Origin of the sequence: Kitasatospora sp. NPDC059599 (genome assembly GCF_042735125.1) — a bacterium.
Taxonomy (GTDB): domain Bacteria; phylum Actinomycetota; class Actinomycetes; order Streptomycetales; family Streptomycetaceae; genus Kitasatospora.
Genome location: NZ_JBHWCL010000031.1, coordinates 1 through 55,580, shown reverse-complemented (window position 1 = coordinate 55,580; position 55,580 = coordinate 1). Strand labels below are relative to the sequence as shown.

The 55,580-nt window shown below is 73.4% G+C and carries 55 protein-coding genes (1 of these 55 running past the window's edge); 33 read left to right on the top strand and 22 right to left on the bottom strand.

The window, feature by feature from the left end:
* The 3 genes from ACFV04_RS14115 to ACFV04_RS14105 form a co-directional block, all read left to right on the top strand.
* Positions 1-392: the 3' portion of a hypothetical protein gene (locus ACFV04_RS14115; protein WP_380529108.1), read on the top strand. Its footprint begins 352 nt before the window's first position; the window shows 392 of its 744 coding nt (coding positions 353-744); the start codon falls outside the window, past its left edge; it ends in the stop codon at positions 390-392.
* Positions 393-546: 154 nt separating this feature from the next.
* Positions 547-981 (top strand): hypothetical protein, encoded by a 435-nt coding sequence (locus tag ACFV04_RS14110; protein WP_380334957.1) that lies wholly within the window; start codon positions 547-549, stop codon positions 979-981.
* A gap of 242 nt (positions 982-1,223) precedes the next feature.
* Positions 1,224-1,598 (top strand): hypothetical protein, encoded by a 375-nt coding sequence (locus ACFV04_RS14105; protein WP_380334955.1) that lies wholly within the window; start codon positions 1,224-1,226, stop codon positions 1,596-1,598.
* 247 nt (positions 1,599-1,845) lie between these two features.
* On the opposite strand, the gene ACFV04_RS14100 is transcribed toward ACFV04_RS14105, so the two are convergent.
* Positions 1,846-3,927, bottom strand: a complete 2,082-nt coding sequence (locus ACFV04_RS14100) for a discoidin domain-containing protein (protein WP_380334952.1) — start codon at positions 3,925-3,927, stop codon at positions 1,846-1,848.
* 251 nt (positions 3,928-4,178) lie between these two features.
* Between ACFV04_RS14100 and ACFV04_RS14095 the strand changes: the two genes are divergently transcribed.
* A complete protein-coding gene (locus ACFV04_RS14095) occupies positions 4,179-4,973 on the top strand; it encodes a hypothetical protein (RefSeq protein WP_380529106.1) in 795 nt (264 codons plus the stop codon).
* 183 nt (positions 4,974-5,156) lie between these two features.
* Here ACFV04_RS14095 and ACFV04_RS14090 read toward each other — a convergent pair whose 3' ends face one another.
* Positions 5,157-6,323, bottom strand: a complete 1,167-nt coding sequence (locus ACFV04_RS14090) for an alanine--tRNA ligase-related protein (RefSeq protein WP_380529104.1) — start codon at positions 6,321-6,323, stop codon at positions 5,157-5,159.
* Between the two features lie 448 nt (positions 6,324-6,771).
* On the opposite strand from ACFV04_RS14090, the gene tgmA reads away from it, so the two are divergent.
* The 3 genes from tgmA to tgmC are packed head-to-tail and all read left to right on the top strand — an operon-like array spanning position 6,772 to position 9,142.
* Positions 6,772-7,038: a putative ATP-grasp-modified RiPP gene (gene tgmA, locus ACFV04_RS14085; protein WP_360261247.1), complete on the top strand. Its 267-nt coding sequence runs from the start codon at positions 6,772-6,774 to the stop codon at positions 7,036-7,038.
* Positions 7,038-8,003, top strand: coding sequence for an ATP-grasp ribosomal peptide maturase (gene tgmB / locus ACFV04_RS14080; RefSeq protein ID WP_380334942.1), 966 nt, complete (start codon positions 7,038-7,040; stop codon positions 8,001-8,003). The genes tgmA and tgmB overlap by 1 nt, the downstream gene beginning before the upstream one ends.
* Positions 8,000-9,142, top strand: coding sequence for an ATP-grasp peptide maturase system methyltransferase (tgmC, locus tag ACFV04_RS14075; protein ID WP_380529101.1), 1,143 nt, complete (start codon positions 8,000-8,002; stop codon positions 9,140-9,142). Before tgmB ends, tgmC begins: the two co-directional genes overlap by 4 nt.
* 74 nt (positions 9,143-9,216) lie before the next feature.
* On the opposite strand, the gene ACFV04_RS14070 is transcribed toward tgmC, so the two are convergent.
* On the bottom strand, positions 9,217-10,602 hold the full coding sequence (locus ACFV04_RS14070; RefSeq protein ID WP_380334936.1) for a helix-turn-helix domain-containing protein: 1,386 nt from the start codon (positions 10,600-10,602) through the stop codon (positions 9,217-9,219).
* Positions 10,603-10,983: 381 nt separating this feature from the next.
* Here ACFV04_RS14070 and ACFV04_RS14065 point away from each other — a divergent pair, with 381 nt between their 5' ends.
* A complete protein-coding gene (locus ACFV04_RS14065) occupies positions 10,984-12,246 on the top strand; it encodes an Ig-like domain-containing protein (protein WP_380529099.1) in 1,263 nt (420 codons plus the stop codon).
* Between the two features lie 70 nt (positions 12,247-12,316).
* Here ACFV04_RS14065 and ACFV04_RS14060 read toward each other — a convergent pair whose 3' ends face one another.
* The gene (locus tag ACFV04_RS14060) at positions 12,317-12,790 is read right to left on the bottom strand and encodes a MarR family winged helix-turn-helix transcriptional regulator (RefSeq protein ID WP_380529097.1); all 474 of its coding nucleotides are present in this window, start codon (positions 12,788-12,790) and stop codon (positions 12,317-12,319) included.
* A 118-nt stretch (positions 12,791-12,908) separates the two neighbouring features.
* Here ACFV04_RS14060 and ACFV04_RS14055 point away from each other — a divergent pair, with 118 nt between their 5' ends.
* From ACFV04_RS14055 to ACFV04_RS14035, 5 genes are all read left to right on the top strand, one after another.
* On the top strand, positions 12,909-13,301 hold the full coding sequence (locus ACFV04_RS14055; RefSeq protein WP_380529096.1) for a nuclear transport factor 2 family protein: 393 nt from the start codon (positions 12,909-12,911) through the stop codon (positions 13,299-13,301).
* A 76-nt stretch (positions 13,302-13,377) separates the two neighbouring features.
* A complete protein-coding gene (locus ACFV04_RS14050) occupies positions 13,378-14,109 on the top strand; it encodes a hypothetical protein (RefSeq protein WP_360266034.1) in 732 nt (243 codons plus the stop codon).
* Between the two features lie 630 nt (positions 14,110-14,739).
* On the top strand, positions 14,740-15,339 hold the full coding sequence (locus ACFV04_RS14045) for a hypothetical protein (protein WP_380529094.1): 600 nt from the start codon (positions 14,740-14,742) through the stop codon (positions 15,337-15,339).
* A gap of 45 nt (positions 15,340-15,384) precedes the next feature.
* Entirely contained in the window at positions 15,385-16,188 is an 804-nt protein-coding gene (locus ACFV04_RS14040) for a class I SAM-dependent methyltransferase (RefSeq protein WP_380529092.1), read from the top strand.
* 359 nt (positions 16,189-16,547) lie between these two features.
* Entirely contained in the window at positions 16,548-17,834 is a 1,287-nt protein-coding gene (locus ACFV04_RS14035) for an MFS transporter (protein WP_380529090.1), read from the top strand.
* A gap of 180 nt (positions 17,835-18,014) precedes the next feature.
* Here the strand turns inward: ACFV04_RS14035 and ACFV04_RS14030 are convergent, their stop codons facing one another.
* Positions 18,015-18,641, bottom strand: coding sequence for an XRE family transcriptional regulator (locus tag ACFV04_RS14030; RefSeq protein ID WP_380529088.1), 627 nt, complete (start codon positions 18,639-18,641; stop codon positions 18,015-18,017).
* A gap of 264 nt (positions 18,642-18,905) precedes the next feature.
* Between ACFV04_RS14030 and ACFV04_RS14025 the strand changes: the two genes are divergently transcribed.
* From ACFV04_RS14025 to ACFV04_RS13995, 7 genes are all read left to right on the top strand, one after another.
* Positions 18,906-19,511 carry a CatB-related O-acetyltransferase gene (locus ACFV04_RS14025; protein WP_380529087.1) on the top strand — a complete coding sequence of 202 codons (606 nt, stop codon included), beginning with the start codon at positions 18,906-18,908 and terminating at the stop codon, positions 19,509-19,511.
* A gap of 91 nt (positions 19,512-19,602) precedes the next feature.
* A complete protein-coding gene (locus tag ACFV04_RS14020; protein ID WP_380529085.1) occupies positions 19,603-20,013 on the top strand; it encodes a PPOX class F420-dependent oxidoreductase in 411 nt (136 codons plus the stop codon).
* Between the two features lie 134 nt (positions 20,014-20,147).
* Positions 20,148-20,318 (top strand): hydrophobic protein, encoded by a 171-nt coding sequence (locus ACFV04_RS14015; RefSeq protein WP_380334908.1) that lies wholly within the window; start codon positions 20,148-20,150, stop codon positions 20,316-20,318.
* Positions 20,319-20,458: 140 nt separating this feature from the next.
* The gene (locus tag ACFV04_RS14010) at positions 20,459-20,947 is read left to right on the top strand and encodes a hypothetical protein (protein WP_380334906.1); all 489 of its coding nucleotides are present in this window, start codon (positions 20,459-20,461) and stop codon (positions 20,945-20,947) included.
* Positions 20,948-21,074: 127 nt separating this feature from the next.
* Positions 21,075-21,197, top strand: a complete 123-nt coding sequence (locus ACFV04_RS14005; protein ID WP_380529083.1) for a hypothetical protein — start codon at positions 21,075-21,077, stop codon at positions 21,195-21,197.
* A gap of 319 nt (positions 21,198-21,516) precedes the next feature.
* A complete protein-coding gene (locus tag ACFV04_RS14000) occupies positions 21,517-21,768 on the top strand; it encodes a hypothetical protein (RefSeq protein WP_380529081.1) in 252 nt (83 codons plus the stop codon).
* A gap of 82 nt (positions 21,769-21,850) precedes the next feature.
* A complete protein-coding gene (locus ACFV04_RS13995; RefSeq protein ID WP_380529079.1) occupies positions 21,851-22,444 on the top strand; it encodes an isochorismatase family protein in 594 nt (197 codons plus the stop codon).
* A gap of 161 nt (positions 22,445-22,605) precedes the next feature.
* On the opposite strand, the gene ACFV04_RS13990 is transcribed toward ACFV04_RS13995, so the two are convergent.
* Positions 22,606-23,019: a MarR family winged helix-turn-helix transcriptional regulator gene (locus tag ACFV04_RS13990; protein WP_380529077.1), complete on the bottom strand. Its 414-nt coding sequence runs from the start codon at positions 23,017-23,019 to the stop codon at positions 22,606-22,608.
* A 281-nt stretch (positions 23,020-23,300) separates the two neighbouring features.
* Complete coding sequence (locus ACFV04_RS13985; RefSeq protein WP_380529075.1) at positions 23,301-24,143, bottom strand: NAD(P)H-binding protein; 843 nt, start codon at positions 24,141-24,143, stop codon at positions 23,301-23,303.
* A 105-nt stretch (positions 24,144-24,248) separates the two neighbouring features.
* On the opposite strand from ACFV04_RS13985, the gene ACFV04_RS13980 reads away from it, so the two are divergent.
* The 3 genes from ACFV04_RS13980 to ACFV04_RS13970 all read left to right on the top strand — a co-directional run bounded on the left by ACFV04_RS13980 (position 24,249) and on the right by ACFV04_RS13970 (position 26,232).
* A complete protein-coding gene (locus ACFV04_RS13980) occupies positions 24,249-24,833 on the top strand; it encodes a MarR family winged helix-turn-helix transcriptional regulator (protein WP_380529073.1) in 585 nt (194 codons plus the stop codon).
* A 182-nt stretch (positions 24,834-25,015) separates the two neighbouring features.
* Entirely contained in the window at positions 25,016-25,750 is a 735-nt protein-coding gene (locus tag ACFV04_RS13975; RefSeq protein ID WP_380529071.1) for a hypothetical protein, read from the top strand.
* A 107-nt stretch (positions 25,751-25,857) separates the two neighbouring features.
* Positions 25,858-26,232, top strand: a complete 375-nt coding sequence (locus tag ACFV04_RS13970; protein WP_360266067.1) for a hypothetical protein — start codon at positions 25,858-25,860, stop codon at positions 26,230-26,232.
* A 91-nt stretch (positions 26,233-26,323) separates the two neighbouring features.
* Here ACFV04_RS13970 and ACFV04_RS13965 read toward each other — a convergent pair whose 3' ends face one another.
* On the bottom strand, positions 26,324-27,181 hold the full coding sequence (locus ACFV04_RS13965; RefSeq protein WP_380529069.1) for a patatin-like phospholipase family protein: 858 nt from the start codon (positions 27,179-27,181) through the stop codon (positions 26,324-26,326).
* Positions 27,182-27,955: 774 nt separating this feature from the next.
* Here ACFV04_RS13965 and ACFV04_RS13960 point away from each other — a divergent pair.
* Entirely contained in the window at positions 27,956-28,153 is a 198-nt protein-coding gene (locus ACFV04_RS13960; RefSeq protein WP_380529067.1) for a hypothetical protein, read from the top strand.
* A 91-nt stretch (positions 28,154-28,244) separates the two neighbouring features.
* On the top strand, positions 28,245-29,036 hold the full coding sequence (locus ACFV04_RS13955) for a DUF2785 domain-containing protein (RefSeq protein WP_380529065.1): 792 nt from the start codon (positions 28,245-28,247) through the stop codon (positions 29,034-29,036).
* Between the two features lie 55 nt (positions 29,037-29,091).
* Here the strand turns inward: ACFV04_RS13955 and ACFV04_RS13950 are convergent, their stop codons facing one another.
* Positions 29,092-29,529, bottom strand: coding sequence for a hypothetical protein (locus tag ACFV04_RS13950; protein ID WP_380529063.1), 438 nt, complete (start codon positions 29,527-29,529; stop codon positions 29,092-29,094).
* Positions 29,530-29,666: 137 nt separating this feature from the next.
* Positions 29,667-30,242 (bottom strand): hypothetical protein, encoded by a 576-nt coding sequence (locus ACFV04_RS13945; RefSeq protein WP_380529061.1) that lies wholly within the window; start codon positions 30,240-30,242, stop codon positions 29,667-29,669.
* A 223-nt stretch (positions 30,243-30,465) separates the two neighbouring features.
* On the opposite strand from ACFV04_RS13945, the gene ACFV04_RS13940 reads away from it, so the two are divergent.
* Positions 30,466-31,392, top strand: coding sequence for an alpha/beta hydrolase (locus ACFV04_RS13940; protein WP_380529059.1), 927 nt, complete (start codon positions 30,466-30,468; stop codon positions 31,390-31,392).
* 176 nt (positions 31,393-31,568) lie between these two features.
* On the opposite strand, the gene ACFV04_RS13935 is transcribed toward ACFV04_RS13940, so the two are convergent.
* The 3 genes from ACFV04_RS13935 to ACFV04_RS13925 all read right to left on the bottom strand — a co-directional run bounded on the left by ACFV04_RS13935 (position 31,569) and on the right by ACFV04_RS13925 (position 33,419).
* Entirely contained in the window at positions 31,569-31,919 is a 351-nt protein-coding gene (locus ACFV04_RS13935; protein ID WP_380529057.1) for a DUF6296 family protein, read from the bottom strand.
* Positions 31,916-32,260: a hypothetical protein gene (locus ACFV04_RS13930; RefSeq protein ID WP_360266086.1), complete on the bottom strand. Its 345-nt coding sequence runs from the start codon at positions 32,258-32,260 to the stop codon at positions 31,916-31,918. The genes ACFV04_RS13935 and ACFV04_RS13930 overlap by 4 nt, the downstream gene beginning before the upstream one ends.
* Before the next feature lie 586 nt (positions 32,261-32,846).
* Positions 32,847-33,419 carry a TetR/AcrR family transcriptional regulator gene (locus tag ACFV04_RS13925; RefSeq protein WP_380334869.1) on the bottom strand — a complete coding sequence of 191 codons (573 nt, stop codon included), beginning with the start codon at positions 33,417-33,419 and terminating at the stop codon, positions 32,847-32,849.
* A 102-nt stretch (positions 33,420-33,521) separates the two neighbouring features.
* On the opposite strand from ACFV04_RS13925, the gene ACFV04_RS13920 reads away from it, so the two are divergent.
* Entirely contained in the window at positions 33,522-34,433 is a 912-nt protein-coding gene (locus tag ACFV04_RS13920) for an alpha/beta hydrolase family protein (RefSeq protein WP_380529055.1), read from the top strand.
* A gap of 85 nt (positions 34,434-34,518) precedes the next feature.
* Here the strand turns inward: ACFV04_RS13920 and ACFV04_RS13915 are convergent, their stop codons facing one another.
* From ACFV04_RS13915 to ACFV04_RS13890, 6 genes are all read right to left on the bottom strand, one after another.
* Positions 34,519-36,294 (bottom strand): glycoside hydrolase family 35 protein, encoded by a 1,776-nt coding sequence (locus tag ACFV04_RS13915; RefSeq protein WP_380529053.1) that lies wholly within the window; start codon positions 36,292-36,294, stop codon positions 34,519-34,521.
* Positions 36,295-36,401: 107 nt separating this feature from the next.
* On the bottom strand, positions 36,402-38,369 hold the full coding sequence (locus ACFV04_RS13910; RefSeq protein WP_380529051.1) for a glycoside hydrolase family 5 protein: 1,968 nt from the start codon (positions 38,367-38,369) through the stop codon (positions 36,402-36,404).
* A gap of 162 nt (positions 38,370-38,531) precedes the next feature.
* The gene (locus ACFV04_RS13905; protein WP_380334857.1) at positions 38,532-39,371 is read right to left on the bottom strand and encodes a carbohydrate ABC transporter permease; all 840 of its coding nucleotides are present in this window, start codon (positions 39,369-39,371) and stop codon (positions 38,532-38,534) included.
* 7 nt (positions 39,372-39,378) lie between these two features.
* Positions 39,379-40,371, bottom strand: coding sequence for a carbohydrate ABC transporter permease (locus ACFV04_RS13900; protein ID WP_380529049.1), 993 nt, complete (start codon positions 40,369-40,371; stop codon positions 39,379-39,381).
* Positions 40,368-41,642 carry an ABC transporter substrate-binding protein gene (locus tag ACFV04_RS13895; RefSeq protein WP_380334851.1) on the bottom strand — a complete coding sequence of 425 codons (1,275 nt, stop codon included), beginning with the start codon at positions 41,640-41,642 and terminating at the stop codon, positions 40,368-40,370. The genes ACFV04_RS13900 and ACFV04_RS13895 overlap by 4 nt, the downstream gene beginning before the upstream one ends.
* Before the next feature lie 241 nt (positions 41,643-41,883).
* Positions 41,884-43,044: an ROK family protein gene (locus ACFV04_RS13890; RefSeq protein ID WP_380334848.1), complete on the bottom strand. Its 1,161-nt coding sequence runs from the start codon at positions 43,042-43,044 to the stop codon at positions 41,884-41,886.
* 176 nt (positions 43,045-43,220) lie between these two features.
* Here ACFV04_RS13890 and ACFV04_RS13885 point away from each other — a divergent pair, with 176 nt between their 5' ends.
* Positions 43,221-45,335 carry an alpha-galactosidase gene (locus tag ACFV04_RS13885; RefSeq protein WP_380529047.1) on the top strand — a complete coding sequence of 705 codons (2,115 nt, stop codon included), beginning with the start codon at positions 43,221-43,223 and terminating at the stop codon, positions 45,333-45,335.
* 168 nt (positions 45,336-45,503) lie between these two features.
* Here ACFV04_RS13885 and ACFV04_RS13880 read toward each other — a convergent pair whose 3' ends face one another.
* A complete protein-coding gene (locus ACFV04_RS13880; RefSeq protein WP_380529045.1) occupies positions 45,504-46,520 on the bottom strand; it encodes an Lrp/AsnC family transcriptional regulator in 1,017 nt (338 codons plus the stop codon).
* 295 nt (positions 46,521-46,815) lie between these two features.
* Here ACFV04_RS13880 and ACFV04_RS13875 point away from each other — a divergent pair, with 295 nt between their 5' ends.
* Together ACFV04_RS13875 and ACFV04_RS13870 are read left to right on the top strand one after the other, a co-directional pair.
* Entirely contained in the window at positions 46,816-47,736 is a 921-nt protein-coding gene (locus tag ACFV04_RS13875) for an alpha/beta hydrolase (protein ID WP_380334843.1), read from the top strand.
* A gap of 193 nt (positions 47,737-47,929) precedes the next feature.
* Positions 47,930-48,787 carry an NAD(P)H-binding protein gene (locus tag ACFV04_RS13870; protein ID WP_380334840.1) on the top strand — a complete coding sequence of 286 codons (858 nt, stop codon included), beginning with the start codon at positions 47,930-47,932 and terminating at the stop codon, positions 48,785-48,787.
* A 67-nt stretch (positions 48,788-48,854) separates the two neighbouring features.
* On the opposite strand, the gene ACFV04_RS13865 is transcribed toward ACFV04_RS13870, so the two are convergent.
* Both ACFV04_RS13865 and ACFV04_RS13860 read right to left on the bottom strand, forming a co-directional pair.
* Entirely contained in the window at positions 48,855-49,667 is an 813-nt protein-coding gene (locus ACFV04_RS13865; protein WP_380529042.1) for a DUF1963 domain-containing protein, read from the bottom strand.
* Positions 49,668-49,782: 115 nt separating this feature from the next.
* A complete protein-coding gene (locus tag ACFV04_RS13860; RefSeq protein WP_380334835.1) occupies positions 49,783-51,186 on the bottom strand; it encodes a short-chain fatty acyl-CoA regulator family protein in 1,404 nt (467 codons plus the stop codon).
* 438 nt (positions 51,187-51,624) lie between these two features.
* Here ACFV04_RS13860 and aceA point away from each other — a divergent pair, with 438 nt between their 5' ends.
* The 3 genes from aceA (at position 51,625) to ACFV04_RS13845 (ending at position 55,517) form a co-directional block, all read left to right on the top strand.
* Entirely contained in the window at positions 51,625-52,917 is a 1,293-nt protein-coding gene (gene aceA / locus ACFV04_RS13855; protein WP_380334832.1) for an isocitrate lyase, read from the top strand.
* Between the two features lie 98 nt (positions 52,918-53,015).
* Positions 53,016-54,626 (top strand): malate synthase A, encoded by a 1,611-nt coding sequence (aceB, locus tag ACFV04_RS13850; RefSeq protein ID WP_380334829.1) that lies wholly within the window; start codon positions 53,016-53,018, stop codon positions 54,624-54,626.
* A gap of 27 nt (positions 54,627-54,653) precedes the next feature.
* Positions 54,654-55,517, top strand: coding sequence for a 3-hydroxybutyryl-CoA dehydrogenase (locus ACFV04_RS13845; RefSeq protein WP_380529039.1), 864 nt, complete (start codon positions 54,654-54,656; stop codon positions 55,515-55,517).
* The last annotated feature ends 63 nt before the right edge of the window (positions 55,518-55,580 follow it).

The following is a 55,580-nucleotide window of genomic DNA, read 5'->3' as shown; positions in this document are numbered from 1 at the left end:
GCCGGGGCGTCTACTACTCGTGGGACCCGGCGACCGATACCTTCACCTGTCGCGGACGTTCCCTCGACTCGGCCTCACCGGTGGAACGGATCGGCCCCGGTGACTTCGGGATCGGTGCCCTGCGCAAGGTCGTCGCCACCGGCCGGGTGTTCCGCCGGACCGCCACGAAGTCCTACTTCCGGGGCAACGTCCCCGGGACCCCTGCGGACGACGCGGTGGTGATCGTCCGGGTGCAGGCCGGCAGCGTGCCGCTGGGCGTGCTCGCGGTGGACGCGAAGACGGACTCCTGGGGCGGGATCTTCCAGGACCCCGACCGGCAGGAGTTCAGCGACCAGCACGTACGGCAGTTGCTGATGCTGGCCGATCTCCTCGCGGGCGGGCTCGCCGGCTGACCCCGGCACCGCACGCACCCGCACCCGCGCCGGCCCCACACGCACTGCACGCACAACGGACCGGCACCACGACGGACCGGCAGCACAACGAACTGGCAGCACACCCGACCGGCACCACGACGGACCCGAGTCGGCGCCCCAGGAGGAGGAGCGAATGAGCAGCGGATACGGCGCGACACCCGACGGTCCGCGGCGGCGCCGCGGCTTCCGCCGACGGGCGGTCCGGGTGGAGCGCGAGTGGGAGGAGGGCAACATCGAGCCCTACTTCTTCGACCCCGGCGAGTTCACCGGCGGCGCCGAGGGGGACGCGGCCGCGCAGATCGAGGAGATCCACCGGAGTTCGCCCGGCAGCCGGTTGGGCCTCGCGTACGCGATCGTCGGCTCGGCCGCCCTCGGCCTGCTGCTCTGGCTGTACTCCCGTACCGTGTGGGCCCTCGCACCGGCCGGGCTGGCGGTCCTGGCCGTCGGGGTGCTGGTCTGGTTCCACGTGACGGACCGGGCCGACCGGGCCCGGCGCCGACTCGCGCGGACGGGCCGCGGCGCCGGGTGGGAACACGACCCGTACGAGGGCGAGTTCCGCGAACGGTGACGCCCAGGGCCCCGCAGCCCGCCGACCTGCAGTCCCGCCGAACTGCTGTCCCTCAGCCCCGCAGTCCCGCCGAACTGCTGTCCCCGGCTCCGCGGACGACGAGGACGGCCTCGTGGTGGAGCGCGGGCCGGTCCGCGACGGCGAGCCGGTCGGTGCGCACGGCCGGGCCGGGCCCCTGCTTCGGGCGGTGGGGCGGACGTTGATCCCTTCCGTTGCGGCGCCGCCGTGGCGAGGATGGGGGCATGGATGCTGCCGAGGACTCCTTCGCCGTCGTGGAACGCCTGTGGGAGGAACACCGGAACGAGTTCCGCTCGCCCCTGCCGCTCCGGTGGATCACCCTGGAGGTCGCGGGCGTCGACCTGATGTCGTTCGAAACCAGGCTGGCGGGTTGCGTGTTCACGTGGGTCGGGAACGGCGGTTCCCTCCACGAGCGGGGGATGGGAACGGTGCGGTACATGCTCGGCCGGCTCGAACAGGTCCTGCCAGCGCTCACCGAGGACGACAGCCCTCGGCTCTGGCGCCGGATGCACCGGATGTGTCAGCTCATCGTGGCTCATGACACTCCGCCCACCGGGACGGCTTCGGAGGCGTTCCGCGGTGATGCGCCGAGCAGTTGATCCGACGTGTCCGTCCGGTACGGGGATCAGCGGGACGACGCACGAGCGGAGCGCCGGCGGCCCGGGGCACTGCCCCGGGGGCAGCCGCGCAGGGCAGCCCCGGCGCAGTGGCGCGGCCCGGCCGGGCGAACCGACGAACTCGTCGGCGCCCGCCGGGCCGCACTCCACCTCACGGCGGTCCCATCCGGCTCCGCGGAGCCGGACGACCGGAAGGACCGGAAGGACCGGAAGCCGGAAGGACCGGGCCTCAGGTGCTGTACACGCCGACCTCGTGCAGCGAGTAGCCCCACTGGGTGCCGCGTTGCACCCCGTGGACGCGGACGTAGCGGGCCGGGACGCCGGCGAACCGGGCGGTGTCGAGGCCGCCGTCCCCGGTGGTGGTGGACCAGACCGACTGCCACGTGTTCCCGTCGGTGGAGACCTCGATCCGGTACGCCCGCCCGTAGGCGCGTTCCCAGTCCAGGGTGACGCGCCCGACCAGGGTGGTGGAGCCGAGGTCGATGCGGAGCCACTGGTCGTCGCTCCACTCGCTGGCCCAGCGGGTCCCCGGGTCGCCGTCCACGGCCCGCCCGGGCGCGTAGCTGACGAACGGGTTCCACCACTCGGTGGTGCTGGCCGTGGCCGGCCGGCCTGCGGCGAGGTCGACCGTGGCGTGGTGCCGTTCGGAGGCGCCCCAGGTGGTGAGGTACGACTCGGCGCCGCGGAAGAGGTCGTCCATGACGCCCTGCCCGCCCACCTGCCGGATGTCCTCCAGCCAGTCCGGGACCAGGCCGTAGTGCGCGGCACCGTCCGTGTTGATGTCCCAGGTGCGAGCGCCGGTGGTCTGGCGGTCGATGAGGGACCCGCCGTCCTGGCTGCGGAACGGGTAGTGCACCGGGTTGGGGGTGTTCGCGCCGCGCGGGCCGGGCCAGCCGCCGACACCGTTCATGTCGGTGCCGTAGCCGTACCCGACGTGGTACTTGTCGCGCAGGGCTTCGGTGCGCTTGGCCTCCGCGCTGAACCCCTCGGCTCCGTTCATGTACTGGGCGACGAAGCCGCCGAGCTTGTAGACCCGCTCGATCCAGTCGAGGTCCATCCAGCTGTGCGAGGAGATCACGCCCGGGTAGGACTCGGACTCCAGGATGTCGAAGGAGCGGGCGGCCGCCTTGACGCTCATGTGGTCGACTTCGAGCATCATCTTGCGTTGCATCAGTCCGCGCACCGCGTACTCGCCGAGGTCGGTGAGCCCGCGGCTGTTGCACTGCGCGTCGCCGGTGTAGGCGGGCACGGCCACCCCCGCCGGGAGTTGCTTCTGCGCCTCGGGTGCCGGGGCGAGGCCGATGGGGTTGTCGTGTTGCGGCCCGGCGCACGTCTCGGTCTTCCAGAAGGTGCCGGTGGAGAGGAACTGGCCGACGTTGATGGCCGTCCCGAGCGCGCCCTCGTCGAAGCGCACCCCGCAGAGCGCGTTGTCGAACTTGTGGCAGAGGAACATGCTGCGCACGCCGAGCCCGTAGAGCTCGTCGAGGCCTCGGTCGATGTCGGCCTTGCTGCACTGGGCGACGTCGAGGATCTGCTTGCAGCCGAACGGCTCGGAGGTCTCCACCCCGAGGACGACGGCCAGTTTGCCCTGTTCGACGACCTGGCGGGCCTGTGCGCTGTCGGTGACGATCCGGAACCAGCCCTTGCCCGGGCCGCCGTACATCGTGTCGATGTAGGCCTGCAGTTCGTAGGTCTTCTGTGCCTGGAGCCGGATGGAGGTCATCTCGTCGCAGCTGCGGTCCTTGAAGAAGTAGACCGAGCAGATCACCCCGTTGGTGACGAGGTCGTTGACGAGGACCCGCTGGCCGCCGCGCCAGGCGCGTTCGATCCAGGCGTAGTAGTTCTGCTGGTGGGTGAGCGAGTCGTGGGCCGGCCAGTCCTTGAAGGTCGGCCAGCCGACCGGGTCGTGCTTGCCGTCGCCGCCCTTGGTGAGGAAGTCGAAGATGGCGAGCGAGCCGTCGGGGTAGTGCTCGGGGCAGTCCTTCAGCGCGTCGGCGATCCCGGCTTCGGAGAAGGACTTGCCGCAGATGAGCCTGCCGCCGAAGGCCTCGTTGGCCATGATGTGGTCGTGCGCGTCGACGAAGCCGCGGACCTTGCCCTGGGCGTCGGTCCCGCGGAACGGCTCGCCGGTGACGCCGATCTGCGAGTCGGGGGCGGGCCGTGCGGTCGGGGTCCACCAGTCCGTCCCGGCCGTGTCACCGGACGCGGCGGGTGCGGCGGGTGCCGGGGCGGCGAGCACCACGGCGGCCAGGGTGAGGAGCGCGGCCAGAAGTGCGATGAATCCGTGCCTGTTGCGCAGGAGTTGGTGCATGGTCACCACCCGTGTCCGAGGTGAGGGGTGGCGCGGCCGCCGGGCGCTGGGAACCGTCCGGGGCGCGGGGACCGACCCGTCCGGGCCGGCTGTCATGGACCGCGCACTCGGTGTGACGAGAATCGCCACTGTTGGACTTTTAGTCAATAGCCGTGCGCGGACTCGGGCTCCGGCGACCACCGCGCGGGCGCGGGCCCGGGGCACCGGAAAACCGGGTACGAGCCCGGCGGCACCCGTGCTGTACTGGGCACATGGGGGTTGACGACGGGCGCACGGGAGTCCACGACGAGCGCGCACGAGCCGACGGGCGCACGCGAGCCGACGAGCGCGCGCGAGCCGTCGACGGGCGGATGCGGCTGCGGGTGACGAGCCATCCGGTCGCCGGCACCACCGGATCCGGGCTCAGCCGGATCCTGAGCACCGGCCCCATGCTCCGCAACACCTTCGTCCTCCCGCCCGACCGCCAGGTCGGGTACCTCAACGCGAGCCGCGCCGATCTCCTGCGCCTCGGCGCCCTGTTCCGCGTCGCCGCGACGAGCCCGCACAGCGCGGTCCACGTCCCCGTCCCGCCGGGCGGCCGGCCGACGTCCTCCCTCGGTGGCGAGAGCCGTCCGCTGCCGATGCTGCTGGCCCGCGAGGACACGGGACTTCGGCCCTCAGACTGGCCGGACCTGCGGCGCGCGATGCGCCGCGCCTCGACGCCCCTGACGGTGACGGCCCCGGCGGCACGGCCTCCCGAGCGGCCGGACGACGTCCGGCGCCGGGCCGACCGCCACCCCGCCCGCTTCGCCGAGCACGCCGCGACGATCGTCATCACCGCCCGCGCCGAACTGCTGTTCTGGATCGGCGACTGGCTCACCGACGTCGGCGACGGCGTCGCCCGGGACGGCCACGTCCACCGGCACGGCGAGAGCTTCCTCGGCGACATCGTCGGGTTCTTCGACCCCGAGGGCACGAACCGGCCCATGCACGCGTTCTGCGTGGTCGCCGTCGAGCCGATCTTCCACCGGGCCCGCTGGCGGCAGCAGCGGACGCCCGCCGGCTGACCGGGGACGGCGGAGGGCGGCCGCGCCGGAGGCCGGGTCCGGGGACGGATCCAGGTCCGGGGACGGAACGCACGCGCCGGTCCGGCGGCGAGCCCGTGCGTCCCCGGACCCGTCCGGGCCCGGGGACGCGACCCGAGGAGAGCGCCCCGGGCAGAGCAAGCCGAGCAGACCGCCCCGGGACCGTCACCCCGTCCGCAGGTCCAGCACGAGGTCGCGGGGCAGGCCGTGGGTGTCGTGGAGGTAGTGCAGGTCGTCCTCGGTCAGCGGGCCGCGGAAGCGGGGGCGGGAGAGCACCCGGCGGCCACGCTCCAGGAGGCGGACGAACCGCTGCTCCTCGTCGAGCAGGACCCGGCGCACGGTCTCCGGGTCGACGTCCTGGCGGAAGCGGTCGAGGGTGTGGCCGACCAACTCGACCGGCAGGTCGCCGAGTCCGCGTCGCGGGTCGTCCCGGTGGAGCACGGTGAGCACCCGGCGCACCAGGCGGCGCAGCACGTAGCCGCGGCCGGTGTTGGAGGGGCGGACGCCGTCGCCGATGACGACGACGGCCGAGCGCAGGTGGTCGCAGACCAGCCGCAGGGACGGTTCGTCCAGCTGCCACAGGGGCGGGACGAGGCGGCGCCAGGGGTCGAAGACGTCGCACTCGAAGACCGACGACCGGCCCTGCAGCAGCGAGGAGAGCCGTTCCAGGCCGAGGCCGGTGTCGATGTTGCGCTGGGGCAGCGGGACGAGCGTGCCGTCGTCGAGGCGCCGGTGGCGCATCATCACGTGGTTCCACACCTCCACCCAGCGGTCGTCCCGGGTGGGTGTCGACTGCGGCGGGGTGTCGCCGGTCCACAGGAAGATCTCCGAGTCCGGGCCGCACGGGCCGGTCGGCCCGTTGGACCACCAGTTGTCCTCGACGGTGAGTTCGACCGGCACGCCGCGGTCCTGCCACAGCTCCAGCGAGCCGGTGTCCGGGCCGACCCGGTCGTCGCCGCCGAAGACGGTGACGTGGAGCCGGCCGGGGTCGATGCCGAACCCGTCGGTGAGCAGCCCGTAACCCCAGTCGAGGCTCTGCGGGCCCTCGTAGTCGCCGAGGGACCAGGTGCCGAGCATCTCGAAGACGGTCAGGTGGGTGCGGTCGCCGACCTCGTCGAGGTCCGTGGTGCGCAGGCAGCGCTGGACGTTGACCAGCCGCCGGCCGAGCGGGTGCGGGCGGCCCTCCAGGTAGGGCGTGAGGGGGTGCATGCCGGAGGTGGTGAACAGCACCGGGTCGCCGGGCGGGGGCAGCAGGGTCGAGCCCGTGATCCGGCGGTGGCCACGGTCCTCGAAGTACTCGATGAAGGTGCGGACGAGCTGGTCGGTGTTCATGGGGTGGCTCCTTCGCGTGTGCCGGGGGGGAGGCACCGGACGACGGGCCACGCGGTCATCGGAGCCGAGGGCGGAAACGCCTCGGGGCCACCAGCGGCGGACCGTGTCCGGTCGCCGTGGGGAGGGGTACGTCAGGCGGCGGCAACCGGCGAGCTGGTCGCTCGCGCGGTGGCGGTGATCGGGCCGGTGACGTTCATGACGCCGAGGGTAACGCGGCCGGCGCCCCGGCGGCATCCGGTTTTCCGCGCGAACGCCCGGACGCCCGGACACCCGGACACCCGGACGCCCACAGCCCCGTCGCCGCGCTGACACGCCAACGCACCGACGCACCGACGGCCGCACCCCGCCCTGGACAGGCCGGGCCGGCCGGGGTGGGATGACACGACTCGGCCATCGGGCCGGGCTGTTGATCCTGTCAGCACCGCCACGGAATGGAGGCGCAGCACAGATGACGACCGCACCGTGGGGCACGACCCGGATGGGTCCGTACCCCGAGTCCGGCTCGATCCCCGCCGTCACGCCCGTGATCGACCCCGACACCCAGATCGCCGTGTTCGTGGACGAGCACGGGCGCAGGGTCGAGTCGGGTACGCACGGCACCAGCACCAGCGGGCTCACGCCGACGAGCACGCAGCCCGGCGACGGGGCCGGCCCGGGCGGGGCCACCGATGCCGACAGCACCGAGTCCTACGACCAGGACCAGAGCTCCGGCTGATGGACGACCGGTGCGGGTCGGTGCTGGTGCTGACCAATCCCCTCGACGTGACGGCGGATGCGGTCCTGCGGGTGCTCGCGGAGCGCCGGGTCCCGGTGGTCCGCCTCGATCCCGGCGCCGACCTGCACACGGGTGCCTCGCTGACCGCCGCGTACCGCACGGGCGGGCAGCGGGGCGCCCTGCGCACCGCCAGCCGGGTCCTCGACCTCGGCGCGGTCCGGTCGGTGTGGGTGCGCCGGGCCTCGCCCTACGAGGGCCCGTCCGAACTGGACGGGCAGGACCGCAGGTTCGCCGCCTCGCAGGCCCTGTGGGGTGCGGGCGGCATCCTCGCCTCGCTCCCCGGCGCGCACTACGTGAACCACCCGTGGGCCAACCGCGCCGCCGAGCACAAGCCGGCGCAGCTCGCGGCCGCGCAGCGCTGCGGGTTCCCGGTCCCCGACACGGTGATCACCAACGACCCGCGCGAGGCGCGGGAGTTCGTGGCGGCCCAGGCCACCGGGGCGGTGTACAAGCCGCTGTGGAACACCCCGTACGCGGTCGACGGGCGGCCGCACGCCGTGTGGGTGCGCGAGGTCGAACCGGCCGAGATCACCGACGCCGTGGCCGCGTGCCCGCACCTCTTCCAGGCGCGGGTGCCGAAGGCGTTCGACGCCCGGGTGACCGCCGTCGGCGACCGCCTGTTCGGCGTGCGGATCGACAGCCCCGACCTGGACTGGCGGCGCCGCCAGGACCGGATGGCGTGCACGCCGATCGACGTACCCGAGTCGGTCGCACGCTCGGTCGCCGCCTACCTCGGACGGCTCCGTCTGGTCTACGGCGCGTTCGACTTCGCCGTGACCGGCTCGGGCGCCTGGTACTTCCTTGAATGCAACCCGAACGGCCAGTGGGCCTGGCAGCCGGCCGCGACCACCGACGCGATCGCCCGGGCCCTCGCCGACCAGTTAGAGAAAGGTCCCGATTCGTGAGCACATCGGCCCAGCTCCGCGACGCCCTGGTGGACGGGTTCACCGGGGGCGACGGGATCCCCGATCCGGCGTGGGAGCGTGCGGCCCGGGCGGTCCGCCGGGAGCTGTTCGCGCGGTCCTTCTTCCTGCCGGTCCCGGGGAGCAGCCCGAGCGCCTACCGGCCGGTCGTGGAGGGCGATCCCGGCTGGCTGGAGCACGTCTACGCGGACGAAACGCTGATCACCCAGCTCGACGGGCGGATCCGCCCGGCCGACGTGGCCGGGGGCACCACGACCGGCTCGCCGTCGTCGTCCTCCACCCTGCCGTCCCTCGTGCTGCGCATGTGGCAGCAGCTCGGCGCCGAGGCCGGGCACCGGGTCCTGGAGATCGGCACCGGCACCGGCTACTCGACCGCCCTCGGCGCGCACCGGCTCGGGGACGCCGCTCTCACCAGTATCGAGTACGACCCGGAGGTGGGCGCCGCCGCCGCCACCGCCGTCCAGGCGGCCGGGTACTCCCCCCGGCTGATCATCGGCGACGGACTGCTCGGCGACCCCGACGGCGGCGCGTACGACCGGCTCATCGCCACCTGCTCGGTCCGCTACCTCCCGCCGCCGTGGCTGCACCAGGTGAAGCCCGGCGGCGTCATCCTGGCCACGCTGTCCGGGTGGGGGTTCGGGTTCGGGCTGGCCCGGCTGGTCGTCACGGCGCCCGGCGAGGCCTCGGGGCGGTTCCTGCCCGGCTACACCAGCTTCATGATCGCCCGCCCGCACGACCGTCCGCCCCGCCAGAGCCTGTCGCTGCTCCCCGGGGACGAACGCCCGACCCGGATCGACCCCGAGGTCATCGGCACCTGGACCGGGAGCTGGGTCTGCCAGCTCGCGGCGCCCTCCGCCGAACGGATGGGGGCCGGCGGGCACCAGGTCCTCTCCGACGTGGCGACCGGGTCGCAGGCCAGGACCGCGCCCGACGCCGGCGGCGGATGGACCGTCGTGCAGCGCGGCCCGCTCCGCCTGTGGGACCGGGTCGAGGAGGCCGTCGAGGCCTGGCAGCGCGCGGGCGAGCCGCACCAGGACGGGTTCGGCATCACGGTCACGGGGGCCGGACAGCGGGTCTGGATCGGAACGGAGGACGGGCCGGGCTGGAACCTGCCGATCTGAACCGGTGAGGCCGTCACTGCCGGCGCCCCGTCACCGGCGGAGCCCCGTCACGGATCCCCATCACCGCCGGACCGTCAGTGCTGGTACGGGCTCGGCTCCCAGGCGTGCCCGCCGATCGGGTAGACGTACAGCGGCCGGCCCTTCACCGCGCTGGTGCGGAACGGCACGCCGTGGCCGAGGTCGACGGGCAGCGTCCCCTTGCGGTTGCCGCTGGACCACTCCAGCTCCAGGTACCAGCTGACGTCGTGGGAGGTGGTCTCGGCGGAGACCTCGATGACCTCCGGATCGCTCGCGCTCACCTTGACCGGCAGGCCGTGGCTTTCCCGGGTCACGACCGGGCGGGGGCGGGCCGCGTCCAGGTCGAGGTCGTAGGAGAGCTTGTCGACCCCACCGCCGCAGCCCTCGCCCATGGAGTAGGCGTTCCAGGCGAGCGGGGCCGAGACCCGGGTGACCCGGACGTTGAGGGCCGTCAGCACCACGGTGTCGCTGCCGGTGCCCTGCACGGTGAGCTCGATCGACTGGTAGTGGCCGGGGACCGCACCGACCTGGGCGGCCCAGCGCGGGACGTCCACGATCGCGGGCGGCCTGGGGACCTCGGACGGCGGGCGGTTCACCACGTACTGGTCGCACGCGGTGTCCCAGCCGGACGGGGTCACCGTGACGGTGATGGGGGCACTCGGGGTGGGGTCCGCCCCGCCGGTCGGCCCCGACGGGCCGGCTCCCGCACCGGTGGAGTCGGAGGCGGAGGCCGAGTCGGACGCAGCGGCGGAGGCAGTGCCACTGGACGGGGACGGCGGCGGGCTCTGGACACCGGGGGCCGGGGAACCGGCGGCCGGCCCGGCGCCTGCCGACCGGACGACGGCGGGATCGGAGTCGCCGCCCGGGTGCGCCCTCAGCTTGGTGACGACGGCCCCGAGGGTGGCGAGCACCACGATGGCCGTCACCGCGGCGATGGCGCCCCGGCGCCGGGCGCGCCGCCGCGGCGGCACCACGGGGGCGGAGGCGGCGGTGGTCTCGGCCCCGGCGGCGGCGCCCGCATCCCGGGTCCCGTCCGCGTCCCGCGTCCCGCCCGCGTCCCGTGTCCCGCCCGGGTCCGGGGTCGCCGCGGCCTCCGGGGTCGCCCCGCTCGCCGGGCTCGCTTCGTCTGCCGGGCTCGCTTCCGTCTCCGGCGTCAGCGGCCGCGCCTTCGCTTCGGCGAGGGGCGGTGGCTTCCTGCTCCCCCGCGCCGCCTGGGCGATCACCCACAGCCGGTACAGCTCGACGAGTTCCTGCGGGGTCGCCCGGCACAGCCGCGCGAGCTGGTCCAGCGGGGCGAACTCCGTCGGCGTCACATCGCCGTTGCAGTAGCGGTGGAGCGTCGACGTGCTCAGGTGCAGCCGCTTCGCCAGCGCGCCGTAACTGAGCCCCGACCGGCTCTTCAGCTCCTGCAGCAGCAGTGCGAGCTCACTCGTCTCCTTCAACTCCCCGACCCCTCTTGTCCTGTTCCTTCGACCCGCTCGTCGACCCCGCAGCGATCGCGCCCGCGGTGACCACGCCCTCGCACGCCCCGGCACGCCCCGGCACGCCCCGGCACGCCCCGGCACGCCCCGGCAGAGAAGCACGCCGCACACCGCCCCGCGGTTCCCCCCTCCCCCGGTTCGCGCGGGGAGGACGGGCCCTTCCCGGGGCGCCTCCCACGCCGGTCACGCCGTTCCTCCGTCCCACGGGCGCGTCCCAGGAAGGTTACGTCTTCCCAGCTCACAGCGGGTAGCGGCGTCCCCGCGTCCCTGATCGCGGGCCGTTCGTTGCGGCTGGGACGAAGCGGCGGACAAGCTTTCGGCGAACACCGAGAGGGAGCAACTGTGAGGACTGTTCGGGCGGCCCGGGCCGCGATACGCACCACCGACCGTTTCCACCGCGGGGCGGTGGCGCTGACGATGGGCGGGATCCTGCTCATGACCGCGGCCTGCGGCGACGACCAGGGGAAGGCCGCCGACCCGGCGGGGACGGCGGGCGCCGCCGTCTCCGGCGGGCCGTCGGCCGCCGGTGGCGGTGCCGGTGCCGGTGCGGCGAGGACGTCGGCCGCCGTGCTGGACGTCCAGCCGAAGGACGGGGCCCAGGGCGTCGCACCAAACGCGCTGCAGGTGTCCGTCGCCCACGGCAAGCTGACCGCGGTCGACGTGACCGACAAGGACGGCAGGTCCGTCCAGGGCGCGATCACCCCGGACGGCGCCGGCTGGAAGCCCGCCGCCGCGCTCGCCCCCGGCACGGCGTACACGGTGAACGCCCAGGCGAAGGACACCGACGGACTGGTGGCCGCCGCCACCACCGCCTTCACCACGCTCACGCCCGACCGGAAGGTGTCCACCAACGACAACATCGGCGACGGCCAGACCTACGGCGTGGGCATGATCGTCAAGGTGGACTTCAGCGGGAAGGTCGTCAACAAGGACACCGTCGCCAAGGCCATCACCTTCGAGACGGACAACGGCACCGAGGTGAAGGGCCACTGGTTCGGCGACGACCGGCTGGACTTCCGCCCGGCCGAGTACTGGAAGCCGGGCACCAAGGTCACCATCCACTACCGGCTGAAGAACGTCGAGGTGTCCCCCGGCGTCTGGGGCGACGTCGACAAGGACGAACCGTTCACCATCGGCCGCTCCCAGGTCTCCACCGCGGACGCCGCCGCGCACCAGCTCACGATCGTCCGGGACGGCAGGTCCACCACCGTGCCCGCGACCCTCGGGGACGACAAGCACCCGTCGTGGGGCGGCACCATGGTGATCATGTCCAAGGAGAAGGTCACCCACATGAACTCCCAGACGGTCGGCCTCGGCAGCGAGTACGACATCCCCGCCGTCCCGCACGCGATGCGGCTGACCAGGAGCGGCACCTACCTCCACGGCAACTACTGGTACAAGGGCGACCCGTTCGGCAAGGCCAACACCAGCCACGGCTGCGTCGCGCTCAAGGACGTGGAGGGCGGCAGCGACACCTCCGCCGCAGGGTCGTTCTACAACAGCTCGCTGATCGGCGACGTCGTCACGGTCGTGAACACCAAGGAGAAGGCCGTCTCCCCCGACAACGGGCTCGGCGGGTGGAACCTCCCCTGGGCCAACTGGTAGGCCCCTCCCGGGCCCCCGGGCCGGGAGGCCCATCTCGGCTGCCTCGGCTGCCTCGACCGGCCGGTGACGGTCAGTCACGCCCGGTGGCGGAGGCCCCCTCGTCCCCGAAGGGCCCCTCGTCGACGAAGCGGCGCAGGAGGCGGGCGAAGTCGCGGGCGTCGGCCTGCGGCCAGGCGGCGAGCGAGTCCTCGATGCCGGTGGCGAGCCGCTGCCTGGTGGCCCCGATGACGGCGCGGCCGTCGTCGGTGAGGGCGAGCAGGGTCGCGCGGCCGTCGGCCGGGTCGGGCCGGCGCTGCAGCAGGCCGGCCCGTTCGAGGCGGTCGGCGCGGCGGGTGACGGTGGTGCGGTCGAGCCCGATCTCGCGGCCGAGGTCGGCGGCGCTGCAGGACCCGGTGCGGGCCAGGCCGCTGAGGACCGGGTAGGTAAGGTCGTCGACCGCCTCCCCCAGCCCGTCGGTCAGGGTGGTGTAGAGGTGGGCCCGGGTGCTGCGCCGCAGGAGCAGTCCGAGGGCGTCGGCGATGTCGTGTCCCGTCGAGTTCTTCACCCCTCCAGATTAGCGTGCACCGAGCACGCTTCTTCTGTATAGTCATGAGCGTGCTCCAGGCACGCATCTCGACACGGTCCACCGCGGGCCCGGCCCGCACGCGAACGAAGGAATCCCCGTGAACCACACCGACATCCGCGCCGCCCTGACCGACCTGCTGCTCACCCCCGGGCTCGACCTCGACGAGGCCGCCGACCGGCACTTCGCCCCCGACTACCGCCAGCGCACCGACGGCGAGTGGGCCGACCGCACCGAGTTCCTCGACCACATCGCCCACCTGCGCACCGTCGTCGCCGACGGCTCCGTCGAGGTCCACGACGAACTCACCGACGGCGACCGCTACGCCGACCGCCACACCATGACCATCCTCAAGACCGACGGATCCACCGTCCGCATCGAGGTCTACCTCTTCGCCGAGTTCGCCCCCGACGGCCGCTTCCGCCGCATCGAGGAGACCACCCTCATGCTCGAAGGCGCCGACGGCGACCGGAACCTCGGCAGCGCCCGCTGACCCGGCGCGCACCCCGGCACCCCGGCACCGAAAATTGGGTGTCGCCAATCCGTTCGAGACTGGTAGCGTCCTGGACGTGGCAAAGCTGAACCAGATCATCGCCGTTGAAAAGGGCGTCAAGTCCAAGTCCTTCCAGGAGCTGACGCAGGCCCACCAGGACCTGCAGAAGCCCGCGCTGCTGGCCGGCATCTCCCGGACCTACCAGCCCAAGGACGAGGAGGGCGAGCAGCTGCCGGCGGAGTCGACGCGGGTCCAGCTGAAGGCCGAGGACATCCTGCAGTCCACCGCGCGCACGCTGACCCGGCTGTTCGACGTGACGGCCACCAAGGACTGGGCCAACATCGGCGCCAGTGCGGACGTGGTGGTGGACGGTCAGGTGCTCCTCCCCCGAGTGCCGGTCCCGTACCTGCTCTTCCTGGAGAAGCAGCTCACCGACCTCTTCACCTTCGTGAAGAAGCTCCCGGTCCTGGACGCCTCCGAGTCCTGGAACCTGGACCCGTCCACGGACTCCTGGAAGACGGAGCCGGTGCGCACCATCCGGACCAAGAAGGTGCCGCGCAACCACGTCAAGGCCGAGGCCACCGAGAAGCACCCGGCCCAGGTCGAGGTCTACTACGAGGACGTCCCGGTCGGCTACTGGACCACGGTCAAGTTCTCCGGATCGCTGCCCGCCCGCCGGGTGAACGAGCTCGCCGAGCGCGTGGAGAAGCTCCAGCAGGCGGTCAAGTTCGCCCGCGAGGAGGCCAATGCGGTCGAGGTCACCGACCAGCGCGTGGGCGACGCCGTCTTCGGCTACCTGTTCCGGTAGCCCCATGATCGCCCGCCCGGGGAGCCGGGCGGGTGCGCCGAGCTCGTGCAGGACCTCGCCCCGCTGAACGGGGCGGGTACGCTGCGCGGCACGGCGCGAAAAGCTGACACTGATGTTGAAGCTGACCAGGGGTCACAGTGGAGGTTCGATTCCTCCCCCCGGCACCACCGGCCGGGGTAGCCCAAGCAGGCAGAGGCAGGCCCCGTGAATCTCAGACTCTCGCTCCAGTCTCAGCATTCGCCGCCGAACACCGGATCGACCGGGTGCGGACGAATATCGACGAATGCAGGTTCAAGTCCTGTCTGTGCCGCTCCGTGGCACGGTAGTTCAAAGGTAGAACGCGTCGGTTTCAACCTGATCCGCGACCCTTAAACGTGCCGGTGTGCGCAATTGGGCGGCACACAGGGGCCCGGGAGCAGGCTACGCTCCCGGGTCCTCTTTTCCTTTCCCCACTTGGTCACTCCTCCGACCGTCCCCTCCCCGCGGCCCGACTCCCCCGGACGATCCGACGGTTACCCGTGCCCCGCCGCCGCCCCTACCGTCGGGGAGTCACCCGCGGGTCGCTGTCGCCTGGTCGGGCCGGCTTCGGGAGGCGGGCGCCCGGGCCGGCGCCGCAGAGAGGCGTGCACCGTGTCCGCGGCCGCGAACTTCCGTACGGCGAAGCAACTGACGGGCGGCCGGGTGCTGCTGTGGTCACTGCTCGGCCGGCTGCCGAACGCGATGACCCCGATCGGCACGCTGCTGCTGGTCAGCCGCAACACCGGCAGCGTGTGGTCCGGTTCGCCGGTCGCCGGGGCGCTGGCGGGCGGTCAGGCCCTCGGCGGCCCGGTCCTCGGACGGATCGCCGACCGGCACGGGCAGCGGACGGTGGGCCTGGCCGCCGCCCTCGTCAACGCGGCCGCCCTGATCACACTCGTCGTCGTGTCCGAGCGCGGGCTCCCCCTCGGCTGGCAGGTCGTGCCCGCCGCCCGGCTCGGCGAGGCGATGGCCGCACTGGTCAGCGCACTGATCCTGGCGCAGGCCGCGGGCACCTTCCTCGCCGGCTGGGCCGCCGGCCACGTCGCCCCGGGCACCGTCCCCTTCGCCGCCCCCTTCGCCGTCACCACCGGGGCCGCCGCGACCGCCCTCGCCGCCTGCACCGCCACCGAACGCCGCTACCGCCGTCGCGACGACCCGACCCACGCCCCCGCTCCCCGGGCCGGCCGGGCGGCCCGGGTGGGCGGAGGGTGAAACGGGTCGGAGGAGGAGTTCACGGAGTCGGAGGAGAGTGGAGGGGTGGAGTCCTCCCCCGGCGGCCGGTTCGCCTCGACGGTGCCGTACTACGCGAAGTACCGGCCCGCGTACGACCAGCGCTTGTTCGCGCTGCTCCGCCGACGCTTCTCGCTCGACGGCACCCAGCGCGTGCTGGACCTCGGGGCCGGCAGCGGAGCCCTCACGCTGCCGCTGGCCCCCCTCCTGCGCGAGGTGATCGCCGTCGATCCCGAGCCCGCGATGATCGCCGAGGGCCGACGGCTCGCCGCCCGGGCGGGCGTGAACGGCGTCAGCTGGCGGCTCGGCGACTCCGACACGCTCCTGGCGCTGGACGTGGGGCCGGTACTGCTCACGGTGATGGGCGCCTCCTTCCACTGGACGGACCGCGAACGGCTGCTGCGGGACCTGGACACCCTGATCGAGCCCGGAGGCGCGGTCGTGCTGGCGACCTGCGGAGCCCGGCACGACGACCTCGAACCGCCGGACTGGCTGCCCGTGGTCGAGGAGGTGCGCCGCCGCCGTACGGACCAGGACCGCCCGCCCGGCTCCGGGCCGGCCGGGTATCCCGACGTGCACCACCGCGAAGTCCTGCTCCGCTCGCCGTTCTCCCGGATCGAGGAGAGCCACTGGGACCGGACCGTCAGCCGGAGCGCGGAACAGGTCATCGGACTTCAACTCTCCTACAGCTTCACCAGCCCGGCCGCGCTCGGCGCCGGTCGCGCGGCCTTCGAGGACGACCTCCGCCGGGCACTGACCGCCCTCCGACCCGGCGGCGGTCAGTTCGACGAACGTGTCCGCACGGAGGTCGTCATCGCCACCAGACCGTAGCGGCGGCGGTGGCGGTGGCGGTGCCGGCACCGCTCTGCTCATCTGGCTCCGCTCGTAACAGGCACCCCCGAGAGGGAAGCACCACTACGCACAACCGGGCGTGCCGTGCGCAGATTCCCGTTTTCGCTGTGACATTCCCCCACCGCCGGGTGCCTTCTCACGATGGCTCCCACCTGGGCATACTCCACGCCTGCCTCGTCTCAGGACACCACAGTGCGGGGGCCGTTGGGCGTGCCACTCAGTCTCTCGACGAGCAGTTCGCCCCTCGTGATCCTCGCACCGGAGTCGTGTGGCACGCCGCCTCCACATGCACGTCCCTGAACCCGGGACGACACGATCGACAGACAATGGAGTACAGGGTGAGTCAAGCCCCCGCCACGTCAACCGACAGCACTGCCGGGCGATTCGGCGACGCACGCCGATCCTGGCCGGTACGGCGAGGGCTGCTGCTGGAGTCCGGGCCCCAGCGGAAGCTGGCCCTCGCCGGCTTCGTCAACCAGCTCGGCACCGCGGCCTTCCTGGCAACCGTGCCGCTGTACGCCCATCAGGTGATCCAGCTGTCCATCGGACAGGTCGGCCTCGGCCTCGGTGCCGCGGGAGTGGTCGGGCTGATCGCCGGGATCCCGGTAGGACATCTGGCCGACCGCCGCGGCCCGCGGGACATCTTCGTGATCACTCTGCTGATCCAGACACTGTCCATGCTGTCGCTGCTGTTCGCCCACTCGTTCCTGGCGTTCACGCTGGCCGTGGCCGTGACGGACCTCGCCGGCTCGTCCGGCGGTGCGGCTCGTGGCCCGTTGATCCGCCGCTTCGGCGGTGACGAGGTGCCGAAGTTCCGCTCCTACCTGCGATCGGTGGCCATGCTCGCCGGCACGTTCGGCGCGATGGCGGCCGGTGCGGTGGTGCAGATCGACAGCGACTTCGCCTACCGCGTCCTCATCCTCGGCAACGCGCTGACGTTCGTCGGCAGTGCCGCTGTCCTGGTCGGGCTGCCCAAGCTCGACCCCCTGGCGTCCCCGCGCGAGGAAGGCCGGTGGATCGCGCTCAAGGACAAGCCGTACATGGCGTTCGTCGTGCTCGACGGCATCATGTGGATCCACAACGAGGTGCTGTCGTTCGCCCTGCCGCTGTGGGTGGTCCTGCACACGGACGCACCGCGGTGGTTCGTCGGTCCGGCGATCGCCGTCAACACCGTGATGGTGGTGTTCCTGCAGATCCGGACCAGTCGCGGGGTCAAGGGCGGCACGGCCGCCGGCCGGGCCACCCGCCGCGCCGGGTTGGCGTTCATGATCGGCATGGCGGTCATCGCAACAGCCTCCGGAGTACCCGGCTGTGCCGCCGTGGCCATCATGACGGCCGGCGTCGCCATACACACAGTGGGCTCGCTGTGGCATGCGGCCGGCTCGCTGGAACTGCGGTTCCGGCTGGCTCCCGCACACGCCCAGGGCCAGTACTCCGGACTGTTCGGCATGGGCATGGGCCTGTGCTACACCGTCGCACCGAGCCTGCTGGGCCTGCTCTGCGTCACCTGGGGGACGCCCGGCTGGCTCGTGATGGGCGGCGTGTTCGTCGCAGCCGGCCTCGCCATGCCCTACGTGATCCAGTGGGCCGGCCGCAGCCGGGAGATCGCGGACACCGCCGACTGAGCTGCCCCGGACCTGGTCACCCCTCGATCCGATCGCCCACGCCGCCCGCTGACATCGACTACCGCACATCGTCTTCGAGCAGGAACAGGGATGACTCTCGATCGGGGAGACAGGGCCCTCGTGCCACATCAGGCGCTCGGAGCAGCGCCGACGCCGCATCGTGATGCCGCCGCCCGTCAGCTACTGCGAACTGCCGTCGTCGAGTCCGGCAATGACTCTGACGTCCGCTTCGGACATGCCCAGGACCTTGGCGATCTCCTGGGTGAGCAGGGGCTCCGGGTTGTGTCTTCCGATGCGAAGCATCTGGATGGTGGGCGCCGACCGTCCGGTTTCCATTGCCATCGCCCGGACCGGGATCCCGCGCAGGTCCATCAACCCGGTGAGCACTCTTGCGAACGGGTGCGGCTCCAGCCGCCCGGCCGGGGCGACGGCAGGACCGAGGACCACGTCGCCGATCTTGGCCTGGAATCGGATCAGTCGGTCACCCGAGAATCCGACCTTCGCGACGAAAGGCAGGCTCTCGCCGCCGCCGGAACCGACCGTGCCCGGCACCGACACTTCGGTGAACGTCGAAGGGTAGCCGTGGTGGTCACTGTCGATCTCCACGGGAAGGCCCGGTTCGACGTGGCTGACCTGCCAGTCGCGGTTCCACCAGGGAAGTTCCTGCAGCACCTCGTTGAAGAAGGGGGGCAGCACAGTGAGATCCACCGGGTCCGGAGGGTTCTTCTGACCGCCCCACAGAATTCCGGGCCAGTACGTCAGTGCCGCGATCACGTGCACCGTCAGCGTGCGGTTGGCAATCTCCATGCCCACACTCTCCCACCAGTCGACAGAGCAACCTCTCGCTACCGGGCAAACGTTGTCCGACGCGACACCAGCCGGACAGGGCTCGGCCGAACCGGTGCCGACCGAACCGGTCCCGGCCGAACGGGTCCGCCGTCCCACGCCGTGCGCGCACGGGGCGACCCCGCGAAGGCTGCGATCATGGACGCGTCGTCCACACCGTCGCACGTGAACCGGATTGGTGCTGCCGTGAGTTCTGTCCCGCCGGACCCTTCGACGCTCCACCCGATGCCGGAACAACCGCGTGTCGTCCTCCTGAAGCCGCTGGTGACCTCCCCCCTGATCGAGGTCGGCGAGTACTCCTACTACGATGATCCGGACGGGGCGACCGACTTCGAGACGCGGAACGTGCTGTACCACTACGGCCCGGAAAAGCTCGTCATCGGGAAGTACTGCGCGCTGGGGACCGGGGTCCGGTTCCTCATGAACGGCGCCAACCACCGGATGGACGGCCCGTCGACCTTCCCGTTCCCGATCATGGGCGGGGGCTGGGCCGAACACCTCGACCTCCTCGCCGGCCTCCCCGGCCGCGGAGACACGGTGGTCGGCAACGACGTCTGGATCGGCTACCGCGCCATGGTGATGCCCGGAGTCCGCATCGGCCACGGCGCCATCGTCGCGTCCGGAGCCGTCGTCGTCGACGACGTCCCCGACTACGGCATCGTCGGCGGCAACCCGGCCCGGCTCATCCGCACCCGCTACAGCGCGCCCGACGTCGCCCGCCTGCTCGCCCTGGCCTGGTGGGACTGGCCGGCCGAACACCTCACCCGGCACGTTCGCACCGTCATGTCCGGCACCGTCGAGGAGTTGGAAGCCGCCGCGCCCGCCGGGTGACGGGCCCGGAAATCCGACCGGCCCCGACTCGGCGTGTTGCGGCCCCGACGGCCTTGACCTCAAGCGCACTTGAGTTCCTAGGCTCGACCGCATGATCTTCACCGAGAAGGAACGCGAGTACCTCTCCGCCCAGCTGCTGGCCCGGCTGGCCACCACCGGCCCCGACGGCCGTCCACAGGTCCGCCCGGTCGGCTTCCGGCTCAACGCCGACGGCACCATCGACATCGGCGGGCCCGCCATGGCCCGCAGCCGCAAGTACCGCAACGTGCAGGCCAACCCCGACGTCTCCGTGCTGGTGGACGACCTGGCCCCGGCCGACGACCCGGTCGCGGGCGGGTGGGGGCGCGGCGTCGAGATCAGGGGCCGGGCCGAGACGCTGACGGTCGACGTGCCGCCGGTGGCGCCCGATCGCTTCAGCAACGACATCGTCCGCGTCCACCCCCGCCGGGTCATCACCTGGAACCTGGAGGCGCTGGGGAGCACCGCCCGCAACGTCGACTGACACGGGGAACGGGAGTCGCGAGACGGCGGGCGGCAGACGGCAGACGGCAGACGGGAAATCCGGGGGAATACCCGTCCGGAGTCGGGGCAGGCGAATGACGTCCACAGCCGTCACCGACCGGGAGGTCGATCACCGTGGTTCCGCTGCTCCTCGTTCTCCTTCTGGCCCTGGTCCTTTTCGGTGCGGGATTCGCCGTCAAGATCCTGTGGTGGGCCGCCGTCCTCGTCCTGGTGATCTGGCTGCTGGGATTCATCGCACGCGGTTCCGGCACCTCCGGAAACCGCGGCCGCTGGTACCGCTGGTGATCCCCGGACAACGGGAATTCCGGAGCGGTACGCGTTCCGCAAGAAAGCACCACGGAGGAACGCGTACCGCCCGGATCCGGTCGATCCGGAACCGACGAAGCGGGCGCGCCCGCGGACGGAACGAGGGGAAGAAGGTCGCCATGAACCCCCTGCACAGGACGCCTCACCCGGCCGCCGTGGAAGCCCTCCGGGCGCGGGCCCACGAGGCGGTCGCCGGCCCCGCCGCGGCCACGGCGGACGGCCTGTGGCGCACCGCCAGGTCCGTCACGGCCCGACTGGGCCGGACCCGTCCGGGCCACGCCGCGACGCACCGCACGCGGCCCCGGGCGGCTGCGGCCGACGGCCACCGCCGACGGGTGGCCCTACGGACCGCGGCCGCCGCCCGGGACCGACTGACGGACTCCGCGCACGGCGCCCGCGCGGCCGTACGCACGGTCCGGCACTCCGTGCGGACGGCCGCGCGCCGGAACCGGGGCCGCACGCACACCGCGTTCACCACGCCGACCGCGCTCGCGATCCCGACGGCAGAGGCCTCGACGGCTGCGAAGGCCGCCCGGATCGGCGCAGCAGTGGCCGCACTGACGGCAGGCGTCGTCGGGATGTTCCTGGCACGCCGGCGACGGGGCTGACATTCCCGCCGCACCGAGCCGGGGAAGCCGCCGAATTCCCCGGAGGAACTCCCCGGAGGAATCCGACGGAGGAATCCGACGGACCGGTGGGTGCCCGAAAACGGGAACCCACCCCGGAGGGTGCCCCATGAGCGTTGTCGGAAAGCTCGACGACCACCAGCCGCGGCACCGCAGGGCGGGCCTCGCACTCGCGGTCCTCTACACGTTCATCGACGATCAGGACACATTCACGGCGGCCCTGATCACCTAGTGCGGATTCCTGTCGCTCTTCCCGATGCTGCTGCTCCTGGTCGCGACACTCGGATTCGCGCTTCACGACGGTCCACAGCTGCAGCAGCAGGTCCTGCATTCCGCCCTCGGCCGGTTCCCGGTGATCGGCGACCGGATCGAGCACAGCATCCACTCCTTCCACGGCAGCGGATTCGCGCTCACCGTCGGCATCACGGGCAGTCTCTACGGCGCGCCGGGAGCCGCGCAGGCGCTCCAGAACGCCTTCAACCACTACGTCGGCCACGAACTGTGCGGCGCCACGGCCACGTACGGGCTGTTTCGGCGTGGTGCTCGGCCTGATGGCCTGGGTCTACCTCGGCGCCCTCACCCTCGTGCTCTGCCCGGAGAGTGCGGCGGTGTGCACCCGCCGACTGTGGCCGGGCGGCATCACGGCGCCCTTCACCGACGACGGCGCGCCGTGCGGCGCGGACCGGCGGGCCTACGCCTCCTGCGCCACCGCGGCCGCCCACGAGCCGTGCGAGGAGGTCACCGTCGACTCCACAAGCCCCCCGCCGCCCCGGCAGGACGCCTACGGCCCGGCGGCCGAGTGAACCCGGCAGCCCGAACGCGACCGCCCCGTCACCGACGGGGCACGGATCAGGTCCACAAGTCTCCTCCGGAAAGGACTGCGCCATGCACCGCGCACTGATCGTCGTCGACCTGCAGAAGGACTTCTGCGAGGGCGGCAGCGTCCCGGTCAGGGGCGGGGCCGACCGGGCCCGCGCCATCGCCGACCTCGCCGGCCGCACCGCCGGCACCACGTACTCCCACATCGTCGCCACCCGCGACCACCACATCGACCCCGGCGGCCACTTCTCCGACCACCCGGACTTCCGCGACTCCTTCCCGGTGCACTGCGTCGTCGGCAGCGACGGCGGCGAGTTCCACCCCCACTTCGCCCCCACCGCCCAGTCCGGCACCGTCGACGAGGTCTTCTACAAGGGCGCGCGATCCGCCTCCAAGAGCGGCTTCGAAGGCTTCACCGAGTCCGGCACCCCCCTCACCGACTGGCTGCGCGCCCGCGACGTCACCCACGTCGACGTCGTCGGCATCGCCACCGACCACTGCGTCAAGGCGACGGCCCTCGACGGCACCCGCGCCGGCTTCACCGTCCGCGTCCTGCTCGACTACACCGCAGGCGTCGCCCCCGACACCACCGCCGACGCCCTCGACGAACTCCGCCGAGCCGGGGTCCACCTCACCGGCCACCCCGTCGTCCTGACCTGACCCGAACAGCACGCCGGCCCGGCCGTCGCGGCAACGGCACCGGGTACAGCTGGAGACGTGGAGCCGGTCCGGCTGCCGCAGTCGACGGTGGCGCCGACCCGGGGCGCCGACCCGGGGATAGCGATTCCGCTACCGCTGACGAGACCGCGGCCGGGGTGCAGTCATCGTTCTGCCCCGTTCTCCAGGTTGTAGGTCATCCGTTCCAGGACGGTGACGGCGAGCCGGTACTCCTCGCCGGTGATACCGGCTGTCGACAACTCCCGGAAGGCGTCGACGCGTTCGCCGACCTCGGCGAGGCGGGCGCGGCCGTCGTCGGTCAGGGCGAGGCGGCCCGGCTCCGGGCGGATGGCCCAGCCGTCGGCGACGGCGGTCCCGATGGCCTCGGTCAGGGTGGTGACGTCGGCATTGGCGGCCAGGACGGTCAGCACGCCGGTGTCGGTGGCCTGCGGGTCGTCCCCGACGACGTTGAGGACCTGCCAGGCGGGTCGGGTGAGGCCGAACTCGCCCAACACGGTGTTCATGGAGGTGGTGAGGGCCTTGTCGGTGCGGTTGAGCCAGTATCCGATGGGCTTCACTTGGTGCTCCCGGGTGGGTCGGTGGTGCCGGGGTCGGGCGTTGCGGGTCGGCAGCCGCACGAGGGCGCGGCAGGCGAAAATGGCGACGACGACCACGGCGAGGCTGTGGACGGCTGCGTTCGAGGAACCGCCGGGGTCGGGAAGTAGACGGTGGTGACGGCTGCGGCGCCGATGCAGTCGGCGAGCTGGGCGACGGCGGACAGGGAACCGCTGGCGCTGCCCGACTCCTTCGGGCCGACGCCGCCGCGGGTGACCTCGCCCGTGGCCCGGGCCCGTCCGGATCAGTGCCGGGTGAAGGCGGGGGCGTTCTCGCGGGCCCACTGCCGGTACGTGCGGGCGGGGCGGCGGAGGAGGGTGTCGGTGGTGTCGGCGATGGCCGCCGGACCGTGGTCGGCGGCCTCCCACAGGTCGAGCAGCGAGGAGACCACCGGTGCGGGCATGTAGGTGCCCATCTGCTGCTCGGCCTCGGCGCGGGTGATCCGCTCGACCGGGATCTCATGGCCGAGGGTGTCGGCGAGGACGGCGAGCTGCTCGCGGAAGCTGAGCGACTCGGGGCCGGTCAGCGTGACCGAGGAGCCGGTGAGGGAGGTGCCGGTCAGGGCCTCGACGGCGATGTCGGCGATGTCCTCGGGGTGGATGGGCGCGATGTGCGCGTCCGGGTAGGCGAGTTGGACCGGCATCGACCGGCCGATGGCGCGGGCCCAGCCGAGCGAGTTGCTGGCGAAGGCGTCCGGGCGCAGGAACGTGCGGGTGAGGCCGGAGGCGGCGAGGGCGCGCTCGACCTGGAGGCTGTGGTTGGCGAGCGGGTCGTTCTCGGCGTCGGGGCCGAGGACGGAGGACGAGGAGAGCAGGACGACGTGCTCGACGCCGGCGGCCTCGGCGGCCTCGGCCAGCTCGTGCACGCCGGTGGGCTGGGGGTAGAGGAAGACCTGGCGCACTCCGCGGAGCGCGGCCTCGAAGGTCTCGGGCCGGTCGAGGACAAGCCCGACGGTCTCGACGCCCGCCGGGACGGTCAGTTCGGCGAGGTTGGCGCTGGCAGCGCGGACGGTGCGGCCGGCGGAGTGCAGGCGGCCGATGACGGCCTGGCCGACCTTGCCGCGGGCGCCGGTGATGAGGATGGTCATGAGGGACTCCATTCGCTGCTTAACAACATATGCATGCTTACATGCACACGTTTGCGAGTCAACACATGCCTTCATGAGGTCATCCATACCTTGTACGATGGGGGCATGACGAAGCATGAGCCGAAGACGGCGAACGAGCTGCTGAACGCCGTAGGCCCGGCCTTCGGGAAGCTGCGACGCTCCTCGCTCCTGGACGTCGAGGACCCGATCTCCCAGAAGGACCTCAGTCGCACGCTGGTGCTCAGAATCGTCCTGGAGTCCGAGCAGAACGCCCCGGACAACGGGCAGGACAACGGGCAGGAGAACGGCCAGTCCGGGCAGTCCGGGCAGTCCGGGCAGTCCGGGCAGTCCGGGCAGTCCGGCGCCAACGAGGTCACCGTCGGCGCGGTCGCGCGGCACCTGGGCGTGGACCCGTCGGTAGCCAGCCGCATGGTCTCCGACTGCATCTCGGCCGGCTACCTGATCCGCGCGGCCTCCCAGCAGGACGGCCGCCGCACCGTCCTCCGACTGAGCCCCGAAGGACGCGAGTTGATGGCCCGCTTCGGCCGCCACCAGCGCTCGGCCTTCGAGTACATCACCGCCGACTGGAGCGAGCGGGAACGCCTGGAGTTCGCCCGCCTCATGCTCAAGTACGTCGCCTCCCAGGACGCCCTCCGCCACCGACCCCCCGGCGAGAACCCCCCGCGCTGAGCGGCCGGGCCTTCGATCACGGCAGAACGTACGGGATTCGAACTCGCGAGCGGGTGCCCGCAGCGGGCTCTCCGGCGGTCCACCGCGCGCTGCCGATCGGCTGCCCCCGGGCGGCGGGCGAGCGGGACGGCTGCCGGGGCCCACCGCTCGCGGCGGTCGCCGGGCCTGGTTGGATCCTCCGCATGACGGACTGGACGGAACTCAGCCACGCCTACGGCTCTGCCGAGGACATACCCGCCCTGCTCGCACGGATCGCGGCGGAGCCGGAGCCCGGGCTGTGGAGCGAACTGTGGTCCGCGCTCTGCCACCAGGGCAGTGTCTACTCGGCCAGCTTCGCCGCACTGCCCTGGCTGGCCGGCACGGCCGAGAGCGACGACCGGGAGCAGGCGGTGAACGCCCTCTGTCTTGCGGGTTCCATCGTGGCGGGTGCCGGGCAGTCGCACGGCGCGGATGACGTCCGGGCCCGGTACTCGGCGGAGATCGCGGCGCTGTCGGTGTCGGCGAACCGCCGTCTCCGGACCGCGGCCGACCAGGTCGAGTACGTCGACCTGCTGGCGTCCATGCTCGGCTTCGAGGGTGTCGAGGGCTGGGGCGAGGACCTGGCGTGGGGGCTCGGGGCCGAGGAGTTCCAGGTCTCCTGTCCCGGATGCGAAGCCGGGCTGTTCATCGCCCTCGGCGAAGGCGGGTTCTTCTGCAGCAGCGAGGACTACGCCCTGTCGGACGAGCCCGTCGAGAGCCGCCCGCTCCGGCCGGCGCGCCCTGCGGATCTGACGGGCCTCGGCGGTCGCCTCCACGGCATCGCGCTCGGCGACGGCCGGGACGAGGTCGCGCGTCTGCTGACCTACGTCTTCGGGGACGCGTCCTGCCCGGACTGCGGGAGCGGGTTCTCGGTCGCCGACCGGATCGGCGCCGGATAGTCCCGATCCCCGCGAGGTCCGGCGCGCGGTGCCGGTGTCGTGCCCGGCGGATAATGGCCGCGGGCCGGCGGCGCCGGCGGAACGGATCGAGGAGAGGCAGAGGACGGATGACCCTGGTGGAAGGCCTGCGTGTCAGGCTGGCCGAGGACCTCGGGATCGGTGAGGCGGTCGCCGGGGAACCCGGGGCCGTCGTCGGCTTCCTCTCGTTGGGGGCCGGGATCGAGGGCACCGTCGAGCGGGTGGACGGGGAGCTCCCGGAGAGCCACGAGGTCCGCGAGTACCAGCGGCTCAAGGCACTGTTCGAGGACTACGGGCACACCATGCCGGTGGCGAGCCGGGAGCGGCTGGAAGCGGAGATCGCCGTGCTGGAGCCGCAGTGGGCCGCGTTCCGGGACCGGGGGAAGCTGGTGACGGTCCGGGTGCGGTGGGACAACGGCCTCGTCCTCGACGGCGCGCACCAGGACGTCCTGGTCCCGCTGTGACGGACGACGCCCCGGAGCGGTGACGGGCCCGGCACCGGGTCGGGCCCGGGCGCTCGGCCGGGTCGGGCACCCACGGCGGGTGGCCCGCCGTTCAGTCCCCGGTGCTGCGGCGTACCGGCCAGGTGCGGGCGACCGAGGCGGCGAGCGCCGTGCCCTGGCGGTGGCCGGCGCGGGCGGCGGCCGGGCGGCGGGCGTTGGCGGTCAGGTTGCGTCCCATGGCGCGGCGGGCGTCGGCGTCGGGCGCGATCAGAGTGGTGTGGGTGCCTGCGGCGCGCAGTTCCGCCGCCTGCTGGTGGGCACCGGGGTGCGGGCCGACGGCGGTGGGGATGGGCGTGACGGCGAGCACCTGGCGGTGGCCGGAGGCGAGTTGGAGGTTGCCGGTGGAGCGGGTGCCGCCGTCGATCCAGCGCCGCCCGAGGGCTGCGGCGGGCGGCCAGACCAGCGGGACGGCGCAGCTGGCGGCGACGGCGTCGGCGAGGTCGAGGCCGGAGTCGGCGTCGAAGGCTTCGACGGTGCCGGTCTCCGCGTCCACGGCGGTGATCCGCAGGGTGGCCGCGGGCCAGGCGGTGGCACCGTTCAGCAGGGTGCGCACGGTGTCGTGGAGGTCGTGGGCGGGGGTGGGACGCGCGGTCAGGGCGGCGCGGCCCAGGCGTCGGACGGAGCGTTCGGGGTCGCGGGTGGCGAGGGCCGCCCAGAGGAAGCGCAGGGTCTGTGCGGTGGTGACGCCCATGTCGACCCGGTCGAGGTCGGCCAGTTGACGTTCGTACAGGTCGCGGGCGGTTTCGCCGCTCACGAGCCGGGTGCCGAAGACGGCTCCGGCGGAGGTGCCGATGACGGTGTCGGCGGCGGTCAGGTCGATCCCGCCGTCGGCGAGGCCGGCGAGCACGCCGGTCAGCCACGCCCCGCCGACCGGTCCGCCGCCGCCCAGCACCAGTGCTGTCCCGTCCATGGTGTTCCTCTCCCCCAGCCGCCAGAAGTGGGGATTACTCCCCACTTCATTCTCGTGTGACGATACACCGCCGGAGGACGGCGCGGAACGGCCAAGGCGGCGTCAGACATCGGCCCGGACCGGGAGATCGACGACCCGCCGCACCCACCGGCCGCAGCGCCGCCCGCCCCCACCGGCCGCAGCGCCGCCCGCACCGACCACGAGCAGCGACATCAGGGTGCGCAGCAGCGCGCCTGCGCACTACAAAGTGGGGATGGCCGTCTCCTTCTGTTTCACCTACGGCACCGTGATCAGGCCGGAACCGGTCGGGCTCGCCTGGTACCTCCTGGTCCGGGAGGACGAGGACGGGACGGAACGGCTCTGGGGGAGGTGCGCGGGAGTCGAGGGACTGTTCGTCGACCCGGTCCCGCCGCCGCGCGAGGTGCTCACTTTCCGCGGCTGCCGCCCCGACGGTCTCCTGAAGGACGTCCTGGCCGGGCCCGGCGTCTCCCTGCGGGGGCCTGGGCGACGTGTGCGTCGAGGTCCGCAGCGACGGGCGGCCCGTGCAGTGGTGACACTCGTCGACGCGGTCGTGCCGGCGCATCGGCCCCACCCGGCGGACCCGGCGCGGTACGACGTCGTGTTCGGCGCCGGCGTCAGGAGCGAGGGGAGCGGCGTCGCGCTGCCCGCGGCGCCGCGCTTCGAGCTGTTCGCAGGACCGGTGTCCACCACGAACGCCGGCCGGTGCGCCGCCGTCGACAGCCTGTTCAAGGCGCGGGCGGAGCCCCCGTTCCGATGGAGCTCGTCGGCTGTGAGCCTGCGGAGCCCCTGCTCGCGGTGCTGCGGCACCCCGGGCGGTCGGAGCGGGACCGGGCCCGCCTCCTGGTGCTGGACCGTCATGGCGCGTGGGAGGACCCGCAGGGCCGGCTCTCCTACGTCGAGGAGATCGTGCGACTCCTCGAACGGCGCGGTGTCACGGTCGTGCTGCGGTGAGCCGCCGACGCGGGTCCCGCTGACGGGTCGAGACCGGTGCCCGGACGTAATTCGCGGGCGCACGCACCGGCCGGAAGCTAGGCTGCCCGCCGTGATCGACTGGAAGAGCGTCGAGGCCGCCGACTGCGCCGTGCCCGCCGGCCGCCCCGTGGACGACCTCGTCGGCGAGCTGTCCCGGGCGCTGGCGAATCCCGATCCGCTGGTCCGGGACGGCGCGCCCTACACCGTCCTCGCGACCTGGATCGCCCGCGGGACGATCGGGACGCCCCGGCGGCTGGAACTCGGGGACGAGATGGCCGGCCGGTTCGCCGACCCCCGGATCGAGGCCCGCAGCTTCGCGCCCCTCGTGCTCGACATGCTGGTGGCCGCAGGGGACTTCAGGGCCGGCTGGGTCGACGCGTTCGAGCGCTGGTACCCGGCGGAGCAGGACCTGCGCGGCCACGACGGGACGCTCGGCTGGCTCCACGCGGTGGCGCACGGCGCGGACCTGCTCGCCCGGTTCGGCCGCCACCCGGAGGTGGCGCCGACCCGGATGCTGGACCTCGCCGCCGCCCGGCTGACGGCACCCACCGACCACGTCTTCGAGCAGATGGAGGACGACCGCCTGGCCCGGGCCGTCGCCCTGGTCCTCGCCCGTACCGACCTCGGCGAGCGCGACGCCGTCGGCTGGCTGGAGCCGATAGCCGACCGCTTCGGGTCCGACCGCATCAGCACCCCGGTGCCCGCCCACATCAGCAACTGCCTGCGCACGCTGCGCCAGCTCCACGTCCTCGCCGACCGGGGCGTGCGCCCCGGCGGCGACCTGCCCGCGGAGCCCGTCCCCCACCGCGACACGGTCAAGTCCGGCGTCGCCGCCGTCCTCGACCGGATCGTCAGGCGCTGACCGGCGGGACACGGACCGACCCGCCTCCGCGGGGGAGCACGAGGGCCCGCCCGGATCAGGCGGCCGGGTCCGCGGGGGCCTCTGCCAGCCGGGCCTCGATCTCCTCCAGGACCGGACGGTAGGCCTCCTCAGCGGCCCGCATCAGGGTCCGGCACTCGGCGAACAGCCGCCGGGAACGGGCCCTGCGGCCGGGTATCAGGTCGTAGCGGCGCAGGCGCACCGACCGCATGTCCACCATGAAGCCGGGCCTGCAGCGCACGCCGTGGGCGTGGCGCACGACGTCCTCGGCGTGGCTCAGCAGACCGTCGTAGGCGTCGTGGGCGACCTTCCAGCGGGCGGCGTCCTCCGGGGTCCCGGGCACCTCGATGCCGCGCCCCGGCGGCTGGATGACGTCGTACAGGGTGAATTCGAGGTCCTCGGGCACCTGGACCCAGCGCATCACGCGCCACGGCCACGGGATCAGGGTGTAGGTGCGGTGCTTTACGCGTATCACGCGGTCCCCCCGGGGTCTGTGCGGATCGGGCCGGACGGCCCGCACCCGCACCAGGTGCGCTGATGCGTCGCCGAGCCGCCCCGCGCCCGCGGCGGGCCACCGGTCCGTTCGGCCGACGCGGACGTGCACGCCGCAACCTACTCCACGTAGGCCGGTTCCGGCTCCGCCCCCGGGCAGCAGACGGTGTCCTCATCGGCGATCTCCGCGAGGCAGCCACCGCAGAGCCACACCGTCTCGGGCTCCGCGGGCCCGGACGCGGACACCTCGTTGTCACGCACCGTCAGCTGCCAGGTGTCCCAGGACTCCTCGCCCTGCGCGTCGATCACACCGTTCAGCACGTGGTCGAAGGTGAAGCCCTCGAACCCGGCCTCGCCCCGGGCACGGGCGCCGGGCTTCAGGAAGTGGTCGATCAGGTAGGCCATCCACTCCGACGCGTCGTAGAACTTCTCGTGCCCGTTCCATTCGATCGCGGCCCCGTCATCCGTGGGCTCCCACTTGCACCACAGGCCGGGCTGGCCCGCCGGCGGCCTGTTGAAGTCGCGGATGTCCGCGTCGTGGCCCTGTCCCGCGAAGCCGGTGCCGCCGACGTAGTAGGGACCGTGGGCACGGTCCATGCGCCGGGTGTGCGCGAACGTCCGCAGGTAGGCGATCTCCTGCGCGCCGAGTCGCGGCTCGACGGCGATCCGTCCGGTGAACGTCGTGGTGTAGCCCATGCCCGGGATCGTAGCCACGCCCTCCGACATCCCGGACCGTCCGGCCGGGGGCCGGGCGACGTCGATCACGGTGACCGATGCCGGAGGACCGTGTCAGCACCGTCATTTGACTGTTCCGCCGGACTCCTCCCGGGCGCAGAGTGAAGGCCCGGTCGGCGCCCGGCCGGTACGGGGCGGGCGCCGGCGGAGCAGTGACGAGCCGATCGACAGGGAGAGTGCCCGCATGGCCAGGTCCGACATCCGTTTCGACAGCGCCGGCATCGAGATCGCCGCGCACCTGTACGTCCCCGACCTCCCGGCGGTCCGGGGGCTTCCGGCGCTGGTGGTCGGACACCCGGGGACGGGGGTGAAGGAACAGGCCTCCGGAACGTACGCACGACGGATGGCCGAACGTGGTTTCGTCACCCTCGCGTTCGACGCGGCGCACCAGGGCGAGTCCGGTGGGCTGCCGCGCGGGCTGGAGGACCCGGCCCGGCGCGTGGAGGACTTCAAGGCCGCGGTGTCGTACCTGGTCACCCGTCGGGAGGTCGACGCGGAGCGGATCGGTCTGCTCGGCATCTGCGCGTCGGGCGGCTACTCGCTGGCCGCGACCGGCGGTGACAGCCGGGTCCGGGCGGTGGCCGCCGTGTGCACCGCCGACCCGTCCCGGCAGTTCCGGCTGGGGGCCGACGGCGGCCAGGACCCGGCCGTCTTCCGGGCCCTGCTGGACGCGGCCGCGCGGGCCCGCACCGCCGCCGCCCTCGGTGAGGACCCCGGCGTGATGACGGTGTTCCCGGAGACGGCCGAGCAGGCGGGCGCGCTCGGCGGCGAGCACGGCGCCGAAGGCTTCGCGTACTACTGCACCTCGCGCGGTGGGCACGAGCGTTCCGCGAAGGTCCTGGCCTGGGAGAGCATCGACCGGCTGGCCGGCTACGACCCCTTCTTCGCCGTCCCGCTGATCGGCCCCCGCCCGGTGTTGCAGATCGTCGGCGAGCGCGCCGTCACCTCCTGGATGGCCGTCGAAGCGCACCAACGCGCCACCGGGCCCAAGGAGTTGTACCGGATCGAGGGGGCGAGCCACGTCGACCTCTACGACCGCAAGGAGTACGTCGACCAGGCCGTCGACAAGCTGGCCGGCTTCTTCGGCGCTCATCTGGCCTCCGCGAGCTGACCGGCCACCCGTGTGCGTGCGACCGGGAGGGGCGGACGAGGGGCCCGCGTCCGGCGGTGGGCCACCCGGGGGCGGCCGGGGCCGCCGTCGCGGGCCGGGGCGCGGGGCGATGTCAGTGCCCCGCGCTAGTCTCCGGGGACCCTGAGGAAACGCGGGGCCCGCTCCCGGGAATTCGCCTACCGGGAGTGGGTCCGGCCCTCGGCCGCGGCGGCGCCGGGCCGGAACGGGACTGCGCCGAACGGGGTCACACCGGACGGGCCGGTCGAGCCCGACGGGCCGAACGGGCCGGACGCGCAGGGCTCTGCGGTCAGGATGCGGGTGTCCGCCGGACGGGCGATGACACGGTGGCTGCCCTCGGCGCTGATCTCCACCAGGAGCCGCCCCTCGCAGCCGGTGTAGAGGGGGTGCCCGGCGGGGCCGAGGCGGCCGGTGGCCGCGACGGGCGAGGTGCTGAGCGTGCCGGCGGGGCCGCGCAGCCGCAGCAGGTAGCCGGACACGGGCGCGGAGGTGCGGACGGGCGCGCTCACGGTCGCCGGCCGGCCGGGACGAAGCCGAGGATCCAGCCCAGCGCGTGGGCCGCACCGGCCGCGCGGGCCCGTGCGTCCTCCGGGCGGCCGGGGTCACGGGAGGCCTCGATGGCGGCACGCTCCTCCACCGCCAGGTCGAGTTCGGACGGTGCACCGTCCAGCACCCGGCCGGTCACCGGCGCCGGACCCACCGGGTCGAGCGCCCACCGGTACACGGCGAGCGCCCCGGCCGCCTCGACGGCCACGGGCCCCGCGCCGCGGCCGGTGAGCTCGGCGACCCCGGCGGCGACCTCCTCACGGGGGCGAACGGCGATGAACTCCGGTTTCGGCTGACCGGGCACGGACCCACCTCAATCACGGCAGAGGAAAGCAGAGAGCACAACGGCCGCGTGGCCGCGTGGCCGCACGACAGCGGGCGCCCGCTGGGGCGGGCGTCGGGCGGCCGGGCTGATCCGACCATCCTGCAGTGCGCGGGCCGCGAACGCACGACGGCGGCGGCGGCGGGTTCGCGCGTCGGGCCCGACGGCGTCGACGGTTGCGGACCCGGCCGGCGAGTCACGGCGGGTCACGGCGGGTCGGTGCCGGTGGGCCTGCCGCCGAAGGCCCGGCGGACGGGAGCCCGGCCGACGGCCGGGACACCGACGGCGGGCCGATGGCGGGCCGACGGCGGGCAGCGGCAGCGGCGGCGGGCAGCGGGCCGGCCCCGGACGGTGCGCCCGAACGGGCCGGGCGGAGCCGTGCCGGGACGGGCACGGCCGTCGGGCCCCCCGGCGGGGCCGCGCCTTGCGCGCCCGGGCAGGGGGCGATGGTGCGCGCAGCACGCGGCTGGGACGGGCCGGGGGCCGTCACCCTGCCGTGCCATCACCCTGCCCTGCCCTGCCCTGCCCTGCCGTGCAGTGACGTGCAGTGCCGTGCCGTGCCGTGCCGTCACCCTGCCGTACTGCGGCATCCGGCAAGGAGGGTGGCGACCATGTGCTTCGCGTCGGCCTGGTCGTAGTCGGGGCCGGTGATGCTGAGGTTCCCGATGGCGCGCATGAAGGTGTAGGCGGTGATGCCGGGGGCGAGTTCGCCGGCGGCGGCGCAGGCGTCCAGGAGCGTCGCGCAGGCGGGGACCAGGGTGTCGAGCATGAGGGCGTGGAGGTTCTCCAGCCCCGGATCGCCGGACCCCAGTGCCGCGCCGAGGCCGTGCTTGGTGACGAGGAACTCCACGAACGCGTCCGCCCAGCGGGTCAGGGCGGTGAACGGGGAGGCTGATTCCGCCAGCAGGCGGGGCGCGAGCGCGGCGCAGGTGTCGATCTGGTGCCGGTAGACGGCGGTGACGAGGTCCGCCCGGGTCGGGAAGTTCCGGTAGACCGTGCCGACGCCGACGCCGGCGCGGTCGGCGATGTCCCGGACGGGGGCCTGGACCCCCTGGTCCACGAAGACCGCCGCGGCGGCCGCCAGCACGGCGCTTCGGGTGCGCTGGGCCTGTGCTTGGCGTACTCCGACCGGTTCCGGCACGGGTTTCTCCTTTACTCGCGGAACATTGTTCCGCTAGATTGGCGGAACGCTGCTCCGCCAAATTATGGCAGAGCCTTCCCTCGGAGAAAGCGCAGGTCTCCCATGCCCACCCGCCACCTCGACCGACGGATCGTTGCCGTCAAGCCCATCACCGTTCCCGCCCCCGGCCGCGGCGTCGACCTGCAGGTGAAGGTCACCGCCCCGGTGTCGGGCCAGGACCTGCCCGTCATCGTGTTCTCCCACGGCAACGCATGGTCCCTCGACGGGTACGAGCCCCTCGTCGACCGGTGGGCCGCCGCCGGATTCGTCGTCGTGCAGCCCACCCACCTGGACTCCCGCCGCAACGGCATCGGGTGGGACGACCCGCGCTTCGCCACCATCTGGCGCGTGCGGATCGCCGACCTCCACGCGGTCCTCGACAACCTCGGCGACGTCCTCCACCAGGCCGGCGGCCTGGAGGTCCGCGCCGACCACGAGCGCATCGCGGTCGTCGGCCACTCCTGGGGCGCCCAGACGGCCGGGACGATCCTCGGCGCACGCGTGCTCGACGCCGACGGCCTGCCGGGCGAGGACTTCTCCCACCCCGCGGTCTCTGCCGGCGCACTGATCGCCGTGACCGGAACCGGCGACAGCCTCACCCCGTTCGCCGCCGAGCACCTTCCGTTCATGAGGCCGGACTACTCCACCATGACCACCCCCGCCCTGGTCGTCGCAGGCGGCAAGGACCGGTCGCAGCTCTCCACCCGGGGGCCGGAGTGGTTCACCGACGCCTACCACCTCGGCCCGGCCCCGAAGAGCCTGCTCGTCATCGCCGACGGCGAGCACACCCTGGGCGGCATCGCCGGCGAGGCGGTCGCCGAGACCGGCGACGAGGACCCTGCCCGCGTCGCCCTCGTCGCCGACGCGGTCTCCGCCTACCTCCTCGACGCCTTCGAGGTCGACGGCGCCGCGTGGACCGCACTGCGCGACGCCGCGGCGGCCGGCGACGGCACGTGGAGCATCTCCGGCAGGTGAACCCGCCGGGCCGGGGAGACGGCGCCCTCACGACACGCCCGGGGTGGGGCGCTGCCCGCCATGCGCGGTGGTCCCCCGGCGGCCCTCAGTCCTCGGTCGGGCCGAGGTCGGGCCGGTCCCGCAGCCGGACGGTGGGCGTGGTGGAGGCGTGGAGTTCCAGGACGGTGATCTCGTTCCCGCCGCGGCGGAGCACCGGCGCGGGGACGTACAGGGTGGTCTGCGGGCCCCGGGACCAGTAGCGGCCGAGGTTGAAGCCGTTGATCCACGCCTGGCCCTTGGTCCAGCCGGGCAGCGCCAGGTACCCGTCGGCGGGCTCCTCGACGTGGACGCGGCCCCGGTGGAAGGCCGGGCCGACGACGGGCACGGCGGGGGCGGCGGGGGCGGCGGGCACGGCGGCGGGGGTGAAGCTGAGGCCGTCGAGGGTGTCCAGGGGCAGCGCGCGGCTGGACCAGCCGGCCGGCTCCTCGCCGTTGACGGTGACCGGGCCGAGCAGGCCCTTGCGGTCGTGGATGCCGGTCCCGTAGTTGACCCGGCCCTGGTTCTCCACCAGGACGGCCAGGCGCGCGCCGCGCCGGTGCGCGGTGAAGGCGAGGGCGTGCTCGTGGTTCTCGCGCTCCAGCACGCCGACGGGCTGCCCGTCGACGAAGACCTGCGCCCGGTCGCGGACCTCGCCGGCCCGGAGCACGACGGGCCCGGCCGCCGGCAGCTCCATCTCGTACAGCACGAAGCCGAACGACTGGCCGAGCTGCTCCATGGTCTGCGGACGGTGGGCGGTGACGGCCGGGCCGAACAGCTGCGCCTGGTCGAACAGGCCTGCGCAGGAGTCGAGTTCGACGGTGACGGGGGCGAGCTTGGGACCGGGGGCGGGGACCGGCTCGGCCGGGACGGGCGCGTGCTTCGCGATGACCTCGCGGAACGCCCGGTACTTGGGGGTGGGGTCGCCGGCCTCGTCGAGGAGCGAGTCGTAGTCGTAGGAGGTGACGGTGGGCCGGTAGGTGCCCTTGTCGTTGGCGCCGTTGGTGAAGCCGAAGTTGGTGCCGCCGTGGAACAGGTAGACGTTGACGGAGGCGCCGGCGGCGAGCAGGCGGTCCAGGTCGGCGGCGGCGTCGGCGGGGCTGCGGGTGGTGTGGGTGGCGCCCCAGCGGTCGAACCAGCCGATCCAGAACTCCGAACACATCAGCGGACCGGTCGGCTGCTGCCTGCGCAGTTCGGCGAGGCCGGAGTCGACGCGGCTGCCGAAGTTGGCGGTGCGCAGCACCCCGTCCAGACCGCCGCGTTCCAGGTCGGCGGGCTGGTCGCAGGTGAACAGGGGGACGTCGACGCCGTGGGTGCGCAGCAGTGCGGCGAGGTCGGCGAGGTAGCCGCGGTCCTCGCCGTACGCGCCGTACTCGTTCTCCAGCTGGACGGCGATGACCGGGCCGCCGCCGGTGGACAGGTGGGGTTTGACGGCCGCCATGAGGTCGGCGAGGTAGCCGTCGACGGCGGCGAGGAAGCGGGGGTCGCGGCTGCGCAGCCGGATGCCGTCCTCGGCGAGCAGCCAGGCGGGCAGGCCGCCGCCCTCCCATTCGGCGCAGATGTAGGGGCCGGGGCGGAGCAGCACGTGCAGGCCCTCGGCGGCGGCCAGGTCGAGGAACCGGGGCAGGTCGAGACCTCCGTCCCGCCGGAACCGTCCGGGCCGGGGGGCGTGGAGGTTCCAGGGGACGTAGGTCTCGACCGTGTTGAGTCCCAGCAGCCTCGCCTTGTGGAGGCGGTCGGCCCACTGCTCCGGGTGGACACGGAAGTAGTGCAGTCCGCCGGAGATGATGCGCAGCGGTCGGCCGTCGAGGCGGAAGCCGTCGTCGGCGGTCTCCAGTCGTGGCATGCCGGGGTGCTCCTAGCTGGTCGGTGTGGGGGCGGGCCGGGTCCGGGGCGTCTCGGGGGTGGGGGCGGCCCGGGTCCGGGGGCGGGCCCTGCGGGCGAGCGGGCGGGTCAGGCGAGCGGACGGCAGAGCAGGGCGTCGGGGGCGCCGCCGTGCATCCACTTCCAGGTGAAGGCGACACCGGCGAGGTACTCGTTGTCGGCGCACTGGCCCTTGTAGTGGCCGGGCGCCCAGTCGCTGGCGTTCGATCCGCCGGTGGCGGGCCGGTTGTCGCCGTGGTCGAACCAGACGAGGCGGTCGGTGGCGGGCAGCGGCGTGGTGGAGGGGGCGCAGAGCAGGGTGGCCATGGCGTTGCCGTTGACGCTGTAGCCGACGGCGAAGCTGTTGTCGGGGCACTGGAGCTTGTTGTAGCCGCCGGCCCAGTCGGCCTTGACGTACCGCTCGTCGTTGACGGCGGTCCATCCGGCGGCGGTCCCGGCCGGCTGGTTCGCGTCGGTGCACAGGCCTCGGTTCGAGCTGCGGGCGAGGCCGACGACGCGCTGGGTGTCGGGGCAGTTGCCCTTGCGGTAGCCGACGGCCCAGTCGGCCTTGGCGCGCATGGTGCGGGAGAGGTCCTGGTCACCGAAGTCGAGGTCGACCATGTTCCAGTGGTCGCTCCGGGGGACGGGCCCGGTCCTGGCGGGGGCGTTGACGAGCTTGTTCCAGTCGGTGGCGCGCCAGTCGCCGGGATCCTCGACGCTCGTCCTCCTGCCGGCGGCGTCGTAGGAGATCAGCGCCCAGGTGTCGTTGGGCTTGCCGGTGGGGTCGCTCCAGCCGACGAGCGGCCACTGGGCGAAGTCGGTGTCGTTCTTCACCAGGATGTCGGTGAAGCGGTCGAACCAGTCCTTCTCCTTGGCGTTGTCGGAGCCGCGGCCGCCGGCGCCGAACTCGCTGATCCACACGGGGGCGGTGAAGTGCTGTCCGGACTGCGTGACGAACAGGGCCTCGTCGTTCACGACCTGGACGAGCTGCTCGGGGGTGAGGTCCTGGTAGCGGGGGTCGTTGGTCTCGCCGTTCTGCCAGCCGCCGCTCGCGCCGGTGTGGTTGGGGCCGGTGTACGCGTAGAAGTGCGCGGAGTAGACCAGCTTGCCGGAGTCGATCAGGGTGTTGGAGAGGGTGCGGACCGGGGTGAGCATCGGGCGGCCGTGGCTGAACATCCCGGAGGGAATGCCCTGCCAGTTGATGCCCTCCATGATGATCAGCATGTCGGGGTCGGCTTCGAGGATCCTGTTGCCGGCCTGCTCGAACGCGGCGTAGAGGTCGTGGCCGTCGCCCGACCCCCAGTTCGGGTCGTCCCAGGTGTCGCGCCGGACCTCGTTGCGCAGGTCGGCGCCGGCCACCCGCTTGTTGCCCTTGTACCGGTTGACCAGGAACACCCAGTCGTCGATCCACTGCTGCGTGGACTGGCCGCTGTTCCAGCGCTCGTTGCCGTCCAGGGCGCAGCAGAAGCGGTAGCTCGTGGTGTGGTTGTTGAGGATGACGGCGAAGCCGTCCGCGGTCAGCGCGGCGACGACGGCGTCGTACACCTGGAGCGGTGTCATGCCCCTGAGCTGCGGGTTGGCGGCGACGGCGGAGTCCGGGACGGCCACCGTGTCGTGGATCATCGCGTTGGCGAAGGGCAGCCGGATGCTGTTGACGCCCACCGCGTGGAAGTCGGACAGGATCCGGCTGATCGGGGTGCGGTCCAGGCCGAGCGGGATGTTGTGGGAGACCTGCCCGGCCTGGTTGTTCGCCGGGTCGTCGACGGCACCGCTGCCCTCCCACGTGCCCTGGGCGCCGGCCCAGTTGCTCGCCTTGAGCTTGAAGCGCTCGCCGTTCGCGTCGACGACGTACCGGCCCCGGGTGGACAGCGGTCCGGTCCAGGAGGCGGCGAGTTGGGCTCCCGTCATCGCGACGGGGGCGGAGGCGGTGGCGCTCGCGGTCGCGGTGCCGGTGGTCGGCGCGGCGACGGCGACGGCGCCGGGGGCGGACAGGACCAGCAGGGCGGTGGTGACGAGCACCGCGGGCAGGCCGCGCGGGGCGGGTCGGACGGATCGCATGAGGGTTTCCCTCCGGTCTTCTGGTGGGGTGAGGGAGGAGCGGGGTGGTGCGGACCCCGGCTCACGACGTCCGGGGTGTCTGGGGGGCGGTTCGGCCCTCGGGGCGGGCGGTTGCGGGCGGTTCGGCCCTCGGGGCGGACGGTTGCGGGGGTTGCGGGCGGTTCAGCCCTTGAGGCCGCTGGTGGCGATGCCTTCGACGATGTACCGCTGGGCGATGAGGAACATCACCACCAGCGGGGCGACGGTCACGACGGCGCCGGCGAACAGGCCGGGCAGGTTGATGGTCTGCGAGGTGAGGAAGGTGGACAGCGCGATCTGGGCGGTCCAGCTGGACGGGTCCTGTCCGATGACCAGCGGCCACAGGAAGGCGTTCCAGCTGTCGATGAAGGCGAGCGCGCCGAGGGAGGCGAGCATCGCGCCCGAGGCGGGGAGGGCGATCCGCCGGTAGAGCCCGAACCAGCCGAGCCCGTCCAGCCGCCCGGCCTCCTCGATCTCGGCCGGGAACTGCAGGTAGAAGTTGCGGAACAGCAGGACCGCGAACGGGTTGAACAGGCCGGGTGCGATGAGGCCCCACAGCGTGTTGACCCCACCCATCGAGCCGACCACCACGAAGGTGGGCACGAAGGTGACCGAGCCGGGGATCATCAGCGTGGCCACCACCAGGGCCAGCAGCACGCCGCGTCCGCGCACCGGGATCCGTGCGAAGGCGTACCCGGCGGCGGAGGCCAGGAGCGTCGAGACCGGGGCGGTGATCCCGGCGATCAGCAGCGAGTTCCCGAGGGCCCGGCCCATGTGCAGGGTCGGGTCGTCGAGGAGCGCGGTGAAGTTCTCCCAGTGCATGGGCGAGGGCCACCAGGTCCACCGGGGCGAGGCCAGGCCCTTGGAGTCCATCAGTGCGTTGCGCAGCATCAGGTAGAACGGCGTCAGGAAGACCGCCGTCAGCAGGCCCACCAGCAGGCCGCGCGCGCCGGGGCGCAGGCGCCCGAACGGGTTGTTCGTCACGGCCGGTTCACTCCCCGCCCTTGCCGAAGCCGGTCAGCCGGCCCTGGACCAGCGTCACGGCCACGATCAGCGCGGTGAGGACGAAGGCCCCCGCCGATCCGAGGCCGTAGTCCTGGGCGCCCATCGCGGTGTCGTACAGGTAGACCAGCGGGGTCCGCACAGGCGCGGTGCCGCCGCCCGACAGACCGCTGTTGAACAGGTTGTAGAACTCGTCGAAGGCCTGGAAGGCGGCGATGAACTGGAGCATGAGCACCGCGACGGAGGTGTTGCGCAGCATGGGCAGGGTGATCCGCCGCAGCAGCCGCAGGCCGGTGGCGCCGTCCAGGGCCGCGGCCTCGTACACGTCCCGGGGGACGGCCTGCAGGCCGGCCAGGAAGAGCACCATGTAGAAGCCGACCTGGAGCCACAGCCGGAGGGTGACCAGGACGATCCAGTAGAGCGGGGGGTCGGTGGTCTGCAGCCAGGGGACGGCGGTCATCCCGAACCAGCCGCCGACCGTGTTGGCGATGCCCGCCGGCAGGCCGTTGAACAGGCACATCTTCCACAGCAGGGACGCCGCGACGTAGGACACGGCGGCCGGGATCAGGAAGGCGGTGCGCACCACCGCCCGACCGCGCCGGACGCGGTGCACGAGCAGCGCGAGGCCGAGCGAGACGGCGAAGGTGACCGGCACGATGGCGAGGGTGAAGAGCACGATCCGGACCAGCGAGGAACGGAAGGCCGGGTCGGCGAGCAGGTGCCGGTAGTTGTCCAGGCCCACCCAGTGGCCGAGGGCGATGGTCCCGTGGGCGTCGCTGAGGCTGAGCAGGAAACTCCAGCCGATGGCCACGTACTTGAAGGTCCCGAGGCCGATCAGCATCGGGCCTGCGAGCAGGGCGAACGCTCCCCAGGCGCGCCGGTCGGCACGCCCGGGGCGGCGGGCCGGGGCGTGGGCCCACGGTTCCGTCGCGGGTGACGCGGCACGCCCGAGACTCCGGGTGCTGTCCGGGGTGGCGTTCATCCGCTGTGCTGCCTGTCCACGGAGGTCTGGGCCTGCTCGGCCGCTTCGGCGAGGAGCCGGGCGGGGTCGCCCTGTCCGGCGACGATCTTGGCGGCGGCCGCGTTGAACGGGGTGGAGACCGTGCTGTCCCAGAGGTTCGGGTTGTTCCTGCCGTACTGGGCGGCGAGCGCGAGGGTCTCCTTGGCGGGGCCCTGGGCGAGCTTGTCCGCGGCGGCGGCGACCGAGGTGCGCGGCGGGATGTGGAAGCCGTAGCTCTCCGCGAAGTCCTTCTGGAGGTCGGTCTGTTCGACCCAGAGCCACTGGACGAACCGCTTGGCCGCGTCCACGTGCCTGCTCTTGGCGTTGACGCAGCTGGTCCAGCCGCCGACCCGCACCACCGGGCGGCCGCCCGGCTTGAAGGCCGGCCAGGGCAGGACGCCGAAGTCGTCGCCGAGCGCGGTCCTGATCGCGGGCATCGCCCACAGGCCGCACCACTGGATCGGGACGACGTCCTGGACCAGGGCGGACGGGTCCCACCAGTCGGTGGTGAAGCCGAGTTGCAGGGACTGGTCGTCGTGCAGCCGCTTGAGGCCGGTGACCGCCTCGACGGCCTGCGGGGAGGCGTACCCGACCCTGCCGTCGGTGACCAGGTCGCCGCCGTTGGAGAGCACCGCCAGCAACGGGGTGTCACCGATGCCGTCGTTGCCGACGAACAGGCCCTTGCCGTTCCTGGTGGTGAGCGCCTTGGCCGCGGCGACCAGTTCGTCGAAGGTGGCGGGAGGGTTGATGCCCGCCTTGGCGAGGACGCTCTTGCGGTAGTAGAGCATCACGACGTCGTCGACCATCTTGACGCCGTGGGGCTTGCCGTCGACGGTCACGTAGGCGAGGTCGCCCGGGTTGAAGTCCGGTGCGGCGGTGCCGTACAGGTCGTCGAGCGGGGCTATCTGGCCGCGCCGGGCCATGGCCGCGCTGAAGTCGCCGATCTCGAAGACGTCGGGGGCGCCGTCGGTGAGGAGGGTCGCGTTGAGCTTGCCGGTGTAGTCGCCCGGGACCCAGGTGACCTTGACCGCGATGTCGGGGTGGGCCTTGGTGAAGGCCTCGGCGTAGCGGGTGGCGGCCTGTTGGGTCCCGGCTTCGCCGTAGGCGTGGAACCAGACGTTCAGCGTGGTCCTGGCTCCGGAGGAGCCGCCGCCGGTCGGGTCGGTGCTGCAGCCGACCGCGGCGCCGGCGACGAAGAGCAGCGAGCCGCTGAGGAATCCGCGTCGGCTGAGCTGCGATGCGTGTGCGCTCATATCGCATCCTCGAGGGTGGGGGTACGGGTGGGTCCGTCCCGGGCGGGTGTCCGCCGTCCGGTGCGGGTGGGTCCGCCCCCGGTGGGTGTCCGCTGTCGGGTGCCGGCGACGGTTGCGACCTCGGTCGCTGCCGTCGGTCGCTGCCGGGCGTTGCGCGGACACCGGCCGGGAGTCCGGTGCGATGTGGTGGTGCACTGGCCGGGCTCCCGCGTGTGCGGGGCCGTCAGGGTGGTGCGGTGCCTTACGGGAAGAGCGCCTGGATGCCCAGGACGGCGGCGCCTCTGGCCCATTCCTCCCAGGGGAGCGGACGCAGCGTCAGCGGGCACTTCGCGGCGGCCTTGAAGCAGTGGGCGGCGTACGCGTTCCTGATGTGCACGCCGAAGAGGTCGTAGGTGTCGAGGCCCTCCCCGGTCACGACGACCCGTTCGGGGCCGAGCAGGCTGACCAGGGTGGCGATTCCGGTGCCGATCGCCCGTCCCGCCCGGGCGAAGGCCTCGCGGGCGGCGGGGTCTCCGCCGCGGGCGAGGCGGACGGCGCCGTCGAAGTCGAGGTCCGCGTCACCGGTGGCGTCGCGGACGGCGGCCAGGATGGCGTCGCTGGAGGCGATCGCCTCCACGCAGCCGGTCTGGCCGCAGTGGCAGGGCGGTCCGGCCGGGTCGATGCAGATGTGCCCCATCTCGCCGGCGACGCCGTACGCCCCGGCGATCAGCCGGCCGTTGACGACCAGGCCGGAGCCGATCCCCGCGCCGATCGTGACCAGTGCGAAGTACTCGGTGCCGATGCCCTCGCCGAACCAGTGTTCGGCCGCGGTGAGGGCCTTGACGTCGTTCTCGACGGTGACGCTCAGGCCGGTCGCCCGCGCCACCGTCTCGGCGAGCGGGACGTCCTGCCACCCGGGGAGGACGGAGTAGCGGACCCGGCCGGCGGTGCGGTCGACGTCGCCGGAGACCGCGATCCCGAGGTGGCGGGTGCGCTCCCGGAACGCCGGGTCCGCGTCGAGCAGGAGCTCGACGAGTTCGCCGACCAGGGCGCACACGGCGGCCGGGCCGCGGTCCTCGCCCAGCCTGCGCTCGGCGGTGGCCCGCAGGCCGGCCCGCAGGTCGCAGACCGTGCCGAACAGGGCCTCCGCGCTGATCTTGACCCCGACGAAGAACTCCCGGTCGGCGGTGACGGCCAGGGGGTTGACGGGCCGTCCGGCGCCCGGGGCGGTGCGCTCCGGGGGGAGTTCGTGCAGGTAGCCGTCGTCGATGAGCGGCCGGGCGGCCTTGGTGACGGCGGTGGACGACAGGCCGGTGCGACGGGCCAGTTCGACCCGGCTGAGGGGGCCTTCGGTCAAGAGGAGGGCGAGCATCGACGTCTCGGCCGGCGCGGTGACCAAGGGCTGGACATGGGTGGGGAACACGGCTGCAACCTACGACAAATAAATAACTTCTTCCAGTATTGATTTGGACAGTCCGCCGGACCTAATCTCGGGCCACCCACGTGCCCGCCACCCGCACCAGGACCCCGCCCGGACGCCCGCCCCACCGCCCCGCCCCGCCCCGGTCCGACCACCCACCTCCTCCCTGGGGGACACCCGTGCCCACCACCCCTCCCGCCGTCTCCTTCGACACCGACCACGGCACCGCCGTCCTGCGCACGCCGAACAGCGTCTACGCCGTACGCGTCGGCGCCGACGGCAGCCCCCGCCACGTCCACTGGGGGCCGCCCCTCGACGCCCTCGAACTGCCGCACCCCCACTCCCCCGCCGACAGCAGCTTCGAGGACGACGCGGCCCCCGACGAACTCGGCATCCAGACCGGCGCCCGCTTCGGCCCGGCAGGCCTCCAGGTGCGCTTCCCCGACGGCACCTCGGGCGCCCAGTGGCACTTCCGCGGCCACCGCGTCGACGGCGGCGAGCTGCGACTCCTCCTGACCGACCGTCACTACCCGCTGGCCGCCGAACTCTGCTACCGGGTACGGCCCGACAGCGACGTGATCGAACGCTGGACCGAACTCACCCACACCGGCACCGCGGAGAGCGACACCGGCCCGATCACGGTCCTCCGCCTCGACTCGGCGTCCTGGACCGCTCCGCACCTGCCCGACTACCGGCTCAGCCACCTGGTCGGCGGCTGGGCCAGCGAGTTCCAGCTGCACCGCGACCGGCTCCCGGTCGCCGAAACCGTCCTCACCAGCCGCCGGGGCCTCACCGGCCACCACGCCGGCCCCTGGCTGGCCCTCGACGACGGATCCGCCACCGAGGAGCAGGGCGACGTGTGGAGCACCGCGCTCGCCTGGAGCGGGAGCTGGCGCATCACCGTGCACCGGGACCCGGTCGGCCGCACCACCTGGACCGGGGGCTTCGGCCACGAGGGGCTCGGCTGGGCCCTGCAACCGGGCGAGACCCTGCACACCCCGGTCTTCGCCGGCCTCTACACCCCCGACGGCTTCGGCGGGGCGAGCCGCGCCTGGCACGCCCACGTCCGGACGGCCGTCCTGCCCGAACCCGACCGCGACCGGCCCGTCCTGTACAACTCCTGGGAAGCCACCGGCTTCGCCGTCGACCAGGCCGGCCAGTGCCGCCTCGCCGACCTCGCCGCCGGGCTCGGCGTCGAACTCTTCGTCCTGGACGACGGCTGGTTCGGCGCCCGCACCGACGACCGCGCCGGCCTCGGCGACTGGACGCCCAGGCCCGGGGCCTTCCCCGACGGCCTGCGACCGCTCGCCGACCACGTCCACGGCCACGGCATGGCCTTCGGCGTGTGGGTGGAACCGGAGATGGTCAACGCCGACAGCGACCTGTACCGCGCCCACCCCGACTGGGTGCTCCACGCACCCACCCGGGACACCACCGAACTGCGCCACCAGCTCGTCCTCGACCTCGCCCGCCCCGACGTCGAGGAATGGGTGCGGGCGACCCTCGACCGGCTGGTCACCGAGAACGACGTGGACTGGCTCAAGTGGGACGCCAACCGCCCCTTCACCGACACCGGCCGGTCCGTCCACCCGGACCCCGACCGGCGGTGGATCGACCACACCCGGGCCGTCCACCGGATCATGGACCGGCTGCGCGCCGACCACCCCGGCCTGCGGATCGAGGCCTGCGCCGGCGGCGGCGGCCGCGTCGACCTCGCCGTCCTCGCCCGGACCGACCAGGCCTGGACCTCCGACAACACCGACCCGGTCGACCGGATCTCCGTCCAGCACGGCTTCAGCCAGCTCTTCCCCGCCCACACCATGGCCTCCTGGGTCACCGACTCACCCAACGGCATCACCGGCCGCACCACGCCCCTGCGCTTCCGCTTCCACGTCGCCATGGCCGGGGCCCTCGGCCTGGGCGGCGACCTCACCCGGTGGACACCGGACGAACTCGCCGAGGCCGCCCGCCTGGTCGCCGAGTACAAGCGGATCCGGCCACTCGTGCAGCATGGCCTCCAGCACCGGCTCACCGGCCACGACGGACTCACCGCCGTCCACTACGCCGCCCCGGACGACACCGAGCACGCCGTCCTCGCCTGGCGCCCGACCACCCGCTTCGGCCACCACCCCGCCCCGCTGCGCCTGCCCGCCCTCCACACCGGGCACCGCTACCGCGACCCGGACACCGGCCGGGTGCACGACGGCGCCGTCCTGCGCAACCGCGGCATCGACCTGGACCTGCCCGCCGGCGACCACGCCAGCCGCCTGGTCCGGCTGCACCGGGTCGGCTGACGCCCCGTCCGGTCGCCGGCGCCGGGCCCGGCGGCGCCGTCCCCACCCGGACCGTCCCGACCGGCACCGCGTCCCGAGCCCCGAACCCCGGCCCCGGGCGGCGCGGTACCGGTCACCCCGGAAGGGCCCGCCCCGTTCGCCCACCCGGGCGTACGGGGCGGTGCGCCCTCACCCCGACGGGACCGGTCGGACCGGCATCGGAGTGCGTTTGGCGGCGTGACTCACGACGGCCGTCTCGACGTGGGTGATGCCCAGGCCGACCAGGTCGTGGGAGAGGAAGGTGTAGAGGGTCGCCAGGTCCGGGAAGTACGCGGCCGCGTGCAGGTTGGAAGGACCCGACGTCGCGAACGCGCCGTGCACCGCGGGGTGGTCGGCCAGCGCCTGCCCGGCGGCGGCCAGGTGGTCCGGGGCCACCTGCAGCAGGAACTTGGCTTCGATGGGCAGCCCGAGGCGGCGGGGGTCGACCAGGACCTGGGTGACCAGACGGCCTTCGGCCGCCAGGTGGGCGAGGCGTCGGCGCACCGTGCTCTCCGGGTGACCGGTGCGCTCGGCCAGGGCCACCGCGCTCAGCCGCGCGTCGGGCGTGAGGGCGTCGATGAGGGCCTGTTCCAAGGCATCGGTGTCGACGCCGTACGGGCCCGGCGACGTGGCGGCCGCCGCCCCGACGGCCGGCGCGCCCGGGCCGAGCGCCTCCCGCTCGGCCGCGGTCAGCACCTGGTGGCGCCACTCGGAGGTGAGCCGGAAGACGTGCAGGATCGTGGCGCTCTCCAGGGAGGTCACCGCCTGGGTCGAGGGCAGTTGACGGAAGACCAACTGGTCCCGTGAGCCCGGCTCGGTACGGGCGACCGCGAAGATCTCGTCACCCGACGTGGTGATGTCGATGAAGGGGATGTCCTCACGCGCCGCGAGCGCGGCCACGATCGTGTCGAGCTTTCCCCGCAGGACCCGGATGCGCAGGAACAGGGCTCCGGCCGAGCCCCCGTTGCGCGGTCGCGCCACCGGCGAGACGACCACGCGCACGGTGCCGTCGGCGCCGAGCGCGTGCAGGCGGCGGCGGACGGTGGCCGGGCTGAGCCCCAGCGCGTGGGCCGCCCGCTCGGCGGTGAGGCGGCCGTCCCACTGCAACGCGGCCACCAGCCGCTGGTCCGGGAGGCTCAGTACGGAATTCGTCGATTCACGTGCCATGAACGAGAGTTTCGCCCATTCCGTGGCCTCGCGGCGCCCGTTCCGCGGACGACACCCCAACCATGGAGGTCATCCGCTCCGCCCGTCCCCGACCGACGTCGGCGGACCCGAGCCCCGGAAAGGAGCAACCCGTGATCCTCGACCCGCGCATCTGGTTCCCCGGCCTCACCGGCTGACCGTCAGCACCCCCGGTGCCGCCACCGGCGGCCCGGGAGGAGCGGGCCCGCGGTGCGACCGCACCGCAGGCCCGCACCTCCACAGCACCCCGAGAGACAGATCCACCACGGAGGCCGACGTGCCCACGCTCACACAACGGAAAGCAGTACGCTTCGCCAGCGGCGACACCTCGTGCGCCGCCTGGCACTACCCGGGGTCCAACGGCGGCTGCGTCATCATGGCCGGCGGAACCTCGGTGACGAAGGAACCGGCCACGGACCTGTTCGCCGCACGGTTCAACGAGGCCGGGTTCGCCGTCCTCGCCTTCGACCACCGCCGGTTCGGAGAGAGCGGGGGCCTTCCGCGCCAGATCCTCCGCGTCGACGAGCAGGTCGCCGACTGGCACGCCGCGATCGACTTCGCCGCCGGTCTCCCCGACGTCGACCCGGACGCGATCTCCGTCTGGGGCTTCTCGCTCGCGGGCGGCCACGTCTTCCGGGTCGCGGCCGAACACCCGCGACTGGCCTGTGCGATCGCCCAGACCCCGCTGGTCGACGCCCGCGCCGTCGCCCCCCACGCGCTGCGCTCCATGACGCCCCTCGCCCTGCTGCGGCTCCTCGGCCGGGGCGTCGCCGACGCGCTCGGCAGCCTCGTCGGACGCCCGCCGCTGCTGGTCCCGACCGCCGGACCGCGCGGCGCCGTCGCCTCCCTCACCACGGCCGACGCCATGGACTGCGACCGGGCGCTCGATCCCGACCGTCGCCACGCGAACTGGGAGCAGACCGTCGCCGCACGCCTGGCCCTGCAGATCGGCGGGTACCGGCCCGGGCTCCACGCCCCCCGGATCCGGTGCCCGCTGCTGGTGGTCGTCTGCGACCAGGACCAGAGCGCGCTCCCCGGCCCCGCCGTCCGCGCGGCCCGGAGCGCACCGCACGCCGAGGTCGTCCGGCTGTCCGGCCGTCACTACGCCCCGTTCCTCGAATCGCACGAACAGGCCGTCGAAGCGGAGATCTCGTTCCTGCGCGAGCACCTCGACCGCCGCCCCCGCGACGCCGGCTGAGGCGGCGCGCCGTCACCCCGGACCAGCGGTGGACCGGGAACCCGGCGGCAGGCCCGACCACCCGTCACCGGTGTCGAAGCCACCGTCGGAACCGCACAGCACCACGCCGGCGATCGGAACGCCGACGGTACGACCGCCCATCAGGGCCACAGGGGCACGAGGTGCCACCTGCCTTCCGGACAGGAGTCTGCACATGATCATGGTCACTGGCGCGACCGGAACCATCGGTCGCACCGTGGTGGAACACCTGGCGGCGCAGCGACGCGAGGTCGCCGCAGTCACCCGCGATCCGGCCGCCGGCGAGCCGGCCCACGGCGGGCCGGCCACCGGCGTCCGGCCGGTCGTCGGCGATCCGTCCAGACCGCAGTCGCTGGCCCCGGCACTGGACGGCGTGGAGGCCCTCCTGCTCAGCCCGCGCGCCGTCGGCGGTGCGAGTGCCGAGCTGCTGGCGCTGGCGGCCGAGCACGGCGTGCGGCGCGTGGTGGTGCTGTCGGCCGTCACGGTCGAGTACGGCGGGGGGTACCGGCGCTTCGCCGAGGAGTTCGAGCGGGTCGAGGCCGCGGCCAGGGCCTCCGGGCTGCAGTGGACGTTCCTGCGGTGCGCCGACTTCGACGCCAACGCCCTCGCCTGGGCACCGCAGATCCGCGCGACCGGCCTCGTCCGGGGCGTGCACGGCGACGCGGCCACCTCCCCCGTCCACCAGCGGGACATCGCCGAGGTCGCCGTCCGGGCACTCGTGGACCCCGCCCACGCGGGCCGTGCGTACGCACTCACCGGGCCCGAGTCGCTCACCCAACGGGACAAGGCCCGGCTCATCGGCGAAGCCATCGGCAGGGAGCTGGCGTTCGCGGAGGTGCCGCCCGAGGAACTGCGCCGGGCGATGCTCGCCCAGGGGCTGCCCGAGGACGTGCCCGACCGCCTGATCGGCTACGCGGCCGCATGCCTGGAACAGCCGGGCCCGACGACGGACACCGTCCCGCGGCTCCTCGGACGCCCCGCCCTGACCTTCGCCACCTGGGCCGCCGAACACGCGGCGGCCTTCCGGGGCTGAAGCCTGCGGGACCGCCGACCGGGACACCGGCCGCCGCGCACCGGCCGCACCGGCGCGCGACGGCCGTTCAGGCGTCGTAGCGGTGGGCGAACGGGCGGCCGGGGCACGCGCGGCACTCGAACAGGTACACCCCGCCCAGGTCGCCGAGGCTCAGGTCCGCGCCCTGCCGGCGGAAGTCGCGGTCCTCGACCGGTGTCCACGTCAGCCGGCAGTCGTGGTCCTCGGTGCTGTCCACGGTCAGCAGGTGGTCCATCGGTGCCCGGCAGGTCGGACAGTCCGGCCACCGCGGTTCCTGGCACCAGCCCGGGTAGCCGCCCAGCTTGATGCCCGGCGCGGTGGACAGGTGGAACTGGTAGTCCCAGCCCGTCTGCGCCTCCACCTGCTCGACGCGGGGTTCCAGGGCGTCCCAGAGCGTGTCCGGCAGGTCCCAGCTCGGGTACTCCGTGACCGGTTCCGGATGGACGACGCACGGCCGCGGCACCTGACCGTACCGGGCCTCCGGCGGTACCGGCGGGGCCTGCCGCACCTCGCCGACCTCCGCCGCGGACCGCCAGCGGACCAGCGGGACGACCCACTGCCCGTCGTGGGCGCGCGGGCACCACAGCACCTGGAGCAGGTCCCGCCCCTCCGGGAAGGGCACGAGGTCGGGCACGTCGGCACGGCGGACCTGCACGACCGCGACCATCGGCGATCCCGGGTGCTCCGGGCAGTCCGGCCACGGCTCCCGCGCCGGCCACAGCAGCGGGCCGCCCACCGAGCTGTCACCGGGGGCCGGCCGGCCCGCTCGCGGGTGCAGTCGCACGGCCTCCCGGCGGAAGGGGACGACCTCGGGAAACAGCTCTTCGACCGGCGCGGGGCGCGGGGGAGTTCGACGGGTCACCCGCGGACGGTACCGGTGACCGCGGTCCGGGCGCACCACGGTTTCGGCCCGCTCGGCGGGCGCAGCGGCCGGGCACAGCGGCCGGGCACAGCGGGCGGGCACAGCCGCCCGAAGGTCAGTGCCGGGGCGCGGGCACCGCCGGGTACGGGACGAAGGTGCTGGTGTGCTCGTCGACGGCGAGCGGGCGGCCGATGGCGGGTGCGGAGCGCTGCGGGCAGGCGGGGCGGTCGCAGACCTTGCAACCGAGGCCGATCGGGGTGGCGGCGGTCTCGTCGCCGAGGTCGAGCCCCGCCGAGTAGACGAGCCGTCCGGCGTGGCGCAGTTCGCAGCCGAGGCCGAGGGCGAAGGTCTTGGTGGGGCGGGCCCAGCCGCCCGGGGAGCGGGTGACGGCGCGGGCGGTCCAGAGGTAGCGGCGGCCGTCGGGCATGGCGGCGACCTGGACGTGGACGCGGCCGGGCGCGGCGAAGGCCTCGTAGACGTTCCACAGCGGGCAGGTGCCGCCGGTGCGGGAGAAGTGGAAGTCGGTGGCGGACTGGCGTTTGGAGACGTTGCCCGCCCGGTCGACCCGGACGAAGGAGAACGGCACGCCGCGCAGCCGGGGCCGCTGCAGGGTGCTGAGCCGGTGGCAGACCGTCTCGTAGCCGACGCCGAAGTGGTCGGCGAGGTGCTCGATGTCGTAGCGGGCGGATTCGGCCTCGGCGTGGAACGCGGTGTACGGGAGGACCAGCGCGGCGGCGAAGTAGTTGGCCAGGCCGATCCGGGTGAGCGACCAGGCGGTGCCGCCCTCCGGGCTGTCCTGGGCGGCAAGTTCGGACAGCAGCGGGTCGTGTTCCAGGTACGCCAGCTGGGTCGCCATCCGGAAGGCCTGCTGGCCCGGGCGCAGCCGGTCCGACAGGCTGAGGACCCTGGTGCGCGGGTCGAAGCTGTGCAGGTCCCCGCCGCCGGTGACGGTCCGTACGCCGTGGCCGGAGGCGAGCCGCTCGGCCAGGACCGCCCCGACCACGCCGCGCCGCAGGCCGATGGCGCTCGCCGACTCCTCGGCCGCGGTGTCGAGTTCGTCGACGTAGTTGCGACGGCGGTAGAAGAACTCGCGGACCTCCTCGTGCGGGGTGAGGGTGTCGGGCGCCGGGCCGCGGTCGCCGGCGAGGACGGCCAGTTGTTCGGCGACGGCCCGCCGGCCGCGGCCGAGGTCCATCAGCAGGCGGGCCACGGCGGGCAGCCGGGCGGCGAGTTCGTCGAGGTCGCCGGGGGTGACCCGGCCGGCCGCGAGCTCCTCGCCGAGGGCGTCGCGGAGTTCGGCGGTGAGCCGGGCGCTGTCCGGCGGGGCGAAGTACCCGGCCTCGACGCCGAAGGCCTCGGTGAGGCGCAGCAGCACGGGGACGGTGAGCGGGCGGGCGTCGTGCTCCAGCTGGTTGAGGTAGCTGGGTGACAGGTCGATCAGCCGGGCGAGGGCGGCCTGGCTGAGGCCGCGTTCCTCGCGCAGGCGGCGCAGCCGGGCGCCGGCGAAGGCCTTTCCCATGTCGTTCTCCCCCTGCGGGCGTCGGTGGTGCCGGCTGCCCCTGCGGGCGTCGGTGTGCCGGCGCGTCGGTGTGCCGGCGCGTCGGTGTGCCGGCCGGGCGGCGCAGCCGCGCGGTGCCGGTGGGGGCAGCGTAGCCGTGGCGGGGGGCTGCGGGCCTTCGCAACCTTCGCGGATTCGCCGGGGATCGTTCGCAGGACCTGGCAGCGGTCCACCGGTGACGGCGGCTCGGCGAGCTGCCAGAGTCGGTGGTGCGGCCGGGAGGTGCGCAGGACAGCAGCGGAACACCGGGCCGGTCGCGGCCGGGAGCGCTGTCCGGGCGTCCACGTCCTGCGGTGTTCCACCGCCGCCCGGCACCACCCGGCCGCCCACGCGCCCTCGCGGTGAGGTGCGTCACACCCTTCGCAACGAGCACAACGAACACCCTTGGGGAGCAGACCCATGACTCAGTCGGTTCGTCAGCAGCAGGAGCAGCGCGCGGCGGAGCTGGCCGCCCGGTGGACGTCCGACCCGCGGTGGGCCGGGATCGAGCGCACCTACACGGCGGCCGACGTGGTCCGGCTGTCGGGCACGGTACGCGAGGAGCACACCCTGGCCCGGCGCGGCGCCGAGCGCCTGTGGCGGCAGTTGCACGAGCAGGACTACGTCCACGCGCTCGGTGCGCTCACCGGCGGTCAGGCCGTGCAGATGGTGAAGGCCGGCCTGCAGGCGGTCTACCTGTCCGGCTGGCAGGTCGCGGCCGACGCCAACCAGGCCGGGCAGACCTACCCGGACCAGAGCCTCTACCCCGCCAACTCGGTTCCGCAGGTGGTGCGCAGGATCAACAACGCGCTGCTGCGGGCGGACGGGATCGACGCCGCCGAGGGCAACGACGGCCCGGACTGGCTGGTGCCGATCGTCGCCGACGCCGAGGCGGGTTTCGGCGGCCCGCTGAACGCGTTCGAGCTCACCAAGGGCATGATCGCGGCCGGCGCGGCGGGCATCCACTACGAGGACCAGCTGGCGTCCGAGAAGAAGTGCGGCCACCTCGGCGGCAAGGTCCTCGTGCCCACCGCGCAGCACGTCCGCACCCTCAACTCCGCCCGGCTGGCGGCCGACATCGCCGACGTGCCGACGCTGATCGTCGCCCGCACCGACGCGCTCGCCGCCAACCTGCTGACCAGCGACGTCGACGAGCGCGACGCCCGGTTCTGCACTGGTGAGCGCACCGCCGAGGGCTTCTACCGGGTCGAGCCCGGGATGGCGCCGGTGATCTCCCGCGGCCTCGCCTTCGCGCCGTACGCGGACCTGATCTGGGTGGAGACCGGCACCCCGGACCTCGCCCAGGCCCGCGAGTTCGCCGAGGCGCTGAAGGCCGAGTACCCGGACAAGATGCTGGCCTACAACTGCTCGCCGTCCTTCAACTGGAAGGCCGCGCTGGACGACGACCGGATCGCCAAGTTCCAGCGGGAGCTGGGCGCCATGGGCTACCGCTTCCAGTTCATCACGCTGGCCGGTTTCCACGCCCTGAACCACTCGATGTTCCAGCTGGCCCGCGGCTACGCCGAGCACGGCATGACGGCCTACGTCGACCTCCAGGAGGCCGAGTTCGCCGCGGTGCCGGACGGCTACACCGCGGTGAAGCACCAGCGCGAGGTCGGCACCGGCTACTTCGACCTGGTCTCCACCGCGCTCAACCCGAACGCCGAGACCCTGGCGCTCACCGGCTCCACCGAGGCCGAGCAGTTCCACTGAGCCACCCCTGGCGGCCCGTTGGGGACGAGCCGCCGTCCACCCCCGCCCGGGGCCTCGCCGAGGGACGAGGCCCCGGGCCCACCTTCCTGGAGAACCGGATGAGCCAGCCCAGCCGCGTCGAGATCCTCGGAACGCCCGAGGACCGCTTCGAGGAGGTCCTGACCCCCGAGGCACTCGCCTTCCTCGCCCGTCTGCACGACGGGTTCGCCGCCCGTCGCACCGAACTCCTCGCCGCACGCGAGCGCCGTGCCGCCGCGTTGGCCGCCGGCGGCACCCTCGACTTCCTGCCGGAGACCCGCGCCGTCCGGGAGGACCCCTCCTGGCGGGTGGCCGGCGCCGGCCCCGGCCTCGTCGACCGCCGGGTGGAGATCACCGGCCCGCCCGAACGCCGGATGACCGTCAACGCCCTCAACTCCGGCGCGAACGTGTGGCTCGCGGACTTCGAGGACGCCACCGCCCCGACCTGGCACAACCTCGTCACCGGCCAGCTCAACCTGATCGACGCGATCGACCGCCGGATCGACGACACCACGCCGGAGGGCAAGCGCTACTACGTCGGGGACGACCCGGCGACCATCGTGGTCCGTCCGCGCGGCTGGCACCTGGACGAACAGCACCTGCTGATCGACGGCCGCCCGGCCGTCGGCGCCCTGGTCGACTTCGGCCTCTACCTCTTCCACTGCGGCCGCCCGCAGATCGCGGCCGGCTCCGGCCCGTACGTCTACCTCCCCAAGCTGGAGAACCACCTCGAAGCCCGGCTGTGGAACGAGGTCTTCGCCTTCGCCCAGGCCGAGTTGGGCATCCCGCACGGGACGATCCGCGCCACCGTCCTGATCGAGACCGTCACCGCGGCCTTCGAGATGGACGAGATCCTCTACGAACTGCGCGAGCACGCCGCCGGGTTGAACGCCGGCCGCTGGGACTACCTGTTCAGCCTGATCAAGAACTTCGCCCACCACGGCCCCCGCTTCGTCCTGCCCGACCGCGCCACCCTCACCATGACCCAGCCGTTCCTGCGCGCCTACACCGACCTCCTGGTGCGCACCTGCCACCGGCGCGGCGCCCACGCCGTCGGCGGCATGGCCGCCGCGATCCCGCAGCGCGACCCCGCCGCCAACGAGGCCGCCCTGACCAGGGTCCGCGCCGACAAGGAACGCGAGGCCGGCGACGGCTTCGACGGCTCCTGGGTCGCCCACCCCGGCCTGGTCGACACCTGCCGCACCGCCTTCGACGCCGTCCTCGGCGACCGCCCGCACCAGCTCGACCGCACCCGCGAGGACGTCGAGGTCACCGCCGCCGACCTGCTCGGCGTCCAACGGCTCACCGCCGGCCTGCCCACCGAACAGGGCCTGCGCGCCAACGTCGCCGTCGCCCTGCGCTACCTGACGGCCTGGCTCGGCGGCTCCGGCGCCGTCGCCGTCTTCGGGCTGATGGAGGACGTCGCCACCGCCGAGATCGCCCGGTGCCAGATCTGGCAGTGGCAGCACCACTGCACCCGCCTCACCGGCGGCTCGCTCGCCACCCCGGACCTGGTGCGGCGGCTGATCGACCGTGAGCGGGCCGCCCTGCTCGCCGAGGGCGCCGACCCGACGGCCGTGGACGACGCGGTGCGCATCCTGCAGGACACCGCCCTCGGCGCCGACCTGCCCGCCTTCCTCACCACCGAGGCCTACACCCGCCACCTCGTGCGGATCCGCACCGCGGCCTGAACCGCCCACCACGGAGGCAATCGCACCATGAACGACATACGCCGCGTCGCGGTCGTCGGCGCCGGACAGATGGGCGCCGGCATCGCCGAGGTCTTCGCCCGCGCCGGACTCGACACCGTCGTCTGCGAGAACGGCCGGGACGCCCTGCGCGCCGCCCGGGCCCGGATCGACCGCTCCCTGCACCGCGCCGTCGACCGCGGCCGGATCGACGAACGGCAGCGCACCGACGCCTGGGCCCACCTGCTGTTCGCCGACGACCCGGAAGCGCTCGCCGACCGCCAACTCGTCGTCGAAGCCGTCGTCGAGGACGAACGGGTCAAGACCGAGGTGCTCACCACTCTGGACAAGGTGCTCGTCGCCGACGACGCCGTCCTGGCCACCAACACCTCCGCCATCCCCGTCACCCGCCTGGGCATCGCCACCGGCCGGGCCACCCACGTCCTCGGCCTGCACTTCTTCAACCCGGCCCCGGTGATGCCGCTGGTCGAGCTGGTCACCTCGCTGCACACGGCTCCCACCGTCGTCGACCGGGTCGAGGCCTTCGCCCGGGACGTCCTCGGCAAGCACGTCGTCCGCTCCCGCGACCGGGCCGGCTTCATCGTCAACGCGCTGCTCGTGCCCTACCTGCTGTCCGCGATCCGGATGGCCGAGGCCGGCCACGCCACCCCCGAGGACATCGACGCCGGCATGGTCCACGGCTGCGCCCACCCCATGGGCCCGCTCGCCCTCGCCGACCTCATCGGCCTGGACACCGTCGAGGCGATCGCCCGGTCGATGTACGAGGAGTACAAGGAACCGCTGTACGCACCCCCGCCGCTGCTCTCCCGGATGGTCGAGGCCGGGCTGCTCGGCCGCAAGAGCGGGCGGGGGTTCCACGAGCGCCTGACCTGAAAAAACGTGCCTTGAACGGCTGGCATCCAGTCAGCATCAAGCGGCGCGGCCGAGACTCTGATG

Excerpts from the sequence above, each read along its gene's own strand:
- ACFV04_RS13940 (WP_380529059.1), top strand. The coding sequence starts at position 30,466 with ATGGCCAGGTCCGACATCCGTTTCGACAGCGCCGGCATCGAGATCGCC.
- ACFV04_RS13870 (WP_380334840.1), top strand. The coding sequence starts at position 47,930 with ATGATCATGGTCACTGGCGCGACCGGAACCATCGGTCGCACCGTGGTG.
- ACFV04_RS13895 (WP_380334851.1), bottom strand. The coding sequence starts at position 41,642 with ATGAGCGCACACGCATCGCAGCTCAGCCGACGCGGATTCCTCAGCGGC.
- ACFV04_RS13945 (WP_380529061.1), bottom strand. The coding sequence starts at position 30,242 with ATGGGCTACACCACGACGTTCACCGGACGGATCGCCGTCGAGCCGCGA.
- ACFV04_RS14020 (WP_380529085.1), top strand. The coding sequence starts at position 19,603 with ATGATCTTCACCGAGAAGGAACGCGAGTACCTCTCCGCCCAGCTGCTG.
- ACFV04_RS13910 (WP_380529051.1), bottom strand. The coding sequence starts at position 38,369 with ATGCGATCCGTCCGACCCGCCCCGCGCGGCCTGCCCGCGGTGCTCGTC.
- ACFV04_RS14030 (WP_380529088.1), bottom strand. The coding sequence starts at position 18,641 with ATGGAGATTGCCAACCGCACGCTGACGGTGCACGTGATCGCGGCACTG.
- ACFV04_RS14090 (WP_380529104.1), bottom strand. The coding sequence starts at position 6,323 with ATGAACACCGACCAGCTCGTCCGCACCTTCATCGAGTACTTCGAGGAC.
- ACFV04_RS13920 (WP_380529055.1), top strand. The coding sequence starts at position 33,522 with ATGCCCACCCGCCACCTCGACCGACGGATCGTTGCCGTCAAGCCCATC.
- ACFV04_RS14000 (WP_380529081.1), top strand. The coding sequence starts at position 21,517 with ATGGCCTGGGTCTACCTCGGCGCCCTCACCCTCGTGCTCTGCCCGGAG.
- aceB (WP_380334829.1), top strand. The coding sequence starts at position 53,016 with ATGAGCCAGCCCAGCCGCGTCGAGATCCTCGGAACGCCCGAGGACCGC.
- ACFV04_RS14100 (WP_380334952.1), bottom strand. The coding sequence starts at position 3,927 with ATGCACCAACTCCTGCGCAACAGGCACGGATTCATCGCACTTCTGGCC.
- ACFV04_RS13985 (WP_380529075.1), bottom strand. The coding sequence starts at position 24,143 with ATGACCATCCTCATCACCGGCGCCCGCGGCAAGGTCGGCCAGGCCGTC.
- ACFV04_RS13915 (WP_380529053.1), bottom strand. The coding sequence starts at position 36,294 with ATGCCACGACTGGAGACCGCCGACGACGGCTTCCGCCTCGACGGCCGA.
- ACFV04_RS14010 (WP_380334906.1), top strand. The coding sequence starts at position 20,459 with ATGAACCCCCTGCACAGGACGCCTCACCCGGCCGCCGTGGAAGCCCTC.
- ACFV04_RS13845 (WP_380529039.1), top strand. The coding sequence starts at position 54,654 with ATGAACGACATACGCCGCGTCGCGGTCGTCGGCGCCGGACAGATGGGC.
- aceA (WP_380334832.1), top strand. The coding sequence starts at position 51,625 with ATGACTCAGTCGGTTCGTCAGCAGCAGGAGCAGCGCGCGGCGGAGCTG.
- tgmA (WP_360261247.1), top strand. The coding sequence starts at position 6,772 with ATGACGACCGCACCGTGGGGCACGACCCGGATGGGTCCGTACCCCGAG.
- ACFV04_RS14110 (WP_380334957.1), top strand. The coding sequence starts at position 547 with ATGAGCAGCGGATACGGCGCGACACCCGACGGTCCGCGGCGGCGCCGC.
- ACFV04_RS14095 (WP_380529106.1), top strand. The coding sequence starts at position 4,179 with ATGGGGGTTGACGACGGGCGCACGGGAGTCCACGACGAGCGCGCACGA.
- ACFV04_RS13970 (WP_360266067.1), top strand. The coding sequence starts at position 25,858 with ATGACCCTGGTGGAAGGCCTGCGTGTCAGGCTGGCCGAGGACCTCGGG.
- ACFV04_RS13995 (WP_380529079.1), top strand. The coding sequence starts at position 21,851 with ATGCACCGCGCACTGATCGTCGTCGACCTGCAGAAGGACTTCTGCGAG.
- ACFV04_RS13980 (WP_380529073.1), top strand. The coding sequence starts at position 24,249 with ATGACGAAGCATGAGCCGAAGACGGCGAACGAGCTGCTGAACGCCGTA.
- ACFV04_RS13900 (WP_380529049.1), bottom strand. The coding sequence starts at position 40,371 with ATGAACGCCACCCCGGACAGCACCCGGAGTCTCGGGCGTGCCGCGTCA.
- ACFV04_RS13965 (WP_380529069.1), bottom strand. The coding sequence starts at position 27,181 with ATGGACGGGACAGCACTGGTGCTGGGCGGCGGCGGACCGGTCGGCGGG.
- ACFV04_RS14105 (WP_380334955.1), top strand. The coding sequence starts at position 1,224 with ATGGATGCTGCCGAGGACTCCTTCGCCGTCGTGGAACGCCTGTGGGAG.
- ACFV04_RS14025 (WP_380529087.1), top strand. The coding sequence starts at position 18,906 with ATGCCGGAACAACCGCGTGTCGTCCTCCTGAAGCCGCTGGTGACCTCC.
- ACFV04_RS14005 (WP_380529083.1), top strand. The coding sequence starts at position 21,075 with ATGAGCGTTGTCGGAAAGCTCGACGACCACCAGCCGCGGCACCGCAGG.
- ACFV04_RS13860 (WP_380334835.1), bottom strand. The coding sequence starts at position 51,186 with ATGGGAAAGGCCTTCGCCGGCGCCCGGCTGCGCCGCCTGCGCGAGGAA.
- ACFV04_RS13880 (WP_380529045.1), bottom strand. The coding sequence starts at position 46,520 with ATGGCACGTGAATCGACGAATTCCGTACTGAGCCTCCCGGACCAGCGG.
- tgmB (WP_380334942.1), top strand. The coding sequence starts at position 7,038 with ATGGACGACCGGTGCGGGTCGGTGCTGGTGCTGACCAATCCCCTCGAC.
- ACFV04_RS13960 (WP_380529067.1), top strand. The coding sequence starts at position 27,956 with ATGGAGCTCGTCGGCTGTGAGCCTGCGGAGCCCCTGCTCGCGGTGCTG.
- ACFV04_RS13975 (WP_380529071.1), top strand. The coding sequence starts at position 25,016 with ATGACGGACTGGACGGAACTCAGCCACGCCTACGGCTCTGCCGAGGAC.